This window comes from Lentzea aerocolonigenes (assembly GCF_000974445.1).
Taxonomy (GTDB): Bacteria; Actinomycetota; Actinomycetes; order Mycobacteriales; family Pseudonocardiaceae; genus Lentzea; species Lentzea aerocolonigenes.
The window spans coordinates 169,821-227,491 of sequence record NZ_BBOJ01000014.1 but is presented as its reverse complement, the minus strand read 5'-3'; the positions used below and the strand labels follow the sequence as shown (position 1 = coordinate 227,491).

Genomic DNA, 57,671 nt, shown 5'->3' with positions numbered 1-57,671 from the left:
ACCGCGGAGCAGGAGATCGCTCCCGGTGTGTCGATCACACACCTGAGCAAGCCCTAGACGACCGCGCGCTCCTCAGCGAAGTGGCACGCGGCGGGGTGGCCGTCGTTGCGCACGACCAGCTCCGGCACCTCGGTGGCGCAGATGTCCTGCGCCTTCCAGCACCGGGTGCGGAACCGGCAGCCCGACGGCGGGTCGATCGGGGACGGCACGTCGCCGGTCAGGCGGATGACGTCGCGCCGGCCGCGCTGGGTCGGGTCCGGCACCGGCACGGCGGAGAGCAGTGCCTGGGTGTACGGGTGCATCGGGCGCTCGTAGATCTCGTCCTCGGTGCCGATCTCCACGATCTTGCCGAGGTACATCACCGCGACCCGGTTGGACAGGTGGCGCACCACCGACAGGTCGTGGGCGATGAACAGGTAGGAGAGGCCCATCTCCTTCTGCAGCTCGCCCAGCAGGTTCATCACCTGCGCCTGGATCGAGACGTCCAGAGCGGACACCGGCTCGTCGCACACGATCACCTTGGGCTTCAGCGCCAGGGCACGCGCGATGCCGATGCGCTGGCGCTGGCCGCCGGAGAACTGGTGCGGGTACCGGTTGATGTGCTCCGGGTTCAGGCCGACGATCTCCAGGAGCTCCTGCACCTTGCGCTGGCGGTCGCCCTTCGGCGCCACCTCGGTGTGGATCTCGTAGGGCTCACCGACGATGTCGCCGACCGTCATGCGCGGGTTCAGCGACGTGTACGGGTCCTGCAGCACGATCTGGATGTCGCGGCGCAGCTTGCGCAGCTCCGCGCCCTTCATGCCGAAGATGTCGCGGCCTTCGAACCTGGCCACGCCCGAGGTCGGCGGCTCCAGGCGCATCAGCACCTGGGCCAGGGTGGACTTGCCGCAGCCCGACTCGCCCACGACGCCGAGGGTCTCGCCCTTGTTCAGCGAGAACGAGACGCCGTCGACGGCCTTGACGTGGCCCACGGTGCGCTTGAACAGCACGCCGACGCGGACCGGGAAGTGCTTGACGAGGTTCTCGACCTCGAGGATCGGCTCAGCCACGAGCGACGACCTCCTCCGCGATGTGGCACCGGCTGGTGCGGCCCATGCCGAGGTTGTGCACGGCGGGGACCTCGGTGACGCACCGGTCGAACGCGCGCGGGCAGCGCGGGTTGAACGGGCAGCCGGGCGGGATGTTGGTCAGCGACGGCGGCAGACCCTTGATCGTCTTGAGCTCCTGGCCCTTGAGGTCCAGGCGCGGCAACGACTCGAGCAGCGACTCCGTGTACGGGTGGCCCGGCGCGCGGAACAGCTCGTAGACGTCGGCGTGCTCGACGATGCGGCCCGCGTACATGACCGAGATCCGGTCCGCGACGTCGGCGACCACGCCGAGGTCGTGGGTGATCAGGATCATGCCCATGTCGCGTTCCTTCTGGATCTCCGCCAGCAGGTCCATGATCTGGGCCTGCACGGTGACGTCCAGAGCGGTGGTGGGCTCGTCCGCGATCAGCAGCTCCGGGTCGAGAGCCAGCGACATCGCGATCATCGCGCGCTGCCGCATGCCGCCGGAGAACTGGTGCGGGTAGTCCGAGACCCTGCCCTTCGCGTTCGGGATCTTGACCTGGTCGAGCAGCTCGACCGCGCGCTTGCGAGCGTCCGCTTTGGACATCCCGCGGCGGACGCGCAGCTGCTCCTCGATCTGGAACCCGACCGTGAACACGGGGTTCAGGGCGGACAGCGCGTCCTGGAAGATCATGGCGATGCCCTCGCCACGAACCTCACGACGCTCGTCCGCCGACTTGGTCAGCAGGTCCTCACCGCGGAACTTGATCGAGCCTTTGGTGATGAACGCCGGCGGCATGTCCAGGATGCCCATGATCGTCTGCGCGGTCACGGACTTGCCGGAGCCGGATTCACCCAGCACCGCAAGGGTTTCGCCCGCCGAGACGTGGTACGAAACGCCGTTGAGCACCTTCGCGACACCGTCGCGGGTGCGGAATTCCACGTGGAGATCCTCGACCTCCAGCAATGGCTGAGTCACGGGATCTTCCTATCGGGACTTGGGGTCGAGGGCGTCGCGCACGGCGTCGCCGAGCATGACGAAGGCGAGCACGGTGACCGTGACGAAGGCCGCGGGGAACAGCAACGTGTGCGGTGCCCCCTGGAAGTAGTCGCGGGACTCCGAGATCATCACGCCCCACGAGACGACCGGCGGACGCAGGCCGATGCCCAGGAACGCGAGCGTTGCTTCGGCACCGATGAAGGCACCCAGGGCGATCGTTCCGTACACCAGCACCGGGGCGATCGTGTTCGGCAGCAGGTGCCGGAAGATGATGCGCAGCGGCGACGCGCCCAGGCCGCGGGCGGCCTTGACGTAGTCCTGCTGCTTCGCCACCAGGGTCGCGGAGCGCATGATGCGCATGACGACCGGCCACGAGAGCGCCGCGATCGAGAGCACCACCTGCGTGACGATCCGGACCGCACCGGGGTTCTCGTTCGGGGCGTTCAGCGTGGTCAGGATGACGATCGCGCCGAGCACGAACGGGATGCCGGCGAAGATGTCCGCGAACCGGGACAGCACGCTGTCGATCCACGTCTTCGCGTAGCCCGCGATGATGCCGACGAACGAACCGATCAGCACGGTCAGGATCGTCGAGAAGATGCCCACGAGCAACGACGCGCGGGCGCCGTACATGGCGCGGGCGTAGACGTCGTAGCCCTGCAGGTCGTAGCCGAACCACGCGTCGCCGGACGGTTTCGCCAGCGACTTGTCGAGGTTGGAGTGGCGCGGATCGACCGACGTGAACAGCGACGGCCAGATCGCCATCACCACGACGATCGCGATGATCACCAGCGAGATGATGAACGTGGGCTTGCGCCGCAGCTCGCCCCACGCGTCGCTCCACAGGGAGCGGGGCTTGCGCTGCTTCTGCGACGAGTCGTCGACGTGGCTCGCCTGGTCGACGCCGGCGGCCGCTGCCGCCTCGAGTCCGGTTCCGCCGGACACGGATCCTGGGTCACTCATAGCGAATCCTCGGGTCGAGAACGGCGTACAGGAGGTCGACGAGCAGGCTCGCCAGCAGGTAGACGAGCACCAGCAGGGTCACGATGCCCGTGACCAGGACGCCTTCCTTCTCCTGGATGCCGCGGAAGATCAGGCCACCGATGCCGTTGATGTTGAACACGCCCTCGGTGACGATCGCGCCACCCATGAGGCTGCCGAGGTCGGTGCCGAGGAACGTGATCACCGGGATCAGCGAGTTGCGCAGCAGGTGGATGCCGACGACGCGGGTCTGCGGCTGGCCCTTGGCGATCGCGGTGCGCACGAAGTCCGCGCGGCGGTTCTCGACGATGCTGGTGCGGGTCAGCCGGGCGACGTAGGCCATGGAGAGGCTGCCGAGCACGAAGCCGGGCAATATCAGCTCGCCGATCGACGGATCGGTGCTGACGGACGTGTCCATGATGTCGAAGCCCTGCGGGCCGAGGTAGAGCCTCAGCACGAAACCGGTGACGAACACCGGCAGCGAGATCAGGAACAGCGTCGACACCAGGACGAGGTTGTCCAGGAAGCCCTGCTTGCGGAGACCCGTGAGAACACCGGCGATGATGCCGATGACCGCCTCGATGATCACCGCGATGATGCCGAGCTTGAAGGTGATCGGCCAGGAGGTGGAGATCTGCTCGCCGACGGAGACGCCGTTGAACGTCGTACCGAAGTCGCCGGTGAGGAGGTTGCCGAGGTACTTGAAGTACTGGATCAGCAGCGGGTCGTTGAGGTTGAGCTTCTGACTCATCTCAGCGACGTACGACGGGTCGCACGGCCGCTGACCGCACTTGCCGGAGAAGGGGTCCTGCGGGATCGCCCAGACCAGTGCGTAGATCAGGAAGGTGGTCCCCAGGAAGACCGGTATCAGCTGCAGCAGACGGCGCAGCACATAGCGACCCATGAGGTCGGCTCCTTGTGTGGTGGGGGGCGCCAGACCCTGAACACCCCTCCGGCCCCGCGCCCGTGACGCTTGGTGGACGCGAGGCCGGAAGGGTTGCTGCTCACTTGCTCAGAATCTGACGTGCGCTTCGTCGGCTGTCAGCTCTTCGCCTTGACGCGGAACGCCGCGAGCTCGGCGTCACGGGTGAAGGTCAGCTTGGCGGCGAGGAGGTTCTTCGACCGAGCGCCGATGCCCTTCTCGTTCCACACCGGGATGGACGGCATGTCCTTCGCGATGAGGTCCTCGGCCTGCTGGTAGATCTTGATGGCCTCGTCCGGGTTCGCCGTGCCGTCGGCCTTCTCCAGCAGCGCGTCGACCGCGGGGTTCGAGTAGTTCGAGTCGTTCGACGAACCACCGGTGCGGTACAGCGGGTTCAGGAAGTTCTCGATCGACGGGTAGTCGGCCGACCAGTCGGAACGGCTCATGCCGGTGAGCTGCTTGCCGTCGACGATCTGGCGGAACGCACCGAAGTTGGTGGCGCCGACGAACTCGCACTCGACACCCAGGGCCTGCTTGATGCTGTTGCACGCGGCCTCGAGCGGCTCCTTGCGGCCACCGTCCTGGTTGGACTGGATGGTCAGCTTGCCGGTGAAGCCGGACTCCTTGAGGAGCGCCTTGGCCTTGTCCGGGTTGTACGTGCAGTACTCGCCGCAGACGCCCTTGCGGTAGCCCTTGATGCCGGGCGAGACCCAGCCGTCGGACGGCACGTAGGAGCCGGCCAGCACGGTCTTGGTGATCTGCTCGCGGTTGATGGCCATCGAGACGGCCTGGCGGAGCTTCACGTTGTCCTTGAACGCCGGGATGTAGTACGGCAGCGCGATCGCGGACTGGCTCAGCAGGTTCGCGTTGAGGACCTGGTCACCGAGGTCCGCCTTGTACTTCTCGCCGACCTTGGCCGACGGCGGCAGGGCCTCCATGAAGTCCAGCTTGCCCGCGACCAGGTCCTGGTACGCGGTCTCCTGGCTGGAGTAGATCTTCACGTCGAGGGTCTTGAAGTGGACCTTGTCCTCGAGCTTGTAGTCGTCGAAGCGCTCGAGCTTGATGAGCGCGTTCGGCGTGCGGGAGACGAACTTCATCGGGCCGTTGCCGATCGGCTTGGCCTCGTACGCCTTCTGGTCGGCGAAGAACGCCTTCGGCAGCGGCGAGAACGGCTGGTAGCCGAGCATGATCGGGAAGACCGAGTTCGGCGCGCTGAGCGTGACCTCGAGCTCGGTGGGGCTGACGACCTTGAGACCGGACATCTTGTCCTTGGCCGGCTTCGCGTTCTCGTCAGCGGGGTGGACGTCCTTGTAGCCCTCGATGGGGGCCATGAACGAACCGGCCTGCTGCGCGTTCGGCGCGTACGCGGCGAAGTTCCAGGCGTCGACGAAGCTCTGCGCGTCGACGTCGGTGCCGTCGTGGAACTTCTGGCCCGGCTTCAGCTTGATCTTGTAGACCTTGGCGTCGGTCGACTCGATCGAGTCGGCGGCCAGGTTGTACGTGGCGCCGTCCTCGGCCTTGTAGCCGACCAGACGCGTGAACAGAGCGTCGGTGATCTTGCCGCCGCCGGCCTCGGTCGTGTTGGCCGGGAAGAGCGTGCTCTTCGGTTCGGTGCCGTAAATCGACACCGTTCCGTCCGCGTCTTCCTTGCCCGCGGAGGTGGATCCGCCCCCACCGCCGCCGCATGCGCTGAGCGTCATGGCCAGCGCGACTGGCAGAGCCACCCACGCAACCCGTGATCGCGACATCAGTCTCTCCCGCCTTTCCCCGGCGTCGGCGCAGTTATTGCGCACGCACGCCTCCCCGGGAGGTCTCGTCCACCTCCCAAAACGTGAGAGGACGTTAACCGGGGTGTCCAGGACTACGCGCATCGAAAGCGGTCACAAACTCGTCACGATCACCTCAAGTCGACCTTAATTCGGCTCTAGACCAGGGAAAACGCGATGCCGTCGAGGATGTCGTGCTCGCTGCACACGAGCGTGCGAATACCCGCGCGATTCTCCAGTTCGTCGGCAATCGCACGCAGGACCAGCGCTCCACCGCAGATCACGTCCACTCGACCGGGGTGCATGGGCCCGAGCGAGGCACGCTCATCATGCGTCATGGAGAGGATACGGTCGGTGATTTCACGAACATTGTCAAGTGTGATCCTGCTGAGGTGAATAACGTCGCTGTTGTACACCTCCAACCCCTGGACCAGGGCTGACAATGTCGTGACGGTGCCGGCGACGCCAATCCACGTCTTCGCCTTCTCCACGGGCACCACGGAGAAGGCTTCTTTGATCGCTTCACGCGCAAACGCTTCCGCCGCGGCGATTTCGTCCTTCTTCGGCGGATCGGAGTGGATGAACCGCTCGGTGAGCCGCACGCAACCGATGTCCATCGACCTCGCGGCCTCGACCTCCGTGCCGGTGCCGAGGACGAACTCGGTCGAACCTCCACCCAGATCGGTGACGAGGAAGGGTCCCTCTTCCGGGTCAAGATCGGCCACCGCGCCGAGGTACGACAGCCCCGCCTCCTCGTCCCCGGTGATCACCTCGGCGGGCGCGCCGAGGACCTCCTCGGTCATGCCGAAGAAGTCGTCGCGGTTGCTCGCGTCCCGCGTGGCGCTCGTCGCGACCATCCGCGCGCGCTCGACGCCCTTGCGCTGCATCGTGCGCAAGTAGTCTTCGAGCGCTTCCTTGGTGCGCTGGATCGCGTCGGGGTGCAACCGCCCGGTCGCGTCCACGCCCTGCCCAAGGCGAACGATCTTCATCTCGCGGTGCACGTCCCGCAGCCACGCGGTGCCGTCGTCGCGCAACGTCGCGTCCGCGACGAGCAGTCGGATCGAGTTGGTCCCGCAGTCGATGGCCGCAACCCGCGACATGATCACCCCTACTTCAGCGTCCGGTACTCCGCGGCAAGCATGGCGTAGACGAAACTGTCGCCCCACTCGCCCTTGAAGATCTCCTTGTGCCTGAAGTGGGCCTCCCGGCGCATACCCAGGCGTTCCATGACCCGCCACGACGGCTCGTTGCGCACGTCACACTCGGCCTGGACCCGGTGCAGCCCGAGCTCCTCGAAGCCGAGTCCGAGCATGGTTCGCGCGGCCTCGCTCGCGTAGCCCTGTCCGTGGAACGCGGGGTTGAAGATGTAGCCGACCTCGCCCTGCCGGTGGTCGGCGCTCAGCAACTTGACGTCGGCCTCACCGATGACCTGCCCTTCGAGGGTCACCGCGAGCGCCAGCGACTGCCCGTCCTCGATGATCTCGTCCTGCGCGGTCCACTTCGCGAGGTTCTCCGCGGCCTCGGCACGCGTGTACGGCTCGCTGTAGAGGTAGCGGTTGACCTCTTCGAGCCGCCGGTACGCGAAGACGTCGTCGAGGTCGCTCATCTCGAACGGCCGCAGAACCAGCCGCGCGGTCTTGATCGGGTAGTCAGGACGCACGCGCGTACTCCTCGTCGAGCATCGCGTAGATATATAGGTCGCCCCACTCGCCCTTGAAGACCTCGTTCTGCCGGAAGTGCGCCTCCCTGCGCATGCCGAGGCGTTCCATCAACCCCCACGACGGCTCGTTGCGCGGGTCGCACTGGGCCTCGATGCGGTGGAGCTTCATGTCCTCGAACCCGATCCGCAGCATCTCCTCGGCGGCCTCCCGCGCGAGCCCGCGGCCCTGGAACTCCGGGTTGAAGACGTACCCGATCTCGCCCTGACGGTGCTTCTCACTGATCCACTTGAGGACGACGTCACCGATGACCCTGCCCGCCTCCGGCAGATAGGCCGCGAGCACGAGCCACTGCCCCTCTTCGGTCAGCTCGCTCATCGTCAGGGTCTTGGTGAGGCGGTCGGCGGAGTCCTCGAGGGTGGCGCAGTGGGTGTAGAGGTAGCGGCAGACCTCGGGATCGGACCGGTAGGCGTGCAGGTCGTCGAGGTCGTGTTCCTCGAACGGGCGCAGGACGAGGCGGTCCGTTTTCAGCGGGTAGTCAGGTCGCACACCTGCACCATGCCAAGGACGGCCGCCTCGCGCCTCGCGATTTTCAGACCATCGAATGCTCGACCTCCTGCCCGCCGATGCTCGCGACATCTCTGCCAGCGGCTGGGCCGCAGAACCCCGTCTTTCGAGAGTTGCCGCTACCTGATGGAGTCGACGCGCCACGGACACGGCCTTCGCGCAGGTCATGGCCACGCGGAAAGCTCCACAGCGACGTCATTTTTCCAGATCGAGCGCTGTTGATGCACTGAAAGTCGGTCATCGAGACCCTCTGTTTCAGAGCAACCCACGCCCACTGTGAAAGGTGCGGCCCTGCCATCGGCTGGGCCGCACGCATTGCAGTTACAGCAACCGCTGCGGTTGACCAGACAGTCAGCCCGAACCTTCCAACTTTCGCTTGTCTTTCGCACGAAAGCATGAGACCGCACGCGAAAAGTCTGGACTCAACCAGACGAAGTATGAGCAGTTTTGCAGGCTCACCAGAACAAGAACAATGCGATCACCATTGAAATCAGATAATTCACGAACCACCTTCGCGAGGACATCCGCCAATCCAGATCCGAGCGCAGAAGCATCCTCCTGCCTGCGACGATAAAGGTCGACCCAGTAAGCCTTTTCGGCGACGTTGCCAGAAAAGACATCCGGCCATTCCTCGTCGGCCAGTGCGGCCCACCGATCGCTCACAGTTTGCCCTGCGGCCGTCAAGTACTCACGTAGCCTGCTCTGGAGCAGCTCGCCAGGAACCTCAACATGTGTACTCATTGCACCCGCTCCGCACCACGGACTGGCCCATAAATCAGGACCTCCGCCTCGTTGAAATAGTCCGGCGACTCAACGGTTGGATAGTCCGCTCGAGAAACTCGCAAAACCACACCTCCTCGAGCCCTCCGGGCCGCCAGTTCAGGGCTTGTCGTCCAGGACGTGTGGTCACTCAGCCCCAACATTCCTGCATTGTGCTCGTCGGGTGTCAGTTTAGCCCCGTCCTTGCCCCAACCTGTGGGCACCACGTCACCCTTCAGAGCGTCCTCGTAGTCAGGGTGTTCGGGCCACACGCCACGGAACAGATCATCAGATTCTTCACCGCAGTTGTGGACCAAGATCGGCTTGTCAGCCACCACAACGTGGTACGTGTGGGCCTTATCAATGGTCAGGTCGTAGACGGGCTGCAGCCGCTCGTAGCGCTCAACCGCCGAAACAACGACAAGCGATCCATCAACCGATCGCAGGTGTTCGCCGGGTTCGAGGGTGCCGATCTTGGCGAAGTCGCCCCGTTCCTCCACCCACACCGGGTGCCACGACGTCGCATCCACCGTGCCGCCGTCCACCGTCACGCGGGTCATGTCACCCTCGTCGGTGTGCACGATCGTGCCGACAACTTCCCGATCCGACGTCTCACCCGAAGCCGGATCAGTGGCCTTGACCTTGTCTCCGACCCGTATCTCATCGATCGGCTTGGACGACCCGTCGGCCATCAACACCAACGTGCCAGCCACAAAACTGTGCAGCAGACACGACCCACCAGCACTGTCCGACTTGCCACCCAGCTTGCGCAGCGCGTCCACGGCGATCTCCTGCGCCCGCGCGGCGATCTTCTCCACCCGCCGCAACAGACCCTGGGCCTTCTCGATCACCTTCGCCATCGAGGCAACAGCCTTCACAGCCTTGTAGCCGGCCTCCAGAACCTTGCCGACCTTGCCCCACGGCACCAGATTCATCACCAGCCCACCACAGGCCCAGATATCACCCTTGGTGAAACAATCCACAATATCGTTCCACCCGGAGATGTCCTTCAACATCTCCCAAGCAACTTCCTTGATCACGTCCCACTTCGACCTGTGGGCGTTCTTCAACGCCTCCTCATACTCAGCCTTACTGATACCCTCCGCAGCCATCGCACTGACCTGCGCCGCCTGCTGCTGCTGAAACACCCGAGCCAGCTTGTTCCCAGGGTTCATACCCTCGTTGTGCTGATACTGACTTCCCTCTTTATCACTGTAAGGCGCCGGATTATATCCGCACCTGATGCCATCCGGACCACAGTTGGAATACAACCCAGTCGGATCCGAATACGTCACCGGACTGTTGTTGCTGTACGCATAACCATTCAGCTGCTGCGGATCGTTGTTGTCGATAATCGGATCCGCCGACAAGAACCGCCCAGCAGACGAGTCGTACAAACGCGCACCCACACGCGTCAGACCCGACTCCTCCCGCGTACCACCAACAAACCCACGCGAGCTCCACGGAGCTGCAGCACTGCCACGCGACTCACCGAACGGAGTCTGACGTCGAGAAGCCACCGCCAAATTCCCAGCAGTCACCGCAGCGATCTCCGTGCCCTGGTGATCAGCCAGCAGCCACTTCAAGCCCGAGATCGAGTTCCGCTGAGCAACGACGTGTCCGTTGTGGCTGTAGTACCGAGTCCACGACGGCGTCGACGTGCCGGTCTCCAGACGGATCTCCTGGCCGAACACGTACAGCGTCTTCGCCGACGGCTCGCGGGCGATGAGCCGGTTGCCGTCCGCGTCGTAGAGGTACGTCGACTCCTTGCCGTCGGCGTTCTTCACCTTCGACACGCGGCCTTCGACGTCGTACTCCAGCGTTTGCGTGTCGCCAGAGATCTTGCGCGACGTCGTGTTGCCGGCCGCGTCGTAGCCAAAGGTGTCCTGTGACGTGCCGTTGGGACCAGCCGTGTCGACCTTCGTCACCGTGTGCGGCTGGGCCGCGCCCGATGCGGGATAGGTAAAGGTGTTCACCGTGTCGCCTGTCGTGGCGTGCGAAGTCTGCGTCAGGCGGTTGCCGGTCTTGTCGAACGTCCACGACAACCAGTACGGCGCCGCACCGCCCAGGGCGGAGGTCGACTTGGCTGCGGAACAGTCTCCAGAACCAGGAGTCCACGCTGACGTCATTCGACGCAGGTAGTCGTAGGCGAAACACTGGATGTCCGACGGACCGCCTACAGGCGTGTCAGCGATTCGGTTGATGTTGCCGGACGCGTCGTAGCTGTAGTTGCGGTCCGCGATCCGGTACGACGTGGACGTCTCCCGGTCTGCGATCGTGCGCTCGAGCCTGCGGGTGCCTTCCTCGTAGTAGTTGGTCAGCCAGAGGTTGTTCGGGCTGTCCGTGCTGTCGTAGGTCTCCTGCAGCACCTCGCCGAGCGCTGAGTAGCTCGTGCCGGTGACGTAGTGCCCTTCGCTGCTGGTGGTGGTTTCCGGCAGTCCGAAGCTGTTGTAGGTCGACACCACCGTCTCGCCTGGCACGACGGTCTTGCCGCCCGAGTTGACGTCCACGTAGGCCAGCGACTCGATCTTTCCGGTGCTGGTGTACCTGGGCCGGGTTTCATAGCTGTTGCCGAGTGCGCCCTCCGACGCTGCCGGTATGATGATCTTTTCCCCGGTCGGTCGGCCCGCCGAGTCGTAGCCGAGGATCTTGCGGGTGTACGCCTGTCCGTTGGCCCACCTGCGAGACAACGTCAACATGCCACGGCCGTTCAGAGCACCATTGGTTCCAACTGCGGTGTCGTACTCCCATTCCGCGAGCTTGGTGGTTCCGTCGAACGAGGCCGTCTTGCGGCTCAACGCGTCGTACGTGTACGAGACCTTGCGGCCGCGGCTGTCCTTTGTGGAAAGGACTCGGCCGGCTGCGTCGTACTCCGTCTCGGAGTGGCCGGTGTCCGGGTCATCCGACGCGACCTTGCGTCCACGCAGGTCGTAGCTGTAGCGCCAGGCGTTACCCATCGGATCGGTCACCGACGCCAGTTGCCCTGCAGGGGTGTAGGTGTACTTCGTCGCATCGAACGCCGTGCCCAGACCTGCCGTGTACTGGCGCTTCTCGGTCGTGCGGCCCTGCGCGTCGTTGATCACCGTTGTCACGGTCGCGCCCTGAGGCGGGATGGTGTGGACGCGGTCACCACCGTAGGACGTGGTGGTGCGCCACTGCTCCACCGCGTACTTGCGATAGATCGACGCCGTCGGACGCTCCATCCCGTCGTACTCGGTGACGGTTTGGTTCGGCACCTGGTTGTCGTAGACACCAGCCAGCGCCGCACCGGGAACCTGGTTGTTCCAGTAAGCACCGTTCGTCTTGTACGGCAGGCCGCGTGAGTCGTAGAACGTGTCGGAGATCAGCCACCCTCCGGCAGGGGACTGCGACTGAGTCTGTCGCTCACGGAACAGACCGTCGTAGAGGGTGTAGGAGACCAGATAGGTCTTCTCGTCGTCCTGCAACCGCTTCGCTGTGACGACGCTCGGTGCGTTCGTGTTGTACGCGTACTCGAACACCGCGTCGGGTTTGCTGGTCGCCTTCGGATGTCCCGGCGTCCACGCCGACACCATTCGGCCCAGCGCGTCGTACGCCAGATCCGCACGTCGCCCGTTCGCATCCACCGATGCGGTCGAGAGACCCCATGCCGGCTCGAAGTACCCGGTCGACACGTGGCCCAAGGCGTTGGTGCTGGTGACCTGCTTCAACGGGCCGTATTCAGGCGTGTACGCGGTGGTTGTCTGCTGGCCGGTCGCGTCCGTGATCTTCTTCGGACGGCCGTACGCGTCGAACGTCGAAGTGGACGCGGTGACCCACTTCTGCCCCGAACCGTCCCACTTGTCCAGCGCCACGGCCTGGGTGATGTCGCCCTTGGTCGGCGGTACACCCCACTCCTGGCCATCGTACGACGAGCGCGCCGACGTCAAGATCGTCGATGCGGATGCCTGCACGTCGCAGAGACCCTTGACGGTCTCCACCTGCGAGGCGTAGCTGAGCATCCACGCCGCGTCGTTCCGGGCGAACGTCGTCCGGGCGCACGACTCGTCGCCCGTTACCTTGAGATCGCCGTGGTCCTCGACCTGCGTGACGATGCCGACCGAGTCGTAGGACTTCTTGACCTTCGTGCGCCGCCACTCACCGCTCTCCAGCAGTGTTCGGCCCCGTACCTCCAGGACGTTGCTCAGCTTCGCCTGCTTGCCGTCCGCACCAGTCGCGGTCGCCTCGCTGACCCACGGGTCGTTGACCGACGCCGCCACGAGCGCGCCGTCGTTGTACTGCCTGGTCTCCCGCACAAATCCCTGGAGGCGATCGACGTCCGCGATCGGCTCGCCCTCGCTGGTCGACACCGTCGCGCCGTCCATGCCGCGCATGTACACGGTTTCCGCAACGCTCTGCTTGCCCGCCGGGTCGCCCTTGACCGTGCGCACCGTCCCGTAGCCACGCCATTGCGACCACGTCCGTCTGTTGGCCTCGGCGAACTCGTTCTCGTCGAAGTGCCACGCCGGATCACCGACGTAGTCGTAGTGCGTCTTGACCAACGACGACGCGCCTGTGCGGTCATCGTCGGTGATGTCAGTGACGACATACTTGTGGAAGTAATCCAGGATCGGCGTCAACGCGCCGTCCGGCGTCCACCAGGTCGGATAGCAGCGCAGAGTGTTCGACTCCGGCGCGGACGGCATCCGCGAACCGGGCACGCAATCGCGCTCGCTGTAAGTGATCTCGGTGCGTGCTCCGGCTTCGCCGTTGATACCAGTGATTCGGTAGCGGGTGATCGGCGAGAGGTTGTCGCGGCCGCTGTCCACCCGGTTGGCCATCGCCTTGCGATCGAACGTCGTTGCAGGCAACGGAATCGTGCCCCCGACGTGGCCCGTGTGGACGATCGACTTCAGGTTCATCGCCGGCGAGGTGCCATCGCCGGTGGCTGGGAAGTCCTGCGTCAGCAACCACGAGTCGACGTCGGAGAACCCGCCGCTGCCGTTGCCCACCTGAGCGGTGATCTTGGTGAGTCGCTTGCGGGTGAAGAACGTGGGCGTGAGCCGGTTGGTGCACTGCTCGCCCGCGTTGCAGATCTGGTCTGCCGGCACGTCCGGCCACGACGCGGCCGTCGAGGAGTTGAGCTGCCCTGCGTCGCAAGTGATCGCTCCGTTGGGCAGGCAGCGTTCGGCTGTGTCGAACAGAACTCTCGCGCCTGCCGGACCGTAGAAGTTGTCGCTGCGCAGTCCGTACTCAATGCGCGTCAGGTGACCACCGCGGACGTATGGAGTGCCCTTGGCAGGGTCCTGGTTGCGGCCGTAGTGATTGGTCTCTTGCTGGTAATAGTACGTAGTGACGTTGCCGTGCGGGTCGATCGAGTAGTCGAGGTTCCACCTGTACGCCTGCTTGCACCACGACGCGTCGAACGTGGCCTTCTTGCACGGCTCGTTGTCGTGGTTGCCGTACACCGGCTGGGTGAACACCGACTGTGTCTCGGGCTTGTTGTCCGACCATCCCGGCAACCGGTTCTGTCCGAGGAAGTACTGGGTGCCGTCGGTCGTGGTGACCTTCCAGTACTCGCCGTCGTCGTCACCGTTGGCCGCGCCCTTGAAGCGCTCGATGCGAGCGCCGTCGTCGTTCTTCGCCCGCCAGACGCTGACGTTCTGGTCCTCCTGCGCCTTGACCAGCTGGCCGGACACACCGACCAGGCTGATCGTGGCGTTGTCGGTGGCCCAGCACTGGTCACCGGTCTTCGTCTGGCCGTTGTTGCCGCCCAGGTCGAGACCGCACGGCTTGTACTGCCGCTCGATGAACCCACCGGGCGTCACGTCCCAGCCGTCACCCACGATCGACGCCTGGTTGTTCGTGGACGACGTGCGGCCGTCAAGGCTCTGCGAGGAGTAGCCGAGGGAGACCGACGGCGCCTTGCCACCGATCGCAGGCGGGAGGCGCACCGGATAGCCATAGGTGTAGTCACCGGACGACCCACCTGCGTTCCACGACCCGGCCGGAGCGAGAGAGGTGGCTGTGTAGCTGCCGTTGCTGCTGGACGGAGCCGCGGCGACTGCAAGCACCATTGGACTCGTGGCGGCCCGCTGCGCCGATGTCGACGAAGCAGACGCAGCCGGAGTCACGTCCGCGGACACCTTGCCCGCTTTGCTGTCGTTCTGAGCCCCTGGTACCGGCGTAGCTCGTCGGCATTCCACCTTGTCCGGAGTGGACAAAGCACACGCGGGCAAAGACACCATCTGCAACCGAGAGGCGTAGTCGCCACCGAACGCCGACGCGAACGACCGGTAGTCGACGTCAACGCGCACCGGAGAACTCGAAGCGCCGCCGGCATCCGCCACGGTCAGCACGACGCCGTTGAGCCCGAGCTTCTTGGCAACGTCCTGTCCCTTGACGGTCACCCCCACTTTCGCGGGCTTCACCGACCGTGCAGCAGTGCTCTCCTTGCTCTGCAGCGAAACCGGTCCGACCTTGGCAGCGGCGGCGCTGACCTCGACTTCGGTCTGTGACTCCGCAGGCCACGACACGGGATCCGGCTTGGTCACCGCAGCTTTCGCCGCTTGATCCTGGGGCTTTGCCCGAACGGCAGGCGGGCTGGTCGTCTCGACCGACTTGTCCATCTGCAGCTCAGGGAGTTTCCAGCTGTACTGGTTGGGTCCCGCCGCCAGCGCGTCATGACCGGAGGCGAGGAGCAACGACAGCACGACGCAGGCCGACGTCAGCTTTCTACTTCTCACAGCAACATCCCCAAGTGGTCAGAAGTGGTTGGTGGCCGAGAACAGATCTCTGACGTTCTGGTCGGACATGGCGCCCGAGTAGATTCGGGCGTCATCGACGTCGCCCTTCCACATGTCCGAGCGGCGGCCCTCCCAGACGGCGCGCCCCACCCAGACGTCACCAGACGCGTTGAAGGTCTGCAGCCCAGTGGATCCGTGGCTGAACGTTGTCTGCTTGATGCCGTTGACGTACAACGTGATCGTGCCGCTCGTCGCGTCGAACGTCGCCGCGAGGTGCACCCAGACGTTCGGCTGGGCGGCGCCGTCAGAGAGCGCGTACACACCGCCACCGGATGAGGTCTGTGTCAGCAGGAAGCCCCACTTGCCGGTCTCCGGTCGATAGCCCAGCACGAACGGCGAGTGGGTGGTGTCACCCATGGCCACCGCTGCTCGCGCGGAGCTGTCGAGCCCACCGTGACGAACCCAGGCGGACACCGTGTACGACCGGTCGGTCCGCAGGTTCGCCGGACGCGGCGCCGTCACCTCACCCGACTGCGAGGAGTCGAAGTTCAGCCACTTGTCCTTGCTCGTCAGGATCTGGTTCGGGTCGTCGGGATCGACCGGCGTGCCGGCCCACCTGGCGCCCTCGCCCGTGACCGTGGCGTTCTGGCCCGTCACCTCGTCCTTGGTCGTTGCTCCAGTGCGCTCGTCGAGGTTGTAGTGAGAACGCAGCACTACGAAGTTGTTTTGTTTCGCCGCCTCGGCCGCGTCCAGGACGCGGTCCCACACCTGCACGTGGTCGATGGTGCCGGGCAGGTGGTGGACTCGGCCGCTGGGCCACAAGGCAGCACCGACAACGAACGGACCGGTCGCGGTACCCAGTGTCGCGTCGACTGTTCCTTCGGGTTTTCCGTTGACGTACAAGGACAACTTGCGCGTGTTGGGTTCATAGGTACCGACAAGATGAGTCCACACGCCCACCTCGGGTGGCGCGGACGACACCACTCGGACAGATCCGCCCGCACCGAACGACCAACGGTTGACGTCACGGACGTACTCCAGGAAGAAGCTGCTGACGTGGTCAGCGTCCTGGCTTGCGATCGTGTAGTCGCCATCCGTCTTGGTCAGCTTCACCCACGCCGACACCGAGAACGCGCGGGACGTGTCCACCACGGCTGACGAGGTCTTGGAGAACGAGCTCGTGGTGTTGATCTGGCCGTTGCCCGCGTAGCCGGAGCCGAACGTCGCACCGTTCAGAGTCAGGGGGCGGCCCTTGCCCGTGATGTCAGCCGCGGTCGCCCCGCTGGTCTCGTTGAAGTTCCACGCTGCCACCGGGCCTGAAGGATCCGCCACGTTGAACACGTACTTGCGCGGATGTGCAGCCGGGTTGCCTGCCTTGTCGTACGCCTGGAGGTACAGCGTGTTCGCGCTGAACGCCGGGGTGATCGGCACGGTTACCACGCCGCTCGCATTGGTGACGTCGACCTGATTTTCGTATGTGTCGACGTTGAGCGACCAGCCGTAGCGGGCGACGTCCATCGTGTTGTCAGGCCCGGTGTTGCCGTTGGGCGAGAACGTGAAGCTGCCCGTACGACCAACGCTGCCATTGATTCCGGTTTCCGGATAGTCCGATGAGGACACCGCTGGTGTGTTCGGCTTGGTCGTGTCGACCATGAACTCGCACAGCTGTGACCAGCTGCTTGACTCGTAGTCACCGGACCACAGTTGGAAGCTGTGGATCCCGTCGTTGGAGATCCAGCCGTTCGGCACCGTGACTTCGGCGAACGAGCCGGACGGCACGTCGCCGGTGTGGATGTCCTGGCCGTTCCAGGTGTACTTGTCGTGCGTCCCGACCATGAGCCGGAAACCCGCATCCATTCTTCCGCCGTCCGGATCGGAAAGCCGGGCGCGCAACCGGGGCGTCCGCGTGGCCACGTACGGACGGTTCGCGCCGATGCGGCACGGAATCGCGTCTGCGGCGTTGGGGCCCCAGCCCTCGATGCCGAGGTCCACGGGCTTGTTGGGGTACGAGTTGTAGTTGACTTCGAGGTAGGGGTTGAGATCGAAGCGACGCCACGAGTCGTCGAGCGACTGCTCGTCCTTGGCCTTGAACATGAACGCGGTGATCCACCACGGTGTGGACGCCGCTTCTGCCACCGCCGACGTGGCGTCGAAGTCCGCGCCACCGTCCGTCGCGCAGTGCCCGGGGTTGTTCTTCACGTTGTTCTCGGACAGCCGCCGGATCCACCCCGGCTGGTTGTTCCACGTCGTGTCCGGGCCGATCCCGTTGGTCAGCCACAACTCCGTCGGCGTCGGCGAGCACGAGAACGACGCGATCACCTTGGCGTGCAACGTGGCCGAGTGGATGTGCTTGCCGACGATGTCGGCCGTGTGCATCTCGAAGTACGTCCGCGACACGCCTGCCGTACTCGCACCCAACGACCCGGCGTTGAGGTATCCCGCCTTCAGGTCGCCCAGATCCCCGGACGTCACGTCGTAGTTGGGCGCTTTGGGCCACGGCGACTGCACGACCGCGTGGTGCGCCTTGCTGCACGAGGTGCAGTAGTAGTCGGGGTCGAGCCGCACCGGGTACGTCGTGTTCGGGTCGGAGAGGAAACTCTGGTCAGGAGTGACCGAGATGGTGTCCCGGCCGACCTCTACCCCCATGACGCCCTGACGGGCTGACGCGGAGGAGTCCCACATCCGGGAGGCATCACCGCTGAAGACCTGGCTACCGTCAGGTCCGGTCACCACGAGACCGTTGGTCGGGGTGGTGGCACTGGTGGAAGACCTTGCGGCAACCCCCGAAGGCCCGGTGATCTTGGTGTTCTTGGTGTGCGACTTGAAGGTGATCTTCTGGAGCCTCGAGCTCTTCGCCGCTTCGGCCGTCTTGACCACGAGGTTCTGGGAGAAGCCCGTCAGCGTTGCCTGCACTTCAAGGTCCACGCCGGGCAGCACTTCCCGATAGGTCGCGGTCTGCCCGGAGATCTGCGCCGGCGGGAGGTCGGCGTCCCAGCCGAAGCCGACCTCGGCATCGCCCTTGATCAGCCGTGCCACCGGCTTCGCTGCGGATCCGACACCACCCGCGGTGAACGACATCGCCACCGGTGCCGCCTTCGGGGCCAGCGAGCCATCAGCCTGCGGGACGAGATTCAGATCGACCGCAGCCCAGGCGCCGTTCTGCTTGACGCGCACTGGGTGCGTGTGGGTGATCAGCGTCCGGGAGCCGTCCGGGTTGGCCTTGACCTGCGATTCCTCGGTCGTCTTCGATCCGATGACGATCGACTTGCCGCTCTGCTTCGCCAGCTTCTCGGCGCTGGTCGGGTCGGCGACCTCGTCCGGTACAGCGGCGCTCGCGGTGGCGACGGAGCCGATGAGCGTGCCCGTGAACACGATGGCAGCAGTGAACGCGGGCAGAGCAGAGCTCCGCCCTCTGGCGATTCGCATCTATCCCCCCACTGCCGGACTGCCGGCAGCCACTCTCAGGTCCCCCGACCCTTGCTGGAGCAGCATGGAGGAAGCCATGTGGAAAGGGAATACGCCGAACGAGATCAACTTTGCCGGGCGACGAGCCTTCTGTTCACATCTTCACGATGATCAGGAAGGCGTCCCATGCATCACGGGAGACCTGCACATGTGCGGCGGGCGCCTTGCTGTCGCGGATGCCGATGCCGTGGCCGACCTCGACGCAGTCACTTCCGTCAGCGCTGTAGCTGCTCTTGCGCCAGTTCGACATGCGGAACGCCTCCTCAGGACAGCATGCTGGTGATCAGCCCCCTCGATTGAACCGCGTCCAAGGCGTCACGATCCAGCCCTTTCAAAGCCTCGCCGTACGTGTCGAGGGACCCCTTGTCCTCCAGGAAGAGGCCGGTGTTGTGGTTCTCGATGTAGACGACCGGCTCGAACTTCTCGTACCTCAATTGGACGAAGGAACTGGCCAACCCGGCGTGCGCGCCGATCGCGGTTGGGACGACCCGGAGGCTGATGTACTGGCGCACCAACATCGTGTGTATCTGGATCAGCTGCGACCGCATCACGTCCGGGCCACCGACAGGTAGCCGAAGTGCTTGCTCGTGCACGAAAAACACGAACTCGCGACCAGGCCTCAGAATCGTCTGCCGTTCGAGCTTCGCCCTGATGAACGCATCGATGTCCGCAGGCTTGAGCCGCGTCGACTTCTCCGCCACCGCGCGCATGTAAGCAGCGATCTGAAGCAAACCGGGGACGAGGTTCATCGACCACGCGATGATCTTGCTGGCAATGCGCTCCTGTTCGATCAGGCTGCGCAGCCGCTCTGGGACGCCGTCCTCGGGGAACAGCAGCCAGCCTTTTTCGCGTGACTCCCTGAACAACGCGAGCAGGTGTTCGACATCGGCGGCGGGAGCACGGCAGTAGGACAGCAGCCGGATGAGGTCGACCTCGCTGACGCCGCCCTTGCCCTGCACCAGATCGGAGACCTTGGCCTCCTGCCAGTCGAGCAGTTCGGCCAGCTTTCGTTGCGTGAGGCCGCTTTGCTCGATCGCGTCGCGGACCCCGGTGCCGAACTCCCGGCCCACCACGCTTGAGTTGCGCTTCGGCATGGAAACGAAGCTATGAGACGAGATCCCCTGCGCTCCAACGTTTCTGCCCGAATCGCCCCGAACGAAGTACGACTTGGAATCGTTCCAACGCGACACGCCGGACTAGCTGGGCGTGCTCGTGACCAAGCTCGTCGACGCCGACTGCACCGAGCTGCTGCCGGCGGTGCTGCTCGTGCCACCGGTGGTGGTGTTGTTCGTCGTCGCCTGGGTGGTCCCGGAGGAGGACTGGGCGGGCGGGTCCGACGACGACTGCGCGGGCGGGCTCGAAGACGACGCCGACGAAGAGGAGGACGACGAGCTGGACGAAGCCGACGACGGCGTCGAAGAAGACGAGGACGACGGCGGGCACGACGACGACGACGTGGTCGACGAAGGCGTGGACGACGACGTGGACGAGCTGGACGTCGCGCTCGAAGACGAGGTCGGGGTCGGGCAGGTCGGCTTCGGGGGGATCGACGGCGTGATCGAGGTCGTCGGCGGGTTCGTCGTGCCGGGGTCCGGGTTCGGCGTCGGGTTGTTCGGTGCCGGGTTCTGCTGGTTGTTGCCCGTGGCGGGCAGGCCGGGCAGTGCGTTGACGTTCTCGCTGTACTGCTTGGCCCACTTGAGGACCGTCTCGACGTACGAGTTCGAGTTGTTGTAGCGGAAGACCGCATCGGCGCGGTCCTTCTGCTTGGTCAGGTCGCCGCCGCCCGCGCACAGGTAGCGGCCGGCGCCGAGGGCCGCGTCGTAGACGTTGTTCGGGTTGGTGGTGCCGTCCTCGTTGCCGTCGCCGCCGAAGCTCGCCCACGTGCCGGGGATGAACTGCATCGGGCCGACCGCGCGGTCCCAGGCCGTGTCGCCGTCGAGGCGGCCGCCGTCGGTGTCGCGGATGGCGGCCATGCCGGGGGCGCCGTTGAGGACCGGGCCGAGGATCTTCGGGGTGGCGTCGCCGACGGCGTTCACGCGGCCGTTGTTGGCGTGGTTCGACTCGACCTTGCCGATGCCGGCGAGCAGGGCCCAGTCGAGTTTGCAGCCGGGGACGAGCTGCGCCATCTTGTCCTCGGCGCGGAGGTAGGCCTCGAAGACGACGCCGGGGATGTCGTAGGTGCCCGGGAAGTTGTCGACCAGGCCGGGGTCGTTGTTGAGGTCGTCGATGTCGCCGTCCTGGAGGTCGGCGAGCAGTGCGGCGCTCAGCTCCTCGGACATCGGCAGGCGGCCGGACGCGCCCAGCTCGGAGGGGTCGCGGCGCAACGCTCCGTACACGTCGGCGGGACCGAGAGCGACAGCGATGTCGTTGTGCTTCGAGAGGTTGACCCAGTCGACGAGCTTCGTGCCGACGATCAACGCGGGGGCGAGCATCGCAGCCAGCGCAGCAACGGCGAACCCCTTTTGCCTGGGGGTCAGCGCCGCGGGTCCGCGCAGTTTGGCCATTGCCACGAATACTCACCTCTCGTGCGTCATCGCGGCGCGCCGTCCAACGTTACGGCAGACGCCCCCATCGGTGACCTGTCCCACCCTGCCCCACTACTGAGGCTAGGTGTACCCAAGACGGAGTCAAGCGCGTGTTCGGTTCCGTTGACTCTTAACTCGCGCAGTCTCCGGCGGGCCAGAGCTCCTGCTCCTTCAAGATTGCCAGGGCTTCGTCACCCATGGGATTCACGCCGGGACCCTTCGCGAGGGCGTGGGCGACGTGCACGTGCAGGCACTTGACGCGGGTCGGCATGCCGCCCGCGGTGACCTGGGTGCCGAGAGACTCGATGGCGTCACGCTCCGCGAGGTACGACTCGTGCGCGCGCTGGTACGCGGCGGCGAGCTCATCGTCCGTCGCCAGGCGTTCCTGCTGCTCCTTCATCAGCCCGCCGCTCTCCAGCGTGCTGACCAGGGAGTTCAGCTTCGGGCAGGTCAGGTAGTACAGCGTCGGGAACGGCGTCCCGTCGGGCAGCCGCGGGGCCGTCTGCACGACGTTCGGGTGCCCGCTGGGGCACCGCGAGGCGATCGCACGTGTCCCGCGCGGCGTGCGGCCGAGCTGCTTGGCGACCGTTTCCAGGTCAGCAGCACTTACTTGTGCGTCACCGATTCCCACAGTTCCTCGTACCAAGACCTTTGCGCCGCGGGCTTGCCCGACGGCCTCTCCGATTCAGTGTTGCGACTCTCGTCACCCGGCAGTTGCACGATGTAGGGCACCTCGCCCGGCCGCACCCAGTGCAGCCGCTTGCGCGCCTCGATCTCGACGTACGCCGGGTCCTGCAGCTGTGCCTTGCGCTGCTCCAGGGCAGCGACCGTCTCGCGCAGCTTCTGCTGTGCGGCACCCACGTCGCGCAGCTCGTCGCGCTGCGAGAGGTACGTCCGCAACGGGACCGCGATGCTCAACGCCAGTGCGCACAGCACCATCGCGAACATCGCGGCCCGCCGCGTACCGGTCATGCCGAACGCGCCACCCGTGCCGTCGCTGCGGCGCGTGGGCGCCTTGGGACGCGGTGGCTTCCGAGCGCGCGCAGGCCGCGCCTCCCGCTCTTCGCGGGGGCGGCGGGGACGACGCGCGCGCTCGGCCATACCTGAAGCTTCTCAGCTCTCCGGCGTGTAACGCGGGAACGCGAGCTCACCGGCGTAGCGCGCCGCGTCGCCGAGCGACTCCTCGATGCGCAGCAGCTGGTTGTACTTCGCGGTGCGCTCACCACGGGCCGGGGCGCCGGTCTTGATCTGGCCGGCACCGGTCGCGACGGCGAGGTCGGCGATGGTCGTGTCCTCGGTCTCGCCCGAGCGGTGCGACATCATCGACTTGTAGCCGTACGACGTGGCCAGCGAGACCGCGTCGAGCGTCTCGGAGAGCGTGCCGATCTGGTTGACCTTCACCAGCAGCGCGTTGGCGGCGCGGCGGGAGATGCCCTCCTCCAGGCGCTCCGGGTTCGTGACGAACAGGTCGTCGCCGACGATCTGGACCTTCTCGCCCAGCTCGGCGGTCATCTGCACCCAGCCGTCCCAGTCGTCCTCGGACAGCGGGTCCTCGATGGACACCAGCGGGTAGTCGCGGACCAGCTCGGAGTAGTAGCCGATCATCTGCTCGGCGCTGCGCTTCGACTTCTCGAACGTGTAGGCGCCGTCGGAGAAGAACTCGGTGGCGGCCACGTCGAGCGCGAGGGCCACGTCGCGACCGGCGCGGTAGCCGGCCTTCTCGATGGCCTCGAGGATGAGGTCGAGCGCGTCGCGGTTGCTGCTGAGGCTGGGGGCGAACCCGCCCTCGTCGCCCAGGCCGGTCGCGAGACCCTTGCTCTTCAGCACGGACTTGAGCGCGTGGTAGACCTCCGCGCCCCAGCGCAGACCCTCGCGGAACGTCTCCGCGCCGATCGGCGCGATCATGAACTCCTGGATGTCCACGTCGGTGTCGGCGTGCGCGCCACCGTTGAGGATGTTCAGCATCGGCACCGGCAGCACGTGCGCGTTGGGGCCACCGACGTAGCGGAACAGCTCCAGGCCGGACGACGTGGCCGCGGCCTTCGCGACCGCCAGCGACACACCGAGGATCGCGTTGGCGCCCAGGCGCGACTTGTCCGGCGTGCCGTCCAGGTCGACGAGCTTCTGGTCCACCACGCGCTGCTCGACGGCCTCGATGCCGACCAGCTCGGGCCCGATCTCGTCGAGCACAGCGGTGACCGCCCGCTCGACGCCCTTGCCCAGGTACCGCTTGGCGTCGCCGTCGCGCAGCTCCACCGCCTCGTGCTCACCGGTCGACGCGCCCGACGGAACGGCCGCACGCTCCAGCGTGCCGTCGTCCAGAGCCACCTCGACCTCGACGGTGGGGTTGCCGCGCGAGTCCAGGATCTCGCGTGCTCCGACCTGCTCGATGACCGCCACTTGCGCTCCCTGTTTCTCCTGCGTCTCGTCTCGCGACGAGCCTACTTGGGCCAGGTGACCGGCTGGGGCTCGACACCTGCGGATCACAGTGGAGCGCCGGGTCCGGTCTACTGAATCGTGCCAGACGACGGCGTGGCGGCCCAGCCGATGTCCGAACTCTTCAGTCCGGCGTCAGCGGACGAGGCCGCTGACGCCGGACGAGGCGCCCGAGCCGCATGGCGGATGAGCGGCAGCCGTTCAGCCCACACCACCAGGCTGGTTCATCCCCATAAACGCGAAATTCATTCACCATCCAGTTCCGGTGGCGCACGGCGAGTCCTACATTCTCGTCAACTCCGCCCGAGAGGGCGTCCGGGCGCGAAGAAGGGCCCCTCATGCGACGAGCACTGGCCGGCACCGTGGCAGCAACACTCGCCTCGGCCGCGATCGTGGTTCTGCCGACAACAGCCTCCGCGGCGGAGTCGGGCACGTTCACCGCGATGACGTACAACATCGCGGGGCTGCCGGAGTCGCTGTCGAGCGCGCCGACTCCCCGCGTGCCCGCGACGACGGCGATCGGCCAGCGGCTGGCGCCGTACGACATCGTCCACGTGCAGGAGGACTTCAACTACCACGCTCAGCTGTACGCGGCGAACAACCACCCGCACCGCACCGCGACCACCGGTGGCGTGCCCTTCGGCAGCGGGCTCAACACGCTGTCCCACAAGCCGTTCGACTGGGACGACTTCGAGCGGGTCAAGTGGAACGACTGCGACCTCAACAGCGGCGACTGCCTGACTCCCAAGGGCTTCACGTTCATGCGGACGCGGCTGGCCGAAGGCGTGTACGTCGACTTCTACAACCTGCACGCCGACGCGGGTGACAAGAGCGGCGACCTGGCGGCACGGGCCTCCAACTTCAACCAGCTCAGCTCGTTCATCCAGAGCCACTCGGCCGGCAACGCGGTGGTGGTCATGGGTGACACCAACACCCGTTACACCCGTGGCACCGACGGCACGACGATCCGCAACTTCGCCGCTGCCAACGGTTTGACCGACCCGTGGGTGCAGCTCGTCCGCGGCGGCAACGCCCCGGCGGAGGGCAGTGACTCCCTGGTGTGCAACAAGGACAACCCCACCAGCGACTGCGAGGTCGTCGACAAGTTCTGGTACCGCGGCAGCCGGGCCGTCACGCTCAACGCGACCTCGTACGCCAACAAGCACACCGACTTCCTGCAGGACGGCAAGATGCTGTCCGACCACTATCCGCTGGCCGTCGGGTTCAGCTGGTCGACCAACCCGGCGTACCAGTTCAGCGAGCAGTTCGGCGGCCCGCACGGCAACTACTTCAACGACGTCGACCGGATGGCGTGGGGCGCTCAGGCCACCGAGATCTCCCTCCGGAGTGGTTCCCGTGTCGACCAGGTGGGCGTGACGCTGGGCGACGGCACGAAGCTGACCCACGGTGGGCAGGGCGGCACGTACTCGTCGCTCACCTTGGGCAGCAACGAGTACGTGAACAGCGCCTACCTCTGCCAGGGCAGCAAGAACAACCACACACGGGTGTTCTACGCGAAGTTCACGACGAACCTGGGGCGCACGCTCGCCGGTGGCAGCACCACCTCGAACTGCGTCACCCGCACCGCGCCCGCCGGCTGGGGCATCGCGGGCTTCACGGGCCGCACCGGCGACGAGGTCGACAAGATCGGCTTCATCTACACGCGAAAGAACTAGGCTGTCGTCAGTTCTGCCCGCCGAACAGGACGGATGCTGACGTGCTTCATGTCGAACGTGGTGGAAACGGGCCGTTGCTGGTGCTCCTGCACGGCCTGGGCGCGACCGGTGAGGTGTGGAACGACGTCGTGGAGGACTGGCACGGCAGCTGGCTCGTGCCCGACCTCCCCGGCCACGGACGCTCCGGAAGACTCGACCGCTACACGTTCGGCTCGATCGCTGCGGCAGTTGCAGAGTCCATCCCGCAACAACCCGTCGTAGTAGTCGGCCACTCGCTGGGCGGCGTCATCGCTCTCACGCTCGCCAGCGGCTGGTTCGGGGTCGACGTCACCACGTGCGTCGGCGTCGGCATCAAGGTGCGGTGGACCGACGAGGAGCTGGAGAAGGCCGCGTCGCTCGCGAACAAACCGGCCAAGATCTTCGACACGAAGGAAGAAGCCGAAGAGCGCGCGAACAAGATGGCGGGCGTGAAACTCGCGCACGGCGTGTCCGCAGTGGACGGTGGCTGGACGCCCGCGCTGGACATGAAGGCCTTCGGCGTCGGCAGGCCGGACATGCCCGGCCTGATCATGACGTCGAAGGCCCAGATCACGTTGGCAGCAGGCGAGAACGACCCGATGAGCCCTCGGGAACATCTTGAGGAGCTGGTGCCCGAGCCGGTGATCTTCCCCGGCGCGGGCCACAACGTGCACGTCGAGTCGCCCTCGTCCGTCACCGGGCTGCTGGCTCAGGTCGCGACGAACCCGCCGTCGGCCGCGAGCACCGCGCCGGTGATGTAGCTGGCCTTGTCGGAGGCCAGGAACAGCACGGCCTCCGCGATCTCCTCCGGACGGCCGGCGCGGGTGAGCGGGGTGGCGGCGCTGATCTCGTGGAACAGGTCGATCGAGGCCACCGCCTCGGTGGCGATCGGGCCCGGTGCCACGGAGTTCACGCGCACGCCCGCCGCGCCGAACTCGATGGCCCACGAGCGGGTCAGGGCGTCCATCGCGGCCTTGGAGGCGTTGTAGACGGAGCCGACGGGCGTGCCGATCTGGCCCGCGACCGAGGAGACGTTGACGATCGCGCCCTTCTTCTTGGCCACCATCGCCGGTACCAGAGCAGCCGTCAGGAAGTAGGCCGCGCGGACGTTGATGTCGAACACCTGCTCGTAGGCGTCGAGCGACTGCTCTGGCGTCGGCGACATCGGGAAGATGCCCGCGTTGTTGACCAGCACGTCCACCTCACCGACCTCCTCGGCGAGCTTGCGGACGTCGTCGATGTTCGCGACGTCCGCGACGATGTAGTGGCCCGTTCCGCCGGCCTTCTCGATGAGCTCGACGGTCTCCTTGCCGAGCTCGGCGCGACGGCCGGTCACGTAGACCGTCGCGCCCTCCTCGGCGAGCTTCACCGCGATCGCGCGGCCGATTCCGGACGTGGCACCGGTGACGAGTGCCTTCTGGTTCTCCAAAGTTCGCATGTTCACGAACTTGCCCGCGCGGCATCGTCAGAACATAAATTCCGGATATACGGCCAGGTCAGGTCGCGAGCGCGCCACCGTCCGCGGTCACGACCGAGCCGGTGAGGAAGCTCGACCGCGGCGAGGCGAGGAACAGCACGGCCTCCGCGATCTCCTCCGGCTCCCCCGCACGGCCGAGCGGCGTCGGCGCCACGAGGTGCTCGATGGCGTCGCCGAGATTCTCCTCGACTTTCTCGGTGCGGGTGAGGCCGGGCGCGACGGAGTTGACCCGGATGCCGTGGCCACCGAACTCCACCGCCCAGCTCAGCGTCAACGAGTCCAGCGCGGCCTTCGACGCGCCGTAGACCGACATGATCGGCGTGCCCGTGCGGGCGGTGACCGAGGAGATGTTGATGATGCTGCCGCTCCCCTTCGCGATCATCTTCGGCAGCAACGCGGCAGTGAGGAAGTACGGCCCGCGCACGTTGACGTTGAAGACCTGCTCGTAGGTGTCGACGTCCTGCTCGAGCGTCGGCCCGAACGGGAAGATGCCCGCGTTGTTGACCAGCACGTCCACCTCACCGGCCTCGTCGGCGAGCCTGCGCACGTCGTCGAGGTTCCCGAGGTCGGCGACGACGTGCCGGGTGCCGCCGAGAGGGCGGCGTCCCGTGGTGATGACGGTCGCGCCGGCCTCGGCCAGTTTCGCCGCCACCGCGCGGCCGATGCCGGAGGTCGCGCCGGTGACGAGTGCTCGTTGTCCCTGGAGTTCCATGGCTCCAGACGGTTCCGCCGGTCCGTCATCAAGCCGTGAAGGCGGAGTGAATCAGCTGGTCAGGGCTGGTGTGCGCAGGCCGAAGTAGAGGCGGACGAACCGCGGCAGGCGATACCGGCCGAGCACGAGGGGTTCGATCAGGTGGACGTCGGCCAACGACTCCAGCACGAGTTCGATCGCGCCGGGGTCGGCACCGGACATCTCGGCCGCCTCGTGGACGTCGATCACGTCGGCGTCCCGCCGGGCGAAGCACATGATCAAGTGACGCTGTTCGTCGGTCAGCTCCTGCTCGGCCTTGACCAACGGTGCGAGTGTCGCGGCGCAGTCGGACGGCACCGCCCGGCCCAGCTTGCTCTCCCGCTCCATCTGCTCCAGCAGCATCTCGATCGTCCACTTCGGACGGGCGCTGAGCTTGCCGCCGATCACGCGGATCGGGTTCGGCAGCCGGGAGACGCGGTCCAGCAGGACCTCGGCGTGCTCGGGTTCCGCGTCGACGCGCCGGGGATCGAGGATCTTGCCGAAGAACTCGCGCGCCTCCCGCTCGGCCAGCCCGGCGATCTTCACCCAGGTCACGCCCGGCAGTTCGTTCAACCGGCGGACGCTCGTGAGGACCAGCGCCGAGCCGGGCGTGGCGAGCTCCCGCACCGACGCCGCGTCCTGCACGTCGTCGATGATGATCAGGAACCGCCTGCCGCGTGCCTTCTCCCGCCACAGCGCCGCCTTGTCACCACTGGGGTTCTCCACACCGACCGCCCGCAGCAGCTCGTTGGCGACGTCGTGGGAGCGCACGAAGATCCGGCCGTCGGGGAAGCGCTGCTTGACCAGGTGACCGATCCTCGTGGCCAGCGAGGTCTTGCCGCTGCCGCGCATCCCGGTGATGCCGACCGTGCCGGGAAGCACGTCGAGGATCCGCGCGATCTCGGCGGCGCGACCGGTGAAGTCGGCGAGGTCGGGCGGCAGCTGCTCGGGTCGGCGCGGCAGGTGCAGGTCGCCCTTGAGGATCTGCGCGTGGATCTTCCGCAGCTCCGGGCCCGGTTCGAGGCCGAGCTCCTCGTTCAGCAGAGCGCGCGCCTGGTGGAAGTGGTCCAACGCCTCGGCCTGCCTGCCCTCCTGGAAGAGGGCGTACATCAGCAGTGCGCGCGGCCGTTCGCGCAACGGGTTGGCAGCGACGTGCTTCTGCAGTTCGAGCACGTCCAGCTCACGTTCGAGCCAGTCCTCCCGCGCCTTGAGCCGGTGCTGGCCGAGCCGCAGCCGTTGTGCCTCGAAGTAGGCGCCTTGGAGGCCCTCCAAGGGTTCGCCGCGGCAGTCGTCGACGATCTCCGCGCGCAGGGTGTAGCCGCCGTCCTTGGACTTCAGGTTCAGCTCGGGAAAGGTCTTGCGGATCTTGTACATGTACGTCCGCAACGCCATGACCGCGCTCGGCGTCGGGTCGTCCCAGACCATGCCGATCAGCTGCTCGTTGCTCAGCCGGATGCCGTTGTTCAGCAGCAACGCCGCCAGCACCGCCCGCTGCTGGCGCGGCCCCAGCTCGATCTCCTCGTCGTCACGCCAGGCTCGAACCGGACCCATCAGTGAGAAGCGCAGGCTCATGCAACAGCACAACGCGCACGGTCATTCCCCGCTTCCCGAACGTCACGGACTCGTCGGCAGCGGCCTCGGCTCGATGACCTGCTTCATGACGATCGTCGAGGTCAGCCCGCGCACACCGGGCAGCTTGGCCAGCGTTTCCTCGTAGAGGCGCTGGTAGGAGGCGAGATCCGCGGTGACGACCCGCAGCAGGTAGTCGGGGCTGCCGAACAGGCGCTGGGCCTCCACGACGTTCGGCACGTCGGCGAGCGCGCGGTCGAAGTCGGCCATGGTGTCCAGCCGCAACTTGGCGAAGACCAGCGCCTCGAAGCCGAACCCGACGGCGGCGGCGTCCACCACGGCCCGGTAGCCGCGGATGACCCCGTCGCGTTCCAGCTCGCGCAACCGGCGTTGGCAGCGCGAGATGCTGAGTTGCACGCGTTGGGCCAGGTCGGTGACGGTGATCCGCCCGTCGCGCTGCAACTCCGCAAGAATTTTGCGATCCACGGCGTCCATGAGCAAAGAACGCAAACACCTTGCCCGCGAGTTCCCCTAGCTTTTGCCACATGAACCCGTTACGTCAGCTCACCCTGGACCAGCTGAGGCAACGCACGAGCATGAAGTGGCGGTACTACCCCGAGGACGTGCTGCCGGTGTGGGTGGCCGAGATGGACGTCCTGCTCGCCGAACCTGTCGCGCGGGCGATCACCGACGCCGTGGCGCGCGGTGACACCGGCTATCCCGCGGGAACCGCCTACGCCGAGGCGCTCTCCGGGTTCGCGAAGAAGCGCTGGGACTGGGAGCCCGCCGTGGAACGGATGGCGATCGTGCCCGACGTGATGCTGGGCGTCGTCGAGATGTTCCGGCTCGTCTCCCACCGGGACGCGCCGGTCGTCGTCAACTGCCCGGTCTACCCGCCCTTCTACCAGTTCGTCGAGTCGCTCGGGCGGTCCGTCGTCGAGGCACCGCTGGACGCCGCCTCGCGCATCGACTTCGCCGCGCTGGAACAGGCGTTCGTGCGGGCGGGCCGAGGTGCGGTGTACCTGCTGTGCAACCCGCAGAACCCCACCGGCACCGTGCACACCGCCGCCGAGCTCTCGCAGGTGGCGGAACTGGCGCGCCGGCACGGGATCCGGGTCGTGGCGGACGAGATCCACGCACCGGTCACGACCTCGGACTTCGTGCCGTACCTGAGCGTCGCGGACGACGGTCTGTCGTTGATGTCGGCCTCCAAGGCGTGGAACCTCGCCGGGCTCAAGGCCGCGCTGGCCATCGCCGGACCCGCCGCGGCCGACGACCTAGCCCGGCTGCCGGAGGAGGTCGGCCACGGCGCCAGCCACGTCGGCGTCCTCGCGCACACCGCCGCGTTCCGGGACGGTGTCGGGTGGCTGGACGGGTTGCTGGACGGCCTGGACGACAACCGGCGGCTGCTCACCGAACTGCTGGCCGAGCACCTCCCCGCCGTCCGCTACACGCCGGCGCCGGGCACCTACCTCGCCTGGCTCGACTGCCGCGAGCTCGGCCTCGGCGACGATCCCGCCAGGACGTTCCTCAAGCAGGGCAGGGTCGCCCTCAACTCCGGGCTCCCGTTCGGCACCGGTGGGGCGGGCTTCGTGCGGATGAACCTGGCGACGTCGCCGGAGGTGCTCACCGAGGCGGTCAGGCGGATGGCCTCGGGGTGGGCGGCAGCCTCGTCCTGAGTGGACTGCGACAGACCGGGACGGCCACCCCATCGAGTTCTGTCGCCCGGACGGCAGTCGAAGAACCGGCAGGTGGTGGGTAACGTTGATCGAATGACGGACGGCACCTTCGAGGCGTTCAGGAAGGCCGAGGCGTTGATGGCGCAGCGCAGGCCTCTCGACGCGCTGCGTGAGCTGAAACAGGTGCTGGACGAAGCCGGGGAGGCGCCGTCCGTGCAGCTGCTGGCCGGCCGGGCCTACCTCGGGTCCGCGCAGCTCAACAGGGCTGAAGAGGCGTTCCGCAAGGTGCTCGACCTCGACCCGAGCGACCACTACGCGCGGTTCGCGCTCGGCAAGACCCTGCAACGCCAGGGGCGCCTCACCGAGGCGCTCGCCCAGTTGCGGATGGCGGTCGCGATGAACCCGTCACCCGAGTACCAGGAAGCGCTCGGCGAGGTCAAAGCCCGGCTGGCTCTCGGGGGCTGATCACCGGAAGAGGCCCTCGCCCCAGAACCCGCCCTCCTTCACGCCCGGCGGGATGGCGAAGTGCGCGGAACCGGTGTGCTCCACGTACTCCATCATCTCGTCCTTTGTGGACAGGGCCTGCTGCATCGGCACGAAGTGCGTGCGCGAGTCGCGGCTGAACCCCAGGAAGAACAGACCGGCGTCGAGGTGCCCGAGCCCGTCCGAGCCGTCGGTGAAGTTGTAGCCGCGGCGCAGGATCCGGACGCCGTTCAACGACTCCGGCGACGCGAGCCGGATGTGCGCGACCTCGCCGATCAACGGGACGCCGCCCGCGCCGCGGACGTGCAGGTCCGGCTCGTCGAACTCCTTCTGCTGCCCGAGCGGCGCGCCCTCGCCCTTGGTGCGGCCGATGATCTGCTCCTGCTCGGTCAGCGACGTGCGGTCCCAGATCTCGATGTGCATGCGGATCCGGCGCGCCACCAGGTACGTGCCGCCGCGGATCCACTCCGGGCCCTCGGTGACCCACACGTGGTCGCGCAGCAGGTCGGTGTCCTCGGCCTTGATGTTGCGCGTGCCGTCCTTGAACCCGAACATGTTGCGCGGCGTCGCCTGGTCGCGCGTGGTCGACGACGTGCGGCCGAACCCGAGCTGCGACCAGCGCACCGCGACCCGGCCGAAGCCGATGCGGACCAGGTTGCGGACGGCGTGCACGGCGACCTGCGGGTCGTTCGCGCAGGCCTGGATGCAGATGTCGCCGTTGCTGCGCGCGGGATCCAGGTCGTCCTGCGGGAAGCGCGGCAGGTCGATCAACGCCTCCGGCCGCTTGTCCTTCAACCCGAACCGGTCGTCGAAGAGCGACGGCCCGAAGCCGATCGTGATCGTCAGCGCGGACGCCGGCAGGTCGAGCGCCTCGCCGGTGTCCTTCGGCGGCGCCTCGGCGTTGCCGCCGACCGCACCGTTCTCCGCGGCCTCCTGACCGGCCGTCATCCGTTCCGCGGCGACGGTCCACTGCTTGAGCAGGTCGACCAGCTCGTCGCGGCTGGTCGTCTTCACGTCCAGCGCGACGAAGTGCATGTGGTCCTGCGCGGGCGTGGTGATGCCCGCCTGGATCTCCCCGCGGAACGGCACCTTCGCCGCGGCGACGTTCTCGACCTCCGGCGACTCCCTGCTCGCGAGCACACCGGCGGTGGCACCCGCCCCGGCGAGCGCCACACCGGCGCCCGCGTAGCCCAGCAGCCTGCGCCGCGACACCCCGGTCACTTGGCCGACACCACTTCCGCGACCTTGCTGACCGGCTCGCCCAGCGCGTCGACGGCCTCGGCCAGCGCCTTGATCTCGTCCTGCGACAGCTCCTTGTACGACTTGAAGCCGTCACCCTTGCGGTGCTTCTCCAGCGCCTCGTCGAGCGCCTTGAACTTAGCGTCCAAAGTGGACACGAGTGCCTTGTCCTTCTGCTCCACCACGGGCCGGAGCGCGGCGATCGCGGCCTGCGAACCGTCGACGTTCGCCCGGAAGTCCCACAGGTCCGTGTGCGAGTAGCGGTCCTCCTCACCGGTGATCTTGCCGGTGGCGACCTCGTCGAGCAGCTCCTTGGCACCGTTGGCCAGCTGCACCGGCGTCAGCTCCACGCTCTTCGCCTTGGACACGATCTCCTTGACGTCGGTCAGGAGCTGGTCCGCGATCTTCTCGGAGTCGGCCTGCAGCCCGGACTCCCACAGGTCCTTCTCCAGGCGGTGGTAGCCGGTGAACGCCATGCCCTCCGCGATGACGTCCTCACGACCGTCGATCTTGGGGTCGAGGTCGCCGAAGCTCTCCGCGACGGGCTCGATGCGCTCCCAGTACGTGCGCGAGACGGGGAACAGCGCCTTGGCGTCGTCGACCTTCTTGGCCTTGACGGCGTTGACGAACTCCTCGGTCTTCACCAGCAGCTGGTCGGCCTGCGAGTTGACGTAGCGCTGGTAGCTCTTGGTCGCCTCGGCCAGCATCGCGTCGCCGTCGGTCGACTTCTTGCTGTCACCGGTGACCGTGAAGTCGCCGCGGATGCCGTCGCCCTTCATGCCGGGCTTGCACGCGGTCTGGAACTTCCCGGCCTCGGTCACCTCGACGATCAGCTTGCGGCTGAGCCCGGGCCCGATGTTCTCGACCTCGCCGAGAATCCGGTCGCCCTCCGCGTAGAGGTAGAACTCGGTGACCTTGGTGCCCTTGTTGGTCACCTCGAACGTGACGGGCCCGGTCGCCGCAGCGGTCCGAGCGACCTTGCACGCGTCGTCGCTGGCCTCGACGGCGATGTTGCCGCTCGCGTTGCTGTTCGTGTTGCTGTTGCCACACGCCGCCAACACCGCGAGCGAGCCGAGGATGACTGCTGCTTTGCGCACGGTTGCTACTCCATCGATCAGTTGGACACGGCGGCGCGGCGGCGCGGCCGGATGAGGAACAGGGACAGAACGACCCCCACGTAGGCGACCCACGCGATGGCCTGCAGCACAGAGGTCCGCTGCGAGTAGTTGAAGAAGCCCTTGAGCAGCGCCCCGTACCAGGAGTCCTCTGGCAGGACGTCACTGATGTCGAACGCCAGCGTGTTCAGCCCCGGCAGGATCGCGGCCTCCTGCAGGTCGTGGATCCCGTAGCTGAGCACGCCCGCCGCCACGAACACCAGCAGCACACCCGTGACGGTGAAGAACTTGCCAAGATCGAACCGGATCGCCCCCTGGTACAGCAGCGCAGCGATCACCACAGCCACCGCGATCCCCCCGAGGAACCCGATGAGCGGCTCGGTGGTCCCCCCACCGGCGGCCTGCACGCTGGAATAGAAGAAGACGGCCGTCTCCAACCCTTCCCGCCCAACGGACAAAAGGGACACAACGACAATGGCCAGCGGTCCGATTTTGAGCGCTTCGTCCATTTTGCCGCGCAGCTCGGCGGCAATCGTCTTGGCCGCCTTGCGCATCCAGAAGATCATTCCCGTGACGAACGCGACCGCAATGATCGACATCGTCCCGCCGAACGCTTCCTGCTGCTCAAACGACATGCCGGCAGCACTGAACGTGATGATCGCCCCAGCCGCTACAGACAGTGCCACAGCCGTCGCAACACCGACCCAGACCCACTTGAGCGCGTACCGCCGGTCCGTCTTGACGAGGAATGCGATCAAGATGCTCACCACGAGCGCGGCCTCAAGCCCTTCCCGCAGCCCGATCAAGCCATTGGCAAACAGCATCCCGACGCCTCCACAATTAGGTCGGCCTTATTTAAGGTAAGCCTCACCTGATTGTCCAGCCGCCAACAGTGCCGGTTTCATCACTCTTCACCCGGTCAGCACCCACACGGAGCACGTAGCCTGGGTTGCGTGGTCCCGCCGACGCCGCTGAAGGAGCCCCCAGTCCGCCGCAACCGCTCAGGCAACATCTTCGGCCGCATCGTCCTGGTGCTGCTGCTGATAGTCGTGGTGGCGGCCGGCGCCTGGGGCCTGGGCGCCCTGAACCGCAGAGAAGCGGCCCCCTTGGGCCCACCCCCGTTCCTGGTACCGATCCAGGAGGTGGAACCAGGCGCCGCGGCCCCTGGCAACGCCGCCGCCCCCGGCAACACCGCAAGCGCGGAAACCAACCCACTGGGCGAGTGGGCAACGAGAGTCGCCTCGAAGACCGACATCCCCCTCCGCGCCCTGCACGCCTACGCCAGCGCAGACCTGACCATGCAACGAGAGGCCCCGGCCTGCCGCATCTCCTGGGCGACCCTCGCAGGCATAGGCAGGATCGAATCCCGCCACGGCAGCATCAACGGCTCCCGCCTCCAGGACAACGGCCTCCCAAGCCGCCCGATCATCGGCATCCCCCTGAACGGCTCCCCCGGCGTCAAGGCGATCCGGGACACCGACGGCGGCCGCCTGGACGGCGACACGACGTGGGACCGAGCAGTGGGCCCGATGCAGTTCATCCCGGGCACCTGGAACAAGTGGGCCAAACGGGCAGCAGGAGACGGCCAACCAGCGGACCCGCAGAACATCGACGACGCAGCCCTGACAGCAGCCCGTTACCTCTGCGGAGGAGGAGCAAGAGACCTGGGCACAGGCCAGGGTTGGTGGGCAGCAGTGTTGGCGTACAACAACTCGGTGGAGTACGGCCAAAGCGTGTTCAGCGGAGCAGACGCCTACGCAAGGGCAAGCGCCCAGCAGTAGCGAAGGCGATGCCGCAGGCGAGCCCAAGCGAGGCCGAAGGCGAGCAGTCCTTGCCCTAAACGAAGGTTCCGGCGGACCGGCCAACCCACCCAACAGCAAGCCGCCCAAAGCACCAGGCGTGCCATCAACCCGCGCGCGGCGCTGGCCGGTCTTTGATCAGATTGGCGGGGTCTGGGGCGGAGCTCCCAGAACGCAACCGGCACACCCGCACGCAACGCGCCCACCTACGAACAACAAACCGGCAGCCGCCAACGCACCAGGGGGACGGCCCACACGACCCGCGCGCAGAAACGGGGCAGCGCAAGGAACTGCGCTGCCCCGCAGGCCAGGCGACCCAAAGATTTCGGCCAGCCACAGGTCGAACCAACCAGCCAAAGGGCACAACACCCAACCCCGCACTGCACAAGCCCTGAAGGAAGCTGGGACCCGACGGAAAAGGGCCCCAGCCCCCTCTATCAGACCCCTGCCAAGGGCGCGGAGGACGTGGACGATTCCTCAGCAGGGGAAGCCCCGACCACCGTGATCTCAACCGAAACCCCACCGGACGCCTCCGAGGACTCCCCAGGCGCAGACCGCTCACAGGGCGGCACAGCGCCGGACGGCGGAGCCGGCTCTTCAGCCCGAGGCACAGAAGGCGTAGTAGGCACAGAAGGAGCAGGAGAAACCGGCTCCTCAGACCGAGGCGTAGAAGTGACCGGCGGCTCCACAGAAGGATCCGCAGGCGCAGAACTGACAGGAGGCGCCGGCGGAACACTGGAAGCCGATGTGGTGACCACCGAGGTGCTGTCCGGAGTAGACGGACCCTCCTCAGGCTCCTCCTCCGGCAAAGGCTCGTTCCGCCCAGTAGCCGCAGGCTTCGTCGAGGAAACCCGCACGGTCTCGGTAACGGTGGAAACCCGAGTCTGCGTGGCCATCCGAGCCGCCCGAACCTCCCGAGCCTGCCCCTCCACCACCACGGTCTCCGTGACGGTGGACAACGTGGTCCCGGTCTCGAACGGCTCAGTCCACCACTGCGACGTGGGCCGAGCCGGCGGCGGCGCAGCCAGCGGCGCCTCGTCGGGCGACCCCGTCAGCGCGATCAACGCGAACATCCCGCCCAGCGCCAGAAACGGCACCACGACCACGGCTCCGAAGCACCCGCGACCGCTGCGCGGCTCTTCACGGTGACTCATCTCAGGACACCCCCGAACGGTGACGACTGTTCCACTTGGTTGATCGTCCACATGGAACAGTGCGTCACAGTTCTTTAGTCACACGATGGGGTGTTCAAGCCAGCGGCGGCAACTCCGGAGCGTGAGCAGCCGGTGAAGATGAAAGGCTTTCCAGAGCCAACGAAACGGCCTTCTCCAGCTGCGGGTCGCGACCGGAAACGCGGTCGGACGGCGTCATGACCACCTCGATGTCCGGGTCGACGCCGTAGTTCTCCACGGCCCAACCGTGGCCCTTGAACCACGACGCGTACCTCGGCTGGGTGACCATGGTGCCGTCGACCAGCGTGTACATCATGTCGATGCCGATGACACCGCCCCACGTCCGGACGCCGACGACGGGCCCGATGCCCAGCTCCTTGATGGCCACGTTGACGATGTCGCCGTCGGACCCGGCGAACTCGTCGGCCACCGCCACGACCGGGCCGCGGGGCGCGTCCGACGGGTACGACTCCGACGTCGTGAAGCCGCGCGCGACCGACCAGCCGATCACCTTGCGGGCGAGCTTCTCGATCACCAACTGAGAGGTGTGGCCGCCGTTGTTCTCGCGGACGTCCAGGACCAGCGCCTCGCGGGCGAGTTCCACGCGCAGGTCGCGGTGCAGCTGAGCCCAGCCGGCGCCCATCATGTCCGGCACGTGCAGGTAGCCCACACGGCCACCGGACAGGTTGTGTGTGTACGCGCGACGGTTCGCGACCCAGTCGTGGTAGCGCAGAGGCTCCTCATCAGCCAGAGGCACCACCACGACCCGACGCAGCTCCCCACCACCAGAAGGCCGCACGGTCAGCTCCACGGGCTTGCCCGCGGTCCCGATCAGCAACGCCCCGGGTCCGGCCAGACCGACCGGTCGGCCGTCCACGGCCACGATGGCGTCACCCGCGCGCACGGCCACGCCAGGAGCGGCCAGCGGCGAACGGGCGCGCGGGTCCGACGTCTCGCCGGGGATCACCCGCTCGACGACCCAGTCGGAACCGGAGCGGACCAGGTCGGCGCCGAGCAGGCCCTGACGACGGGACGCGGGCACGCGCGACGACTCGCCCCAGACGTAGGCGTGCGAGGTACCGAGCTCGCCCTGGACCTCCCACAGCAGGTCGACCAGCTCGTCGTGGCTGCCGACCTTGTCCACCAGCGGCCGGTAGCGGTCCAGCTCCCCCTGCCAGTCGACGCCGCCCATGTCGGTGCGCCAGAAGTTGTCGCGCATGAGCCGCCCGTTCTCGGCGTACATCTGCGCCCACTCGGCAGCGGGGTCGACCACGACCCGCACCCGCGCCAGGTCGATCTCCACGCAGTCGGCCGAGTCCTCGTCCGCCTTGCTGTCGGACGGCACCACCCGCAGGTCACCGCGGTCCTCGACGACCATCCGCTTGCCGTCGCCGGACACCGCAAACGCTTCCGCGCTGTCCGCCAGCACCTCGGTCTTCTGCTTCGAGAAGTCGAAGCGCTCCAGCACCGTGCGCGGCGGCCGGGCTTCCGGTGAGGCCAGGTTGTCGCCCAGCACCCCGAGCAACGGCCGGCGCAACCACAGCAGCCCGCCGCGAGCGGCCTTCAGCGACACGTACTCGGCCACCGCGACCGGCACCGGCACGACGCGGTCGGACAGGCCCTCGATGTCGACCTTCGTGGTCGACGGCTTCTCGTCCTCGTCGTCGGAGTCCTTGTCCTCGTCACCGACCGGACGGCCACCGCGCATCGGGTCGAACGGCGACGGCGTGGTGGCGGCCAGCGGCACGAGATGTGGCCGGCAACCCGTGGGGAACGACAGGTCGAACACGTGCGCGTCGTACACCGGGTCGAACGCGCGGATCGACAGGAACGCCAGGTACTTGCCGTCCTCGGTGAACGACGGCGCGAAGTCGGCGAACCGCAGCGGCGTCACGTCCACAACGGACAGATCGGCGGTGTTCACCATCTTGATGTGCCGCAACGGGTTCGGTCCCGGGTGCGACCACGCGAGCCACGACGAGTCCGGCGAGAACGCGAGGTTCGTGACGTGTGCGTTCGCCCCGGAGACGACCTGACGAACCTCACCGGAAGCGATGTCCACCAACAACAACCGGCCGTCGTGCGTGGCGACCGCAACGCGCGCGCCATCCGGAGAAGCCGCCAACGACATGACACGGCCCAACTGACCAGACGCGATCCGACGCGCGGTGTTGCCCGGCTCGACGCCACCGACGGGCGAGATCTCCAGCGCCTCCTCGCCCTCGACGTCGGTCACCCACACCACGTGATCGGTCTCGCCGAGCACCTTCGGCAGCCTCGCGCGCACGTCCGACCGGTCGGTCAGCACCCGCACGGGGCCGTTGCGGTGCGTCACCCAGTGCACGGAACCGCGCACCTCGACGGCCGACGCACGGCCCGTGTGGTCGACGCTGAACGACTCGACGTTGCCGGAAGCCTTGATGTGCCGCGGTTGCAGGCCGGTGCGCGGACCGCCGAGCCTGATGTCGAGCTTGCGCAGGTCCGACAGGCCTTCCAGCAGCCACAGCTCGCCGGCCTGGTGGAAGATCACCCGCGAGCCGTCGCTGGAAGCGTTGCGCGCGTAGAACTCCCCCGCGGTGTGGCGGCGCAGGTCAGTGCCGTCCGGCAGCACCGAGTACACGCTGCCGACGCCCTCGTGGTCGGACAGGAACGCGATCCGGCCGTCCACCCACATCGGGTTCACCAGCGACGACTTCAGGTCGCCGAGAATCCGCGAGAACTCGCCGTCCCCGTCGAGATCCACCCACAGCTTGCCCGCGGTGCCGCCGCGGTAACGCTTCCAGTACGAGGGTTCCTGCATGTAGCTCGACGACGTGACGACCTGGCCGTCCGGTCCGAACGAGACGTCGTTGACCCAGCCGAACGGCAGCACCTCCGACGGTCCGCCATCCAGCGGAACCGCGTGCGCCTGCTTGCGGTCGCGCGACATCTGCCCTGTGCTCGACACGGCGAGCACTCGCCCGTCCGGCGTCCACCCGGACACGGCCGTGCGGCTCACACCCCAGTGCGTCAACCGGCGCGCGGGACCACCGTCCACAGGCGCCACCCGCACCTCGGGGGCACCGTCGATCGTGCTGGCCCACGCCAGATGTGTGCCGTCAGGGGAGAATCGCGGCGAGCGGGCGGGTACCTGGTCGGCTGATGCGCGCCAGGCCCTTCCTCCGTCGACGGGGGCGAGCCACACGTCGTCCTCGGCCACGAACGTCACCAAGTCACCGCGCAAGTGCGGATACCGCAGGTAAGTCACGAGATCGACGTTAGCCCACGTTCATCGTTTCAGGAGGGCCAAAAACGTCGCCAGTCTTCAGCTGCAAGAGAATCCACACCTTCGGCCCTGGCCTTGGCCTCCGCCTCGCGAACGTTCGCGGCGAAACGGCGGCACACCTGGCGCAGCTCCGTCTCCGGATCCTCGCCGGCGAGCTTCGCGAGCGCCGTCACGGCGAACAACGTCGTGCCCGTGTCGTCGCCCTCCGGCAGCAGGTCGACGGGGAAGCCCGCGCGTTTGGTGCGCTGCACCAGTTTCGACGCCAACGCGACCGCGGGCTGACCGAGCGCGACACCGTCCACACTGGACTCGCGCCGCTTCTCGACCTGCTTGAGCTCCTCCCACCGGTGCTGCTGCGAGGTCGCGTCGTGCACCGCAGGGTCGTGGCCCTCGAAGACGTGCGGGTGGCGTCCGACGAGCTTGGCGACCAGTTCGGACGCGACCGCGTCGACGTCGAACGGATCTGCGGGGTCCTCGGCGGCGACCCGAGCGTGGAACAGCACCTGGAGCAGGACGTCGCCCAGCTCCTCGCGCATCGCCGCGCGGTCGCCGTCCTCGATCGCCTCCAGCAGCTCGAAGGTCTCCTCGAGCAGGTACTGGCGCAACGACAGGTGGTCCTGCTCCGCGTCCCACGGGCATCCGCCGGGCGAACGCAGCCGGTGCATCACGGCGGCCGCGTCGAGCAGCGCGGCGCCCATCGGCTCGGGAGTGGTGATCACCTGGGCGTCCGGGTACGCGGAAGCTTCGGTCGTGATCACGACGGCACCGTCCTCGACGACGGCGGGCGCGGGCCCGTCGACGCCGAGCGACGACCAGAACTCCAGCGGCACGCCCTCGCCCGCGTAGACGGCCTTCGCCGAGCGCAACGCGGGCAGGGCGGCGGCGGGCAACACGGCGTCGAGCCGCTCGCTGAGGACTACGACGGTGATCAAGACTTGTTCTTGGTCGCGGCCACGCCGACGAAACCGGCCCGCTCACCCGCGGAACCCACCACGGTCGCGTCCGTCGGGTCCCACACGCCGTAGCGCGGGTTGACCTCGACGTTCAGGTCCGCGGCGAGGTACTGGGCGATCCGCAGGCCGAACGCGGCGAGCAGACGCGGGTCGATGCGCTCGGCCAGGTCCTCCTCGCCCGGCGTCGCCGAGACCTTGTTGCGCTGCTTGACCAGCGCGACCATCCAGCTGGACTGCTGCTCGTCGGCCGGGAACGCGACGACGGTGCCGGGCTTCACGCCCCACAGCATCGTGTGGACCAGCGACGGGTTCTCCGTGACGCGAACCTTCTGGTTCGTCGCCGACGCCTGCTGGCCGCCCGTGGTGCGCGGGGCCTCCTGCACGAACTTCGCCATCTTCGAGGAGTCGGCCACGACCTCGGCGGCCTTCTCCTTGGCTTCCTTCGGGTCCTTGACCTGGAAGAAGTCGATCACGACCTCGAGCGTGGAGAGGTTGCGGCGCGCGAGTTCGCCCATGACCAGCACGTCGCGCTGGCGACGGTAGATCGTGGTCTCGTCCTGCTCGCTCTGCTTGGCGGCGGCCTCGGGGCCACCCTTCTCCTGCACCGCGTCGTACACCTTGGTCTCGTCGACCGTGATGTTCTCGCGCTGCGCCGCGTGCTCGGCGATCTTGTGCGTGATCTCGTCGGCCAGCACCAGCCGCGAGACCTGGTCGAGCTTGCCCTGGTCCTGCATCTGCTGGGCGGCGGGCTCCTTCTTGAGCACCTTCACCGTGCGGTCCTGGACGGTCCCCAGACCGATCGACTGGCCCCCGACGATCGCGGCCGAACTGGCCTTGGCGGGCCCGGTGCCGCATCCGGTGGCAAGCAGTGCCACGGCAACACCGACCAGCGAGAAACGCTTCAGAACAGTGCTCACGAGGATCTACCTTCTCACGCCGTGGTGACCGGGGTCACGGGAGTCCCCGCGAGTGAGTCGAGGAACGCACCGCACCAGTCCAGCAGCTCCTGGTCACGCAGCTGCGGTGCACCCATCCGGCCGCCCGCCGCTCCTTCCGTCGGCCTAGGCACGGTGACGGTCCCGACGGCCTGCTTGTAGACGGCCTTCGGGAAGAGCCTGCGCAGCCTGACCAGCTGCGAGTCGAGCAGCTCCAGCTTCGCGAACCGCACGTTCTGGCCCATCGCGATCACCTCGGTGACGCCGTGGCGGCGGCAGGTGTGCCGCAGCCTGGCCACGCCGAGCAGGCGCTCGACCGGCTCCGGCGGCGTGCCGTAGCGGTCCTTGAGCTCGTCCCACACGGCCTTGAGCGCCGGCTCGTCCACGGCGGCCGCGATCTTGCGGTAGGCCTCCAGCCGGAGCCGTTCGCCGGGCACGTAGTCGTGCGGGATGTGCGCGTCGACGGGGAGGTCGACCCGGACCTCGGCGAGCTCCTCCTCCTCGACGCCGCCGTCGGCGCCCGCGTGCTTGCGGAACGCCTCGACGGCCTCGCCGACGAGCCGCACGTACAGGTCGAAGCCGACGCCCGCGATGTGACCGGACTGCTCGGCGCCGAGGATGTTGCCGGCGCCGCGGATCTCCAGGTCCTTCATCGCGACCGCCATGCCCGCGCCGAGCTCGGTGTTCTGCGCGATCGTCGCGAGCCGGTCGTGCGCGGTCTCGGTCAGCGGGGTCTCGGACGGGTACAGGAAGTACGCGTACCCGCGCTCGCGGCCGCGGCCGACGCGGCCGCGCAGCTGGTGCAGCTGGGCGAGGCCGAGCAGGTCGCCGCGCTCGACGATCAACGTGTTGGCGTTGGAGATGTCGAGGCCGGTCTCGACGATCGTGGTGCAGACGAGGACGTCGAACTCGCGTTCCCAGAAGCCCTGGATGATCTTTTCGAGCTTGTCCTCGTTCATCTGGCCGTGCGCGGTGACGACCCGCGCCTCCGGCACCAGGTCCCGGATCCGGCGCGCGGCCTTCTCGATGCTCGACACCCTGTTGTGCACGAAGAAGACCTGGCCGTCGCGCAGCAGCTCGCGGCGGATCGCGGCACCGACCTGCTTGTCGTCGTACGCGCCGACGTAGGTGAGGATCGGGTGCCGTTCCTCCGGCGGGGTCAGGATCGTCGACATCTCGCGGATGCCCGCGAGCGACATCTCCAGCGTGCGCGGGATCGGCGTCGCGGACATCGTCAGCACGTCGACGTGGGTCCGCAGGGCCTTGATGTGCTCCTTGTGCTCCACGCCGAACCGCTGCTCCTCGTCGACGATCACGAGGCCGAGGTCCTTGTACCGCACGGTCTTCTGCAGCAGCCGGTGCGTGCCGATCACGATGTCGACCTCGCCGTCGGCCAGACCCGCGATGGTCTGCTCCGACTCCTGCGCGTCGGTGAACCGGCTGAGTCCCTTGATGTTCACCGGGAACTGCCGCATGCGCTCGGAGAACGTGTTGAGGTGCTGCTGGGCGAGCAGCGTCGTCGGCACGAGCACGGCGACCTGCTTGCCGTCCTGCACGGCCTTGAACGCCGCGCGGACCGCGATCTCCGTCTTGCCGTAGCCGACGTCACCGCAGATGACGCGGTCCATCGGGACGCCGCGTTCCATGTCGGCCTTGACCTCGTCGATCGCGGCCATCTGGTCCTGCGTCTCGGTGAACGCGAACGCGTCCTCCAGCTCGCGCTGCCACGGCGTGTCGCTCGCGAACGCGTGACCGGGGGCGCTCTGCCGTGCCGCGTACAGCTGCACGAGCTCGGCCGCGATCTGCTTGACCGCCTTGCGCGCCTTGGACTTCGTGTTCTTCCAGTCGCTGCCGCCCAGCTTGTTGAGCGTGGGCAGCTCGCCACCGACGTACCTGCTGACCTCGTCGAGCTGGTCGGTCGGGACGAACAACCGGTCGCCGGGCTGACCGCGTTTCGACGACGCGTACTCCAGCACCAGGTACTCGCGGGTGGCCCCGGCGACCGTGCGCTGGACCATCTCGACGTACTTGCCGATGCCGTGCTGCTCGTGCACCACGAAGTCGCCGGCCTTGAGCGCGAGCGGGTCGACCGCGTTGCGCCGCTTGGACGGCATCTTGCGCATGTCCTTCGTGGACGTTCCACCGCGACCACCGGTCAGGTCGGTCTCGGTGAGCACCACGAGCGCGAGGTCCGGGAGCACGAAGCCGTCTTCGAGCGCACCGCGCACGACCGTGACGGCACCGGCTTTCGGTGCGGCGTCGAGAGATTCGACGTGGACGGCCGTGATCTCGGCTTCCAGCATCCGCTCCACGGCCCGTTGCGCGGTACCGGCACCGGGCACGACGAGCACGGCGGCACCACCCGTGGCGGTGTGCGCCTTGAGGTCCGCGAACGCCCTCTCGACATCGCCCTGATACGCCTCGACCGGCTTGACGTCGAGGTGCACCACGTCCGGTGCGTCGGTCGTCAGCTGGCTGAGCGTCCACCACGGACGGTCGCCCGCCTTGGCGTGGTCCGCGATCTCGCCGATGCTCTGGTACGCGCTGCGCCCGAGGTCGATCGGCGCCTTGCCACCGGCGGCGGCCGCCATCCAGGAGGCCTCGAGGAACTCCTGGCCGGTCCGCACGAGGTCGGCCGCCCGCGCCCGGATCTTCTCGGGGTCGTTGAGCAGCACGTGCGTGCCCGGCTCGACCACGTCGGTGAGCAGCTGCAGCTCACCGGGGCACAGCGCGGGGATCAGCGCCTCCATGCCCTCGACCGCGATGCCGCCCGAGATCTTCTCCAGCATCTCCGCGAGGTGCGCGTCCGACTGGTGCTCTTCCGCGAGGTCCTGCGCGCGCCGCTTCACGTCGTCGGTCAGCAGCAGCTCACGGCACGGCGGCGCGACGAACTCGGTGATCTGCTCCGGCAGCGACCGCTGGTCCTGCACGGAGAACGGCCGGATCTCGCTGACCTCGTCGCCCCAGAACTCGACGCGGAACGGGTGCTCGGCGGTCGGCGGGAAGATGTCGAGGATGCCACCGCGGGTGGCGTACTCACCGCGCTTCTCGACCATGTCGACGCGCGTGTAGGCGTTCTCGGCGAGCCGCGTGACGAGCTCGGCGAAGTCCTGCTCCTCGTTCACCTTGAGGTGCACGGGCCGCAGATCGCCCAGGCCCGGCGCCATCGGCTGGATGAGGCTGCGGACGGTCGTGACGAGGACCCGGATCGGGTTGCCCTCGGGGTGCTTGAGCCGGCGGAGCACCTGCAGTCGCGCGCCGACCGTGTCCGCGCGCGGACTCAGCCGTTCGTGCGGCAACGTCTCCCAGCTGGGGAAGAACGCGACCTTGTCCGCGCCGATCAGGTCCTTGACCACGTTGGTCAGCTCTTCGGCCTCCCTGCCCGTGGCCGTGACGGCCAGGACCGGCCTCGCGGTGGACAGGGCGGCGACGACGAGCGGGCGGGCGGCCAGCGGACCGTCCAGCTCCAGCTCGGGGACACCGGCGGAGTCGATCAACGTGCGGAGGGCTTTGTCGGGCAGGACACCATCGAGCAGGCCGAGCAGCGGCATGTGAGAAACCCCGGTCGAGTGGGAGACGCCAGACAGACCCCTGCCTGGGACGAGGGGTCTCGCTTCCCACCTTAGCTCGTTCCGCGACCCCTTATCGGGTGGCTCGAGCGGGGCTCCGGCAGGGCGGCGGTGAGGTCGACCTCGACGAGCTGACCTGGGAATCCGAGCTGCGCGACGCCGAGCAGGGTGCTCGCGGTGGTGAAGGCGGGGCCGAGGGCGGACGTGGTGAGCTGCCGCCAGACCTCGGCCAGCACCGCGCGGTCGTCGCTCACCACGTACACGACCGAACGCACCACGTGACGGGGCTCCGCGCCGGCCGCGGCCAGGGCGATCAGGGCGTTCGACACGACCTGGCCGACCTGGGCTGTGAGGTCCGCGCCGACCAGTTCGCCGTCAGTGCCGATGGGGCACTGCCCGGCGAGGTACGCGGTCCGGCCGGCCTCGACGATCGTCACGTGGTGGTAGCCGGGCGGTTCGTGCAGCTCGTCGGGGTTGATGCGGGTGATCTCCACGTATCCGACCGTGCCACGGCGAAATCCGGTGGCCCACCGGATTTCAAGCGGTCACCCTGTGCCCATGAGAGAGATCAGGGCTGACTACGACGATCAGTCCATCGTGGTTTACCAGGCCTATTCGCCGCACATCGCCGATCCGGCCGTAGCCGCCCAACGGTTCGTGCCGCCGTTCAAGATGGAACGGATGACGTGGATCAAGCCGTCGTTCCTCTGGATGATGTACCGCTGCGGTTACGCCCAGAAGGAAGGCCAGGAGCGCGTCCTCGCCGTGCGAATCACCCGTACGGGGTTCGATTGGGCGGTCTCCAACGCGGTCGAGAGCAGCATCAAGGGCAAGCCCGCGGTGCGTGTGCAGTGGGACCCCGAACGCGGTCTGCGGCACGAGGCGCTCCAGCACCGGTCCATCCAGATCGGCCTGACGCGCGAGGCCGTGCAGAAGTACGTCAACGAGTGGACGGTCAGCATCACCGACGTGACGCCTCTTGCGCGCGAGGTGCATGCGGCAGTGCGTGCCGGTGATGACGACGCGGCGCGCGCACTGCTGCCCGTTGAGCGTCCTTATGCCGTTTCGGAGCGGTAGTCAGGGCCGCGACGGTTCGGCAACGACCGAACTCACGGAACCTCCACGACGCCAAACGCATAGTTAGGACATGCGCGCACTCGTTGCTGGTCTGGTGCTGGTGGTCGCGGCCTGCTCCTCGCCCGAACCAGGCGGCAACGCGCCGTCCACGGCCCCAGCGCCCACCGGTCTCAAGATCGAGGAGGTCGCGGGAGGGTTCCAGCACGCCTGGGACATCGGCTTCTTACCGGACGGGTCGATGCTCGTCACCGAACGGCCGGGCCGGATCAAGCTCGTGAAGAACGGCAAGGCCACCCCGGTCGACGTCGACCTCGGCGACGTGCAGGTGCGCGGCGAGGGCGGCCTGATGGGGCTCGTGATCCACCCGGACAACCAGCGCTTCACCGTCTGCTACAACACCGCGAACGACGTGCGGCTGGTGACGTTCCGCCTCGACGGCACCACGGCGACCAAGACGAAGGCCCTGGTCACCGGCATGCCGTCGAACCCGAGCGGACGCCACTCCGGCTGCCGCCCGACCCTCGCGCCGGACGGGACGATGTTCGTGGCCACCGGCGACATCGCGCAGCCCCGCAACCCGCAGGACCGCACCAGCCTCGGCGGCAAGGTGCTGCGGATCGACCCGGAGACCGGCGAGGGCGCCGCCGGCAACCCGTTCGCCTCGTCGAGCAACGCCAACGAGCGCCGGATCTACACCTACGGCCACCGCAACGTGCAGGGCGTGGTGTTCCGGCCCGGCACCGAGCAGATCTTCTCGAGTGAGCACGGCCCGGACGTCGACGACGAGGTCAACCTGCTCAAGGCCGGCGCCAACTACGGGTGGGACCCGTCCAAGGGCGGCACGCAGAACAGGTACGACGAGGACGTCCCGATGACCGACCTGCAACGGTTCCCGGACGCGGTCCCGGCCGTGTGGTCGTCCGGCTCGCCGACCGAGGCGATCTGCCAGGCCGCGTTCTGGAACGGCAAGCTCGCGGTCACCGCGCTCAAGGGCTCGAAGCTGCTGCTCTTCACGCTCGACGAGGCCGGGAAGGTGCAGAACGTCAGCATTCCGAACGAGCTCAACGACAAGTACGGACGTCTTCGCGCAGCCCGCACCGCGCCGGACGGGTCGCTCTACATCACGACGTCGAACGGGACGGACGACAAGCTGTTGAGGCTCACAGGAGTCGCGTGAGCCCCCGCACGAACACCTGCTGCTCGTCCCCCAACCCGGCGAAGTAGGCCTGGTCCGCGTCCTCCACGTCCTTCATGGCCTTCGCCACCAGCGCTTTGCCGTCGGAGGTCAACGACAGCAACCGCGCCCGCGAGTCCGCCGGATCGACCGAACGCGACACCAGCGAACGGTCCGCCAGCTTGCGCAGCACCTGCGAGGTCATCATCGGGTCGGTGCCCGCGTGCTCGGCCAGGCGTTGCTGCGAGGGCGCGCCGCTGTGGTTCTCCAGCCACCACAACGACGCGAGCAGCACGAACTGCACGTGGGTCAGGTCGTGCGGGGCCAGCGCCGCCCGCATGGCCCGCTGCCACGCGAGCGTCACCCGCCACAGGAGGAAGCCAGGAGACTCGTCGGGGCCGGAGAAGCGCGTCACGACGCCAATTTCACCAGCGCCTCCACGGCGTCCGGCAAGTCGGCTGTCACGACGGGGCCGAGGAACTCCGCGGCCTGCCCCTCGATCACCACCGAGTGCGTGACGCGGACCCCGTCACCGACACGCTCGACCCGGTGCGTGAAGCGCAGCAACGCACCGGGCACGGACGTCTCGTCGACGAAGCCTGCGAACGGCTCCACCGAGGTCAGGGTGAACGAGATCGGCCCCTGGCCCTTGATCACCATCGTGCCGCCCGACCCCTCGGCGAACGGCCCGGACAGCGTCACGGACTCCAGGCTCTCGTCCCACTCCGTCCACCTGGAGACATCGCTCCAGAGCTCCCAGACCGTTTCCACGCTCGCCGGACCTTCGACGCTGTGCTCGAAAGAAAAAGTTGCCATGCGCGCATACTATATGCGCGCTTACTAACGGGCAACGGGCAGCTCACGAACGGCTGCGCAGCTTGGGCTTGTGCTCCATCGCCGAGAGGCCGTTCCAGGCAAGGTTCACCAGGTGCGCCGCGACCTCGTCCTTCTTCGGCTTGCGCACCTCGAGCCACCACTGCCCGGTCAGCGCGACCATCCCGACCAGCGCCTGCGCGTACAGCGGCGCGAGCTTGCGGTCGTAGCCCTGCTTGGCGAAGTGCAGGCCCAGGATGTGCTCGACCTGCGACGCGATGTCGTTCAGCAAAGAGGAAAACGTGCCAGAAGACGACGCGACGGGCGAGTCGCGCACCAGGATGCGGAACCCGTCCGTCGAGTCGTCGATGTAGTCGAGCAGCGCGCAGGCGGCCTGTTCGAGCAGTTCACGCGGGTGGGAGCCGCCGTCCAGCGCCGTGACGATCTGGTCCATCAGGCGCTGCATCTCGCGATCCACGACGACGGCGTAGATGCCTTCCTTGCCGCCGAAGTGCTCGTAGACGACGGGCTTCGACACGCTCGCGCGGTGGGCGATCTCCTCGATCGAGGTGGCCTCGAAGCCCTTCTCGGCGAACAGGGCGCGGGAGACGTCCAGGAGCTGCTCTCGGCGTTCCTTGCCCGTCATCCTGACCCTGGTCACCGAATCAGCCTACGCACGTCACTTCTTCACGCTGATCCTGGCCAGCCGCTGTTCACTCGGCCAGCGGACGTTCCACGCCCAGCCGAACTTCTCGAACATCCAGATCAGCCGGGCCGAGATGTCGATCTGCCCGCGCTTCACGCCGTGCCGCGCGGAGGTCGGGTCGGCGTGGTGCAGGTTGTGCCACGACTCGCCGAACGACAGGATCGCCAGCGCCCAGACGTTGGCGGAGCGGTCGCGCGCGGCGAACGGGCGGTCCCCGACCATGTGGCAGATCGAGTTGACCGACCACGTGACGTGGTGCAGGAACGCGACGCGGACCAGGCCGGCCCAGAAGAACGCCGTGACGCCGCCCCAGAGCGACCACGTGATCAGGCCACCGAGAACGGCCGGCGCGAGCAGTGAGATCACGGTCCACAGCCAGAAGAGCTTGTCGATCCTGACCAGGTCCTCGTCGGCCATGAGGTCGGGCGCGAACCGCTTGTGGTTGGTCTTGTCGCGGTCGAAGAGCCATCCCGTGTGGGCGTGCCAGAAGCCCTTCGCCAGCGCGGCCGGGCCGGTGCCGAACAGCCACGGCGAGTGCGGGTCGCCCTCGCGGTCCGAGAACGCGTGGTGGCGCCGGTGGTCGGCCACCCAGTCGATGACCGGGCCCTGCAACGCCATCGAGCCCGCGATCGCCAGCGCGATCTTCAGCGGTCGCTTGGCCTTGAACGAGCCGTGCGTGAAGTACCGGTGGTAACCGATCGTCACGCCGAGCCCGGAGAGGTAGTAGAAGGCGACGAACAGGGCCACGTCGACCCAGCCGAGACCCCAGCCCCACGCGAAGGGGACGGCGGCCAGCAACGCGAGGAAGGGAACGATGACGAACACGTAGACGCCGAGCTGTTCGGCATGTCCGCGTTGCCCGTCGAGCAACGGCTTGGGGCCCTGGTCGGTGGACCGGTCCATCGTCGAGGTCATACGGATTCCTATTGGGGGAGTCGAGGGACGTATTGGGGGATGACGTACCTACGCAACCGTAACTTACGGAAGCGTAGGTTAGGGCTGCCTACTTCGCCAGACCCGCGTGGAAACTCGCGGAGAGTTCTCGAGATCACCGCGCTGTGTCGGCTGGAATCGAGACCTCGGGCAGGCATCATCAGCAGATGGCCAGACGCAAGATCATCCGGATCTCCGTGACCTCGTTGCTCGTCCTGCTCGTGCTGGTCACCGCGGCTCTGGGCGGCATCGGCTGGTACTACAGCGGCGAGCTGCTCGAACCGGAGGAAGTGCCGCAGCGCTACCCGGAGACCTCGCTCGGTGTGGACGACAAGAACGTCGTGCTCGCCGAGTCGAAGCTGACCCTGCAACGCGGCACGTTCGGCATCGTCTGGCCAGGCGGCGCCGCAATGGTCGGCGACATCGCCGCCACGAAGGACGGCCGCGTCGAACGACCGCTGCTGGACGGCACCGCACCGCCGGAGGGCACCAAGGTCCGCGTCGAGACCGACGTCTACGAGGGCAACCCCAAGACCACGCTGGGTCTGGTCTACAGCGAGGTCCGGGTGCCTTCCGAACTCGGCGAGATGCCCGCGTGGCTCGTACCGGCGGCCGACCAGGACACCTGGGTCGTCACCGTGCACGGGCGGGGCGCGTCGCGCGAAGAGGCCCTGCGCGTGGTTCCTCAGCTCCACAGTGCGGGGTTGCCCGTTCTGCTGATCACCTACCGGAACGACGCCGGCGCGCCCAAGTCGCCCGACGGCCTGTACCACCTCGGCGACACCGAGTGGCGCGACGTCGAGGCCGCGATCAAGTACGCGCAGTCGCAGGGCGCCCGCAAGGTCGTGCTCTACGGCTGGTCGATGGGCGGCGCGATCGTCGGTCAGACCCTGGCGCGGTCGGGCGTCGCGGCCGCGGTCAGCGGTGTCGTGCTCGACTCCCCCGTCACCAACTGGACGCAGACGCTGAACCTCCAGGCGGAGAACCGGGGTGTGCCGACGTGGCTCACGCCCGTCGCCGAGCTGGTGTCCGGCTGGCGCACCGGCATCGACTTCGACCGGTTCGACCTGGTCCGCAACCCGCCCGCGCTCAAGCCCCCGACGCTGCTCTTCCACGGCACCGCGGACGGCACCGTGCCCGCCCAGTCGTCGCGCGACCTCGCGACCGCGGCGAAGGGTCTCGGGTGGCCGCTGCAGTACGTCGAGATCCCCGGCGCGGACCACACGTCGGGGTGGAATGTGGCGACCGACACGTACCGGGACGCGCTCGCGGAGTTCCTGACCAGGTCAATCGGCGCCAAGCCGTGATCTTGAACTGAGCCGGATGAGTGGTGGTTGGACAAGAGGAGGACGTCTCGTGACAACATGTGCGCAGGACGCGCGCGAGCGCGTCCGTTCCGCCATGGTGTAAAGGCAGCACCTCGGATTTTGGTTCCGATGGTCCAGGTTCGAATCCTGGTGGCGGAGCAGGGCACTGGGTAAGTGGTCTTTGGGAGGTGCGAAGCTGCCCGAGGAAACGGTCGACGAGCAGGGCAACGTGGGCCACCGCCACCACGAGATGTCCGACGCGTGGCTGGTGGGCCGCGCGAGCGAGCTTGTCGCCGTGGCCCAGAGCAGCCACCTCGCCGCGCAGCTGGACGCGGCGTCCGAGATCGACCACATCCTCGCCGAGGCGCAGGGCCGTGGTGAGCCCCGCATCGTCGCGCAGCTGCTCAGAGCCGCGGCCGTGGTCCGGCTGGTGACGCCGGGGTTGGTCGACATGTCCGACCCGCAGCTCGACGAGATGCTCAGCCACTGCCGCCGCCACGGCCTGCTCGTGCTGGAGGCGGACGCGCGGGCGTTGCGCGGACGCCGGTTCCTCCTGGGCAACGCCGAGGACAAGGCGCTGACCGAGATCGCGGCGGCGCTCGCGATGATGCTCGACGAGGAACCGGAGACCGACCCGGTCTTCGACAAGCGGATCTGGGACCAGCTGCTCGCCACGACGTTGCAGGACATCGCGCTGGTGCTGACCCAGCTCGGCGTCTACGAGATGGCGGACGACGTGCTGGCGGGCGCGAACAACGCGTTGCGCGAGAGCGGCCAGCCGCACCAGATCTACGTGCACCTCGTGAACAGGGCCCGGCTGCGGATCGGGTGGGGTCTGCGGCTCGAACGGGTGAACCTGCACGACGCCGCGCACGAGCAGTTCCGGGTGGCGTCCGGGCTCGCCGAGGCCGCCGAGATCCCGTTCCGGCAGTCGCTGCACCCCGGCCGGCGCGACATGGACGCCGCCGAGCAGGTGCCGATCCTCGGTGCCGCCCACGCGTTGACGAACCCCAGCCAGGACCACCTCGACCGGTTGTGGTCGTTGCGCGGCCTGTCGATGTACGCGCGGGAGCTGATCATCGTCGCGATCGCGCTGGCGAGGTGCCTGGTCGAGGCGAACCGGCTGGACGACGCGCTCAAGGTGCTCGACGACACGCGCACGCAGATGGAGCACGACACGTCGGAGCCGTCGCTGTTGCTGTCGCTGGAACGGGAGTACGCACACCTGAGCGGCCCGCACACGACGTCGGCGTTGCAGGCGTACAACTCGGCGCTGGAGCTGGAGCTGTGGCAGATGCGCGAGTCCCGCGTGGCCACGTTGCAGACGCGCCGCGAGCACGAACGGCTGACGCGCGCGCACGGCGCGATCGCACAGCAGGCGTTGCAGGACCCGTTGACCGGCCTGCCGAACCGGCGCGCTCTCGACGACAAGATGGCCGAGCTCATCGCCGGGCAGGTCAATCCGTTCTCGATCGCGCTCGTCGACCTCGACGGGTTCAAGGGCGTCAACGACCGGCATTCACATGCCGAGGGTGATGATGTTCTTCGGGTGATTGCCAGCACACTCCGCCAGGCCCTGCGGGGTGACGACATGGTGGCCCGCTACGGCGGTGACGAGTTCGTCGTCCTGCTGCCGGGAGCCCCTCTGCACGCCGCGGAAGCCGCACTCGGCCGGGCCGTGGATGCGGTGGCAGGCTTGCCAATCGACCTCTCCCGAGGGGTGACGCTGTCGGTCGGCGTCATCTCCCTGCGCCCCCGCGAATCCGCGAACCAGGCCCTGTCCCGGGCCGACTCGGCGATGTACGTGGCGAAGCGTCAAGGTGGCTGCCAGGTTGCGGCCGTGGCGGGGGAGCCCTCCGCGGAGGCTTAGGCTGGTCCGCGGACTTCGAACCACCCAGCCTGTTAGGGAGAGCATTGATGCTCGAGGGCCCTGTCAGCACGGTCGTGCTCGCCGCCGGGGAAGGCACCCGCATGCGGTCGTCCACGCCCAAGGTGCTGCACCGGATCGCCGGACGCTCACTCGTCGAACACGCGGTGCGCGCGGCGGCCGGCACAGATCCCGACCACCTGGCCGTCGTCGTCGGTCACGGCCGCGAAGCCGTCACCGGGCATCTCGAGTCGCTGGCTGAGGCGCTGGGCCGCAAGGTCACCGTCGCGGTGCAGTCCGAGCAGAAGGGCACGGGCCACGCGGTCTCGTGCGGCCTGGCCGAGCTGCCCCACGACCTGGGCGGCACGGTGATCGTGAGCTACGGCGACGTGCCGCTGCTCGACACCCAGACCCTCCAGGCCCTGCTGGCGGAGCACGCCTCCGCGGGCAACGCGGTCACCGTGCTGACGGCCGTGGTGGAGAACCCCACCGGGTACGGCCGGATCGTCCGCGACTCCGATGGTTCCGTGCAGCGGATCGTCGAGCAGAAGGACGCCTCCGCCACCGAGCAGCTGATCACCGAGATCAACTCCGGTGTCTACGCGTTCGACGCGGCGGTGCTGCGCGACGGCCTGTCGCGGTTGTCCACCGACAACGCGCAGGGCGAGCTCTACCTGACCGACGTCCTGGGCATCGCCCGCGGCGACGGCCTCCGCGTCGGCGCGCTGATCGCGGCCGACCCGTGGCTCGTCGAGGGCATCAACGACCGCGTGCAGCTGGCCGCCGTCGGCGCCGAGATGAACCGCCGCCTCGTCGAGGGCCACATGCGCTCCGGCGTGACGGTCGTCGACCCGGCCTCGGTCTGGGTGGACGCCGACGTGCAGATCGGCCAGGACGCCCTGATCGAGCCGAACGTGCAGCTCCGCGCGGGCACCGTCGTCGGCGCTCGTGCGACCGTCGGCCCGGACACCACCCTGTCCGGCGTGACCGTCGGTGAAGGCGCCTCGGTGGTCCGCACCCACGGCAGCGACTCGGTGATCGGCGCCAACGCCACCGTCGGCCCGTTCGCCTACCTGCGCCCCGGCACCTCCCTGGGCGTGAAGGGCAAGATCGGCACGTTCGTCGAGACCAAGAACTCGACGATCGGCGAGGGTTCGAAGATCCCCCACCTCTCCTACATCGGCGACGCCACGATCGGCGACCACAGCAACATCGGCGCGGCCTCGGTGACCGTCAACTACGACGGCGTCAACAAACACCGCACGATCGTCGGTTCCCACTGCCGCACCGGCTCGGACAACATGTTCGTGGCCCCGGTGACCGTCGGCGACGGCGCCTACACCGGCGCGGGCACCGTCCTGCGCCGCAACGTCCCGCCCGGCGCACTTGCGGTGTCCGGCGGCCCACAGCGCAACCTCGAAGGCTGGGTCCTCAGCCGCCGTGAAGGAACCGCCGCGGCTCAGGCAGCGGCAGCCGCCCTCGCGCAGCAGAATGCGAACGAGACAGAGGAGGGTCGCTGACCGTGAACCCGCAGATGCCCGGCACACCGAAGAAGAACCTGATGCTCTTCGGCGGGCGTGCCTACCCGGAGCTGACGGAAGAGGTCGCCAAGCACCTCAACGTCACGGTGACCCCGCAGCAGGCCTACGACTTCGCCAACGGCGAGATCTTCGTCCGCTTCGAGGAATCCGTCCGAGGCTGTGACGCCTTCGTCATCCAGTCCCACACCGCCCCCATCAACCAGTGGCTGATGGAACAGCTGATCATGGTCGACGCCTTGAAGCGCGCATCGGCCAAGCGGATCACCGTGATCATGCCGTTCTACCCCTACAGCCGTCAGGACAAGAAGCACAGGGGCCGCGAACCGATCTCGGCCCGCCTGGTCGCCGACCTGTTCAAGACGGCCGGTGCGGACCGGCTGGTGTCGGTCGACCTGCACACCGCTCAGATCCAGGGCTTCTTCGACGGCCCGGTGGACCACCTGTGGGCCATGCCGCTGCTGGCAGACCACATCCGGGGCAAGTACGCCGGCCACGACATCACCGTCGTCTCCCCCGACTCTGGCCGCACCAAGCTGGCCGAGAAGTGGGCGGACACCCTCGGCGGCGCCCCCATCGCCTTCATCCACAAGACCCGAGACCCCCTCCGCCCCAACGAGGTCGTCTCCAACAGGGTCGTCGGCAAGGTGGAGGGCCGCCTCTGCATCGTGATCGACGACATGGTCGACACCGGCGGCACCATCGCAGGCGCCGTGAAGCAGCTCCTGAACGAAGGCGCGGCCGACGTGGTGATCGCCGCCACGCACGGCATCCTCTCGGGCCCGGCCACCCAGCGTCTGCAGGACTCGGGCGCCCGCGAGGTCGTGTTCACCGACACGCTCCCCATCCCGGCGGAGAAGCGCTTCCCGCAGATGACGGTCCTCTCCATCGCACCGCTCCTGGCCCGAGTGATCCAGGAAGTGTTCGAGGACGGCTCGGTCACGTCGCTGTTCGACGGCAACGCCTGACCTCTGGTTCTCCAGGAACGCGGGGGCCCGACGTTTCCTCCAGGGAAACGCAGGGCCCCCGCGTTCCTTTCGCCCGCGCTTTCCGCCCCGCCGACAGCGCACGCGGGGCCCCAGCGTGCGCTCCTGCAGTACGAAAGCTCCCCGCGTACTGCTAACCCACCAGACCACCCGGCCCCGCTGCCGCTTCACGCACGCGGGGCCCTCTCGTGCGGTCAGAGCGAACGAAAGCTCCCCGCGTGCACTCAGCGGACCCCCGATTAGCAACCAGACAACAGCTCACCTACACTGGTCGGGTTGCCTCGGCGAGGGCGGACCTTCCACGGTCCGGCGTGATCGACGCGGTGGCTTGATGCCGCGCGTGTTGACCTCTATCCGCGTGTTGCTCGCCGCCGCAGGCCACCACCCAAAGCTGAAACCGCCTGAAAACTTGTGCACCGCCCCGACGTACAAGGCCAGACCTGTAAGGAGTACCCCACCGTGTCCGAGGTCCGTCTCGCCGCTGAGCAGCGCACCGAATTCGGCAAGGGCGCAGCCCGCCGTACCCGTCGCGCCGGCAAGATCCCCGCGGTGCTCTACGGCCACGGTTCCGACCCGAAGCACCTGGCCCTGCCGGCGCTCGAGTTCGCCCGTGTCGTCCGCGAGCACGGTCAGAACGCCGTCCTCACCCTCGCCCTCGACGGCGGGAGCGAGCTGGCGCTCACGAAGACCGTGACCACGCACCCCATCAAGAACTACATCGAGCACGTCGACCTCCTCCTCGTCCAGCGGGGCGAGAAGGTCACCGTCGACATCCCGGTCGTCGTGACCGGTGAGGCCCAGTCGGGCACGCTCGTGACGCAGGACGCCACCACGATCACCGTGGAGGCCGAGGCCCTGCACATCCCCGAGCAGGTCGAGGTCTCGATCGAGGGCAAGGAGGCCGGCACCCAGATCCACGCCGGCGACCTGTCGCTGCCGTCGGGTGTCACCCTGGCCACCGACGCCGAGGCTCTGATCGTCGCCGTGAACGAGGCGCCGTCCGCGGCGCAGCTCGAGGGCGAAGAGGCCGCCGCTCCGGCTGAGGCCACCGAGGAAAGCTGAGCCCCATCACGTCGGGCCGGACAAACGGCGCGCCACCTCCTCACGAGGGGGGCGGCGCGCCGTTGCAGTACCTGCGTCCGAACGAGGTGCGGTCCAAGACGTTCCGCCGCAAGAAGCAGGGCTACGACCCGGGCCAGGTCAACGAGTTCCTGCTGATCATCGCCGACGCCCTGGCCGGTCGCATCCGCCTGAACCCGGACCACGTGCGCACCGTCAGGTTCGCCACGGTCCCGAACGGCTACGACCCGCTGAGCGTCGACGGCGTCCTGCACGTCCTGGAGCTCCAGGTCCGCAACGGCATCATCCTGCCGACCGGCCTGAACACCGGCGAGGACCTGCACGCGCGCAAGCTGCCGAAGTCCGGCACCGGATACGATCGAGCCGAAGTCGACGCCTTCATCGCCCGCGCCGCGGCCAACCTGGACGGCCGGGGTGCGATGACCTCCACCGAGGTCCGCAACACCCGGTTCAGCACCACGTCCGGCCTGCTGGGCAAGGGATACCAGGTGCAGGCCGTGGACGCGTTGCTGGACGACCTCGAGCAGGAGTTGCGGTTCCGTGGACGATGACCTCGCCCTGATCGTCGGCCTGGGCAACCCTGGCCCCAAGTACGAGGGCAACCGCCACAACATCGGCTTCCTGGTCCTCGACGAACTGGCCGCCCGCATGAGCGGCAAGTTCAAGGCCCACAAGTCCG

Annotated in this window: 50 protein-coding genes and 1 tRNA gene (2 of these 51 cut by a window edge); 18 read left to right on the top strand and 33 right to left on the bottom strand. The window is 67.5% G+C overall.

Going from position 1 to position 57,671, the window contains the following annotated elements:
- A protein-coding gene (locus tag AOM45_RS26585; protein WP_030467573.1) for a GNAT family N-acetyltransferase crosses the window boundary here: on the top strand, positions 1 to 57 show its final stretch. 372 nt of this gene lie to the left of the window's left edge; 57 of the gene's 429 nt are visible here — the last part of the coding sequence; its start codon lies beyond the left edge, outside the window; the stop codon is at positions 55 to 57.
- Here the strand turns inward: AOM45_RS26585 and AOM45_RS26580 are convergent.
- The 10 genes from AOM45_RS26580 to AOM45_RS26540 form a co-directional block, all read right to left on the bottom strand.
- Positions 54 to 1,049, bottom strand: coding sequence for an ABC transporter ATP-binding protein (locus tag AOM45_RS26580; protein ID WP_030467574.1), 996 nt, complete (start codon positions 1,047 to 1,049; stop codon positions 54 to 56). The genes AOM45_RS26585 and AOM45_RS26580 overlap by 4 nt on opposite strands.
- Positions 1,042 to 2,028, bottom strand: a complete 987-nt coding sequence (locus tag AOM45_RS26575; RefSeq protein WP_030467575.1) for an ABC transporter ATP-binding protein — start codon at positions 2,026 to 2,028, stop codon at positions 1,042 to 1,044. Before AOM45_RS26575 ends, AOM45_RS26580 begins: the two co-directional genes overlap by 8 nt.
- Before the next feature lie 9 nt (positions 2,029 to 2,037).
- Complete coding sequence (locus tag AOM45_RS26570) at positions 2,038 to 3,012, bottom strand: ABC transporter permease (protein WP_030467576.1); 975 nt, start codon at positions 3,010 to 3,012, stop codon at positions 2,038 to 2,040.
- A complete protein-coding gene (locus tag AOM45_RS26565; RefSeq protein ID WP_030467577.1) occupies positions 3,005 to 3,934 on the bottom strand; it encodes an ABC transporter permease in 930 nt (309 codons plus the stop codon). The genes AOM45_RS26570 and AOM45_RS26565 overlap by 8 nt, the downstream gene beginning before the upstream one ends.
- Positions 3,935 to 4,071: 137 nt before the next feature.
- On the bottom strand, positions 4,072 to 5,700 hold the full coding sequence (locus tag AOM45_RS26560) for a peptide ABC transporter substrate-binding protein (RefSeq protein ID WP_030467578.1): 1,629 nt from the start codon (positions 5,698 to 5,700) through the stop codon (positions 4,072 to 4,074).
- 176 nt (positions 5,701 to 5,876) lie between these two features.
- The gene (locus AOM45_RS26555; RefSeq protein WP_030467579.1) at positions 5,877 to 6,818 is read right to left on the bottom strand and encodes a Ppx/GppA phosphatase family protein; all 942 of its coding nucleotides are present in this window, start codon (positions 6,816 to 6,818) and stop codon (positions 5,877 to 5,879) included.
- An 8-nt stretch (positions 6,819 to 6,826) separates the two neighbouring features.
- Positions 6,827 to 7,378 carry a GNAT family N-acetyltransferase gene (locus AOM45_RS26550; RefSeq protein WP_030467580.1) on the bottom strand — a complete coding sequence of 184 codons (552 nt, stop codon included), beginning with the start codon at positions 7,376 to 7,378 and terminating at the stop codon, positions 6,827 to 6,829.
- Positions 7,368 to 7,925, bottom strand: coding sequence for a GNAT family N-acetyltransferase (locus AOM45_RS26545; protein WP_030467581.1), 558 nt, complete (start codon positions 7,923 to 7,925; stop codon positions 7,368 to 7,370). The genes AOM45_RS26550 and AOM45_RS26545 overlap by 11 nt, the downstream gene beginning before the upstream one ends.
- Positions 7,926 to 8,294: 369 nt before the next feature.
- Positions 8,295 to 8,684, bottom strand: a complete 390-nt coding sequence (locus AOM45_RS51115; RefSeq protein WP_156093813.1) for a hypothetical protein — start codon at positions 8,682 to 8,684, stop codon at positions 8,295 to 8,297.
- Positions 8,681 to 14,143: an RHS repeat-associated core domain-containing protein gene (locus AOM45_RS26540; RefSeq protein ID WP_162185655.1), complete on the bottom strand. Its 5,463-nt coding sequence runs from the start codon at positions 14,141 to 14,143 to the stop codon at positions 8,681 to 8,683. Before AOM45_RS26540 ends, AOM45_RS51115 begins: the two co-directional genes overlap by 4 nt.
- On the opposite strand from AOM45_RS26540, the gene AOM45_RS51875 reads away from it, so the two are divergent.
- Positions 14,136 to 14,564: a hypothetical protein gene (locus tag AOM45_RS51875; RefSeq protein WP_162185656.1), complete on the top strand. Its 429-nt coding sequence runs from the start codon at positions 14,136 to 14,138 to the stop codon at positions 14,562 to 14,564. The two genes, AOM45_RS26540 and AOM45_RS51875, sit on opposite strands and share 8 nt — an antisense overlap.
- A gap of 860 nt (positions 14,565 to 15,424) precedes the next feature.
- Here AOM45_RS51875 and AOM45_RS26535 read toward each other — a convergent pair.
- The 7 genes from AOM45_RS26535 to eno form a co-directional block, all read right to left on the bottom strand.
- Positions 15,425 to 18,832 (bottom strand): LamG-like jellyroll fold domain-containing protein, encoded by a 3,408-nt coding sequence (locus AOM45_RS26535; protein WP_081902113.1) that lies wholly within the window; start codon positions 18,830 to 18,832, stop codon positions 15,425 to 15,427.
- 133 nt (positions 18,833 to 18,965) lie between these two features.
- The gene (locus AOM45_RS49860) at positions 18,966 to 19,121 is read right to left on the bottom strand and encodes a DUF397 domain-containing protein (RefSeq protein WP_081902114.1); all 156 of its coding nucleotides are present in this window, start codon (positions 19,119 to 19,121) and stop codon (positions 18,966 to 18,968) included.
- A 13-nt stretch (positions 19,122 to 19,134) separates the two neighbouring features.
- Positions 19,135 to 19,965: a helix-turn-helix domain-containing protein gene (locus tag AOM45_RS26530; protein ID WP_030467584.1), complete on the bottom strand. Its 831-nt coding sequence runs from the start codon at positions 19,963 to 19,965 to the stop codon at positions 19,135 to 19,137.
- Between the two features lie 102 nt (positions 19,966 to 20,067).
- Entirely contained in the window at positions 20,068 to 21,381 is a 1,314-nt protein-coding gene (locus AOM45_RS26525; protein ID WP_156093815.1) for a lytic transglycosylase domain-containing protein, read from the bottom strand.
- 145 nt (positions 21,382 to 21,526) lie between these two features.
- The gene (locus AOM45_RS26520) at positions 21,527 to 22,027 is read right to left on the bottom strand and encodes a DUF501 domain-containing protein (RefSeq protein ID WP_030467586.1); all 501 of its coding nucleotides are present in this window, start codon (positions 22,025 to 22,027) and stop codon (positions 21,527 to 21,529) included.
- Positions 22,003 to 22,497 (bottom strand): FtsB family cell division protein, encoded by a 495-nt coding sequence (locus AOM45_RS26515; protein WP_081902116.1) that lies wholly within the window; start codon positions 22,495 to 22,497, stop codon positions 22,003 to 22,005. Before AOM45_RS26515 ends, AOM45_RS26520 begins: the two co-directional genes overlap by 25 nt.
- A 12-nt stretch (positions 22,498 to 22,509) precedes the next feature.
- A complete protein-coding gene (gene eno / locus AOM45_RS26510; protein WP_030467588.1) occupies positions 22,510 to 23,796 on the bottom strand; it encodes a phosphopyruvate hydratase in 1,287 nt (428 codons plus the stop codon).
- A gap of 374 nt (positions 23,797 to 24,170) precedes the next feature.
- Here eno and AOM45_RS26505 point away from each other — a divergent pair, with 374 nt between their 5' ends.
- Together AOM45_RS26505 and AOM45_RS26500 are read left to right on the top strand one after the other, a co-directional pair.
- The gene (locus AOM45_RS26505; RefSeq protein WP_030467589.1) at positions 24,171 to 25,508 is read left to right on the top strand and encodes a jacalin-like lectin; all 1,338 of its coding nucleotides are present in this window, start codon (positions 24,171 to 24,173) and stop codon (positions 25,506 to 25,508) included.
- A gap of 41 nt (positions 25,509 to 25,549) precedes the next feature.
- Complete coding sequence (locus tag AOM45_RS26500; RefSeq protein ID WP_035910229.1) at positions 25,550 to 26,287, top strand: alpha/beta fold hydrolase; 738 nt, start codon at positions 25,550 to 25,552, stop codon at positions 26,285 to 26,287.
- Here AOM45_RS26500 and AOM45_RS26495 read toward each other — a convergent pair.
- The 4 genes from AOM45_RS26495 to AOM45_RS26480 all read right to left on the bottom strand — a co-directional run bounded on the left by AOM45_RS26495 (position 26,236) and on the right by AOM45_RS26480 (position 29,797).
- Complete coding sequence (locus AOM45_RS26495) at positions 26,236 to 26,964, bottom strand: SDR family NAD(P)-dependent oxidoreductase (RefSeq protein ID WP_030467591.1); 729 nt, start codon at positions 26,962 to 26,964, stop codon at positions 26,236 to 26,238. The two genes, AOM45_RS26500 and AOM45_RS26495, sit on opposite strands and share 52 nt — an antisense overlap.
- A gap of 58 nt (positions 26,965 to 27,022) precedes the next feature.
- Positions 27,023 to 27,715 carry an SDR family NAD(P)-dependent oxidoreductase gene (locus tag AOM45_RS26490; RefSeq protein ID WP_030467592.1) on the bottom strand — a complete coding sequence of 231 codons (693 nt, stop codon included), beginning with the start codon at positions 27,713 to 27,715 and terminating at the stop codon, positions 27,023 to 27,025.
- Positions 27,716 to 27,766: 51 nt separating this feature from the next.
- On the bottom strand, positions 27,767 to 29,284 hold the full coding sequence (locus tag AOM45_RS26485) for an AfsR/SARP family transcriptional regulator (protein WP_162185657.1): 1,518 nt from the start codon (positions 29,282 to 29,284) through the stop codon (positions 27,767 to 27,769).
- A 63-nt stretch (positions 29,285 to 29,347) separates the two neighbouring features.
- Complete coding sequence (locus AOM45_RS26480) at positions 29,348 to 29,797, bottom strand: Lrp/AsnC family transcriptional regulator (protein ID WP_030467594.1); 450 nt, start codon at positions 29,795 to 29,797, stop codon at positions 29,348 to 29,350.
- Positions 29,798 to 29,847: 50 nt separating this feature from the next.
- On the opposite strand from AOM45_RS26480, the gene AOM45_RS26475 reads away from it, so the two are divergent.
- Together AOM45_RS26475 and AOM45_RS26470 are read left to right on the top strand one after the other, a co-directional pair.
- Positions 29,848 to 30,981: a MalY/PatB family protein gene (locus AOM45_RS26475; protein ID WP_030467595.1), complete on the top strand. Its 1,134-nt coding sequence runs from the start codon at positions 29,848 to 29,850 to the stop codon at positions 30,979 to 30,981.
- Between the two features lie 93 nt (positions 30,982 to 31,074).
- The gene (locus AOM45_RS26470) at positions 31,075 to 31,446 is read left to right on the top strand and encodes a tetratricopeptide repeat protein (RefSeq protein WP_030467596.1); all 372 of its coding nucleotides are present in this window, start codon (positions 31,075 to 31,077) and stop codon (positions 31,444 to 31,446) included.
- Here AOM45_RS26470 and efeB read toward each other — a convergent pair whose 3' ends face one another.
- The 3 genes from efeB to efeU are packed head-to-tail and all read right to left on the bottom strand — an operon-like array spanning position 31,447 to position 34,642.
- Positions 31,447 to 32,685, bottom strand: a complete 1,239-nt coding sequence (efeB, locus tag AOM45_RS26465; RefSeq protein WP_030467597.1) for an iron uptake transporter deferrochelatase/peroxidase subunit — start codon at positions 32,683 to 32,685, stop codon at positions 31,447 to 31,449. It lies immediately after the preceding gene.
- Positions 32,682 to 33,800, bottom strand: coding sequence for an iron uptake system protein EfeO (gene efeO, locus AOM45_RS26460; protein ID WP_030467598.1), 1,119 nt, complete (start codon positions 33,798 to 33,800; stop codon positions 32,682 to 32,684). Before efeO ends, efeB begins: the two co-directional genes overlap by 4 nt.
- A 17-nt stretch (positions 33,801 to 33,817) precedes the next feature.
- The gene (gene efeU / locus AOM45_RS26455; RefSeq protein WP_030467599.1) at positions 33,818 to 34,642 is read right to left on the bottom strand and encodes an iron uptake transporter permease EfeU; all 825 of its coding nucleotides are present in this window, start codon (positions 34,640 to 34,642) and stop codon (positions 33,818 to 33,820) included.
- 129 nt (positions 34,643 to 34,771) lie between these two features.
- On the opposite strand from efeU, the gene AOM45_RS26450 reads away from it, so the two are divergent.
- Together AOM45_RS26450 and AOM45_RS26445 are read left to right on the top strand one after the other, a co-directional pair.
- On the top strand, positions 34,772 to 35,599 hold the full coding sequence (locus tag AOM45_RS26450) for a lytic transglycosylase domain-containing protein (protein ID WP_156093817.1): 828 nt from the start codon (positions 34,772 to 34,774) through the stop codon (positions 35,597 to 35,599).
- A 963-nt stretch (positions 35,600 to 36,562) separates the two neighbouring features.
- On the top strand, positions 36,563 to 36,766 hold the full coding sequence (locus tag AOM45_RS26445; RefSeq protein WP_030467601.1) for a hypothetical protein: 204 nt from the start codon (positions 36,563 to 36,565) through the stop codon (positions 36,764 to 36,766).
- A gap of 99 nt (positions 36,767 to 36,865) precedes the next feature.
- Here the strand turns inward: AOM45_RS26445 and AOM45_RS26440 are convergent, their stop codons facing one another.
- From AOM45_RS26440 to AOM45_RS26420, 5 genes are all read right to left on the bottom strand, one after another.
- Positions 36,866 to 40,036, bottom strand: a complete 3,171-nt coding sequence (locus AOM45_RS26440; protein ID WP_030467602.1) for a S41 family peptidase — start codon at positions 40,034 to 40,036, stop codon at positions 36,866 to 36,868.
- 29 nt (positions 40,037 to 40,065) lie between these two features.
- Complete coding sequence (locus tag AOM45_RS26435) at positions 40,066 to 40,986, bottom strand: nucleoside triphosphate pyrophosphohydrolase (RefSeq protein WP_030467603.1); 921 nt, start codon at positions 40,984 to 40,986, stop codon at positions 40,066 to 40,068.
- Entirely contained in the window at positions 40,983 to 41,924 is a 942-nt protein-coding gene (locus AOM45_RS26430; RefSeq protein ID WP_051783340.1) for a hypothetical protein, read from the bottom strand. The genes AOM45_RS26435 and AOM45_RS26430 overlap by 4 nt, the downstream gene beginning before the upstream one ends.
- 14 nt (positions 41,925 to 41,938) lie before the next feature.
- Positions 41,939 to 45,493: a transcription-repair coupling factor gene (mfd, locus tag AOM45_RS26425; protein WP_030467605.1), complete on the bottom strand. Its 3,555-nt coding sequence runs from the start codon at positions 45,491 to 45,493 to the stop codon at positions 41,939 to 41,941.
- A gap of 71 nt (positions 45,494 to 45,564) precedes the next feature.
- Positions 45,565 to 46,005 carry a RidA family protein gene (locus tag AOM45_RS26420; RefSeq protein WP_081902117.1) on the bottom strand — a complete coding sequence of 147 codons (441 nt, stop codon included), beginning with the start codon at positions 46,003 to 46,005 and terminating at the stop codon, positions 45,565 to 45,567.
- Between the two features lie 64 nt (positions 46,006 to 46,069).
- Here AOM45_RS26420 and AOM45_RS26415 point away from each other — a divergent pair, with 64 nt between their 5' ends.
- A complete protein-coding gene (locus tag AOM45_RS26415) occupies positions 46,070 to 46,588 on the top strand; it encodes a DUF4291 domain-containing protein (RefSeq protein WP_030467607.1) in 519 nt (172 codons plus the stop codon).
- Positions 46,589 to 46,658: 70 nt separating this feature from the next.
- Entirely contained in the window at positions 46,659 to 47,765 is a 1,107-nt protein-coding gene (locus AOM45_RS26410; RefSeq protein ID WP_030467608.1) for a PQQ-dependent sugar dehydrogenase, read from the top strand.
- On the opposite strand, the gene AOM45_RS26405 is transcribed toward AOM45_RS26410, so the two are convergent.
- Genes AOM45_RS26405 through AOM45_RS26390 form a run of 4 tightly spaced genes read right to left on the bottom strand, consistent with a single transcriptional unit; the run spans position 47,749 to position 50,196 of the window.
- Positions 47,749 to 48,177, bottom strand: a complete 429-nt coding sequence (locus tag AOM45_RS26405; RefSeq protein WP_030467609.1) for a MarR family winged helix-turn-helix transcriptional regulator — start codon at positions 48,175 to 48,177, stop codon at positions 47,749 to 47,751. The genes AOM45_RS26410 and AOM45_RS26405 overlap by 17 nt on opposite strands.
- Positions 48,174 to 48,578: an SRPBCC family protein gene (locus AOM45_RS26400; RefSeq protein ID WP_030467610.1), complete on the bottom strand. Its 405-nt coding sequence runs from the start codon at positions 48,576 to 48,578 to the stop codon at positions 48,174 to 48,176. The genes AOM45_RS26405 and AOM45_RS26400 overlap by 4 nt, the downstream gene beginning before the upstream one ends.
- Before the next feature lie 43 nt (positions 48,579 to 48,621).
- Complete coding sequence (locus tag AOM45_RS26395; RefSeq protein WP_030467611.1) at positions 48,622 to 49,221, bottom strand: TetR/AcrR family transcriptional regulator; 600 nt, start codon at positions 49,219 to 49,221, stop codon at positions 48,622 to 48,624.
- A 33-nt stretch (positions 49,222 to 49,254) separates the two neighbouring features.
- Positions 49,255 to 50,196 carry an acyl-CoA desaturase gene (locus AOM45_RS26390; RefSeq protein ID WP_030467612.1) on the bottom strand — a complete coding sequence of 314 codons (942 nt, stop codon included), beginning with the start codon at positions 50,194 to 50,196 and terminating at the stop codon, positions 49,255 to 49,257.
- Between the two features lie 185 nt (positions 50,197 to 50,381).
- Between AOM45_RS26390 and AOM45_RS26385 the strand changes: the two genes are divergently transcribed.
- The 8 genes from AOM45_RS26385 to pth all read left to right on the top strand — a co-directional run.
- Positions 50,382 to 51,521: an alpha/beta hydrolase family protein gene (locus tag AOM45_RS26385; RefSeq protein ID WP_030467613.1), complete on the top strand. Its 1,140-nt coding sequence runs from the start codon at positions 50,382 to 50,384 to the stop codon at positions 51,519 to 51,521.
- An 88-nt stretch (positions 51,522 to 51,609) separates the two neighbouring features.
- Positions 51,610 to 51,680, top strand: a tRNA-Gln gene (locus AOM45_RS26380).
- A 22-nt stretch (positions 51,681 to 51,702) separates the two neighbouring features.
- Complete coding sequence (locus tag AOM45_RS26375) at positions 51,703 to 53,391, top strand: GGDEF domain-containing protein (RefSeq protein WP_308202606.1); 1,689 nt, start codon at positions 51,703 to 51,705, stop codon at positions 53,389 to 53,391.
- A gap of 47 nt (positions 53,392 to 53,438) precedes the next feature.
- On the top strand, positions 53,439 to 54,908 hold the full coding sequence (gene glmU, locus AOM45_RS26370) for a bifunctional UDP-N-acetylglucosamine diphosphorylase/glucosamine-1-phosphate N-acetyltransferase GlmU (RefSeq protein ID WP_030467615.1): 1,470 nt from the start codon (positions 53,439 to 53,441) through the stop codon (positions 54,906 to 54,908).
- A 14-nt stretch (positions 54,909 to 54,922) separates the two neighbouring features.
- The gene (locus AOM45_RS26365) at positions 54,923 to 55,894 is read left to right on the top strand and encodes a ribose-phosphate diphosphokinase (RefSeq protein ID WP_030467616.1); all 972 of its coding nucleotides are present in this window, start codon (positions 54,923 to 54,925) and stop codon (positions 55,892 to 55,894) included.
- 477 nt (positions 55,895 to 56,371) lie between these two features.
- Positions 56,372 to 56,974 (top strand): 50S ribosomal protein L25/general stress protein Ctc, encoded by a 603-nt coding sequence (locus AOM45_RS26360; protein WP_030467617.1) that lies wholly within the window; start codon positions 56,372 to 56,374, stop codon positions 56,972 to 56,974.
- 62 nt (positions 56,975 to 57,036) lie between these two features.
- On the top strand, positions 57,037 to 57,543 hold the full coding sequence (locus AOM45_RS26355) for a DivIVA domain-containing protein (RefSeq protein ID WP_236703833.1): 507 nt from the start codon (positions 57,037 to 57,039) through the stop codon (positions 57,541 to 57,543).
- A protein-coding gene (pth, locus tag AOM45_RS26350) for an aminoacyl-tRNA hydrolase (RefSeq protein ID WP_030467619.1) crosses the window boundary here: on the top strand, positions 57,533 to 57,671 show its 5' end (the start). 425 nt of this gene lie beyond the right edge of the window; 139 of the gene's 564 nt are visible here — the first part of the coding sequence; its start codon is at positions 57,533 to 57,535; the stop codon falls past the right edge of the window. The genes AOM45_RS26355 and pth overlap by 11 nt, the downstream gene beginning before the upstream one ends.

Excerpts from the sequence above, each read along its gene's own strand:
- AOM45_RS26570 (WP_030467576.1), bottom strand. The coding sequence starts at position 3,012 with ATGAGTGACCCAGGATCCGTGTCCGGCGGAACCGGACTCGAGGCGGCA.
- AOM45_RS26565 (WP_030467577.1), bottom strand. The coding sequence starts at position 3,934 with ATGGGTCGCTATGTGCTGCGCCGTCTGCTGCAGCTGATACCGGTCTTC.
- AOM45_RS26560 (WP_030467578.1), bottom strand. The coding sequence starts at position 5,700 with ATGTCGCGATCACGGGTTGCGTGGGTGGCTCTGCCAGTCGCGCTGGCC.
- AOM45_RS26555 (WP_030467579.1), bottom strand. The coding sequence starts at position 6,818 with ATGTCGCGGGTTGCGGCCATCGACTGCGGGACCAACTCGATCCGACTG.
- AOM45_RS51115 (WP_156093813.1), bottom strand. The coding sequence starts at position 8,684 with ATGAGTACACATGTTGAGGTTCCTGGCGAGCTGCTCCAGAGCAGGCTA.
- AOM45_RS26535 (WP_081902113.1), bottom strand. The coding sequence starts at position 18,832 with ATGCGAATCGCCAGAGGGCGGAGCTCTGCTCTGCCCGCGTTCACTGCT.
- AOM45_RS49860 (WP_081902114.1), bottom strand. The coding sequence starts at position 19,121 with ATGTCGAACTGGCGCAAGAGCAGCTACAGCGCTGACGGAAGTGACTGC.
- AOM45_RS26530 (WP_030467584.1), bottom strand. The coding sequence starts at position 19,965 with ATGCCGAAGCGCAACTCAAGCGTGGTGGGCCGGGAGTTCGGCACCGGG.
- AOM45_RS26515 (WP_081902116.1), bottom strand. The coding sequence starts at position 22,497 with ATGGCCGAGCGCGCGCGTCGTCCCCGCCGCCCCCGCGAAGAGCGGGAG.
- AOM45_RS26505 (WP_030467589.1), top strand. The coding sequence starts at position 24,171 with ATGCGACGAGCACTGGCCGGCACCGTGGCAGCAACACTCGCCTCGGCC.
- AOM45_RS26495 (WP_030467591.1), bottom strand. The coding sequence starts at position 26,964 with ATGCGAACTTTGGAGAACCAGAAGGCACTCGTCACCGGTGCCACGTCC.
- AOM45_RS26490 (WP_030467592.1), bottom strand. The coding sequence starts at position 27,715 with ATGGAACTCCAGGGACAACGAGCACTCGTCACCGGCGCGACCTCCGGC.
- AOM45_RS26485 (WP_162185657.1), bottom strand. The coding sequence starts at position 29,284 with ATGGGTCCGGTTCGAGCCTGGCGTGACGACGAGGAGATCGAGCTGGGG.
- AOM45_RS26480 (WP_030467594.1), bottom strand. The coding sequence starts at position 29,797 with ATGGACGCCGTGGATCGCAAAATTCTTGCGGAGTTGCAGCGCGACGGG.
- AOM45_RS26475 (WP_030467595.1), top strand. The coding sequence starts at position 29,848 with ATGAACCCGTTACGTCAGCTCACCCTGGACCAGCTGAGGCAACGCACG.
- AOM45_RS26470 (WP_030467596.1), top strand. The coding sequence starts at position 31,075 with ATGACGGACGGCACCTTCGAGGCGTTCAGGAAGGCCGAGGCGTTGATG.
- efeU (WP_030467599.1), bottom strand. The coding sequence starts at position 34,642 with ATGCTGTTTGCCAATGGCTTGATCGGGCTGCGGGAAGGGCTTGAGGCC.
- mfd (WP_030467605.1), bottom strand. The coding sequence starts at position 45,493 with ATGCCGCTGCTCGGCCTGCTCGATGGTGTCCTGCCCGACAAAGCCCTC.
- AOM45_RS26415 (WP_030467607.1), top strand. The coding sequence starts at position 46,070 with ATGAGAGAGATCAGGGCTGACTACGACGATCAGTCCATCGTGGTTTAC.
- AOM45_RS26410 (WP_030467608.1), top strand. The coding sequence starts at position 46,659 with ATGCGCGCACTCGTTGCTGGTCTGGTGCTGGTGGTCGCGGCCTGCTCC.
- AOM45_RS26400 (WP_030467610.1), bottom strand. The coding sequence starts at position 48,578 with ATGGCAACTTTTTCTTTCGAGCACAGCGTCGAAGGTCCGGCGAGCGTG.
- AOM45_RS26395 (WP_030467611.1), bottom strand. The coding sequence starts at position 49,221 with ATGACGGGCAAGGAACGCCGAGAGCAGCTCCTGGACGTCTCCCGCGCC.
- AOM45_RS26390 (WP_030467612.1), bottom strand. The coding sequence starts at position 50,196 with ATGACCTCGACGATGGACCGGTCCACCGACCAGGGCCCCAAGCCGTTG.
- AOM45_RS26385 (WP_030467613.1), top strand. The coding sequence starts at position 50,382 with ATGGCCAGACGCAAGATCATCCGGATCTCCGTGACCTCGTTGCTCGTC.
- glmU (WP_030467615.1), top strand. The coding sequence starts at position 53,439 with ATGCTCGAGGGCCCTGTCAGCACGGTCGTGCTCGCCGCCGGGGAAGGC.
- AOM45_RS26365 (WP_030467616.1), top strand. The coding sequence starts at position 54,923 with ATGCCCGGCACACCGAAGAAGAACCTGATGCTCTTCGGCGGGCGTGCC.